Below are 56,139 nucleotides of genomic sequence, written 5' to 3'. Positions count from 1 at the left end.
CTCACGTAATTCCCAATTATACTCGATAGCCTCGCCAGCAGTCACCTATTATTCTCGAGCGCCTTCATCATGCTTTTCGAGCCCTTTGGACGGGAAACAGTCGTTCTTCTGGGGTGCTCCCTCTGTTGTGTCGACTCGACTATGATTCGTCAGTAAAGTCATCTTGATAATACATCCAGACTCGGCTATCCGGCGACGAACCTCGAGGGGGGCGAGAACGGCGGCAGTCGACGAACCCGTCTGCAGCGACGGACGGCGGTTAGTCGGTGATCGCCGCGAGTTCGTCCTCGAGGTCCTCGAGAGCGATCGTTCGTGCGCGAGAGTCGACGTCGACGTCGTATCGTTCCTTGTATCCGGAACCGGTCAGCACGGTGACCACGTCGTCGTCGGGAGCCAGCTCGCCCGATTCAGAGAGCCGACGGACGCCGGCCACTGCGACCGCGCTCGAGGGTTCGACGGAGACGCCCGCGGTCTCGGCCAGCCGCGCCATCGCCTCGCGGGTCGCGTCGTCGGGAACCGAGACGACCGCGCCGCCGGTTTCGCGGGCCGCCCGCAGCGCGCGGGTACCGCTCGGCGGATCGCTGTTGGCGATCGAGACGGCAATCGTCTCCCCGGGGTCGATCGCGGTCACCGCGTCCCGGCCCTCCCGGTAGGCCGTCGCGACCGGATCGCAGGGGCCGGCCTGGACGAAGTAGAGCCGGGGCACGGTCTCGAGGAGCCCCGCCGCCTCGAGTTCGCGGACGGCTTTCCAGACGCCGCTGGCGTGCCCGCCGCTGCTGATCGGGAGGACGATCGCGTCCGGCCCGTCGGGGCCGTACTGCTCGACGATTTCGTACGCCACCGTCTTCTGGCCCGCGACCCGCAGCGGGGTGTCGGAGTTGACGAACGTCACGTCGAGGTCGCTCTCGCGCTCTATGGCGAGCGTGTCGTGGTAGAGCCGGCCGTAGTCCCCCTCGACCCGGAAGACGTGCGGGTCGTGGCGCGCGATCAACTCGAGGCGTTCGGGCGGGGTGTCCGCCGGGACGAAGACGGCACACTCGAGGCCGGCCGCCGCGGCGTAGGCGCTCGTGCTCAGGGCCATATTCCCGTGAGAGACGGTCCCGATCCAGTCGTGGCCGGCCGCCGCGGCGTACCTGACGCCGACGGCCGTCCCGCGATCCTTGAAGCTCCCGGTGGGGTTCTGCCCCTCGGGCTTCAGCGAGAGGCGACAGCCGGCGAACTCGTCGAGGCCCTCGGCGCGGAACAGAGGCGTCGTCCCCGGGATCGGCCCGCTCGAGGCCGACGCGGAAACCGGGAGGGCGTCCGCGTATCGCCACATGCCGGGGGTCCAGTCCTCGTCGGGCCAGTCGAATTCGAAGCCGTTCGTGTCTTCGCCGTCGTCCGCGCCGGTTTCGCCGAGCGTGTCGAACCACAGCGGTTCCCCACACTCACAGCGCTTCCACTCCACGATCGAGTACGTCCGCCCACAGCCGTAACAGCGCAGCCGTCGGTTCATTGGCGTGCTCGTCTCGTCGGAGCGGCAAAACCTTTGGCGATACGACCGGTCCGCTCGTCGCCCCGAACGGACGGACGTATTAAGTAGTGTGGCGAGCGATAGGGAAACGAGAATGTCCCGTATACTGCTTCCAGTCGGGCTGGACGAACAGCGAACGGAACGGGCGGCCGAGGTCGTCTCGTCGCTTCCCGGCGATCCGGCCGACCTCGAGGTCGTCGCCCTGGACGTCGTCAGGGAGTTCGACGTAACCGGCGAGGGCGAATTCAGTTCCGACGAGGTCTTCGAGAAACGCGAGTTCCCGGAAAGCGCCGAGGCGATCCTCGCCGACCTCGAGGCCGAGGGGACGACCGTAGAGAAGCGACGCGAACACGGCGACCCCGCCGAGACGATCCTCGAGGTGGCCGACGAGATCGACGCCGATTTCATCGTCATGAGCGGCCGCGAGCGGAGTCCGACCGGGAAGGCGCTGTTCGGGAGCGTGATGCAGTCGGTGTTGCTCTCGGCGGACTGTCCGGTCGTGTCGGCGATCGACTGACGTCCTCGGACGCCCGCTCGCGCGGTCGACGCGGCGTCGCGCGATCAGGTGAAATAGAACACGTAGATCATGATGGCGAGCCCGAAGGCGATACCGCCGACGACGGCGGCGACGAGCCCGAACGTCTGATCGAGTCGCAGCAGATAGACGATCGCGAGCGTGAAGGTGGCGTACAGGAACGCGAGGTAGATCCCGAACCGGAACCAGTTTTCCTTCCCCCGGCCCTCGAGCCCGACCCCGGTTCGGTCGCCACCGTTCGCGGTCATACGGCACTACTACCGGTTCCAGGTAGTTTAGTGTACCCGCTCGAGGGGAACGGTTTCTTCGGTCAGCGAACGACCGGCGCGTCGACCGACCCGATCCCCTCGACCTCGGCCCGGACGTGATCGCCCGGATCGATCGGCTCCGCGCCGGGCGTCCCCGTGCTGAACAGGTCGCCCGGCTCGAGTGTCTTCACGCGGGAGTGGAACGAGACGATTTCGCGGGGTGGGAACAGCATGTTCCGGATCTCGTTTTCGGCCGCGACCTCGTCGTCGACGACCGTCCGGACCGTCAACTCCTCGAGGTCGAGCGGCTCCTCGGGGACGGCGATCGCCGGCCCGACGACGAGGAACGAGTCGAAGCTCTTGGCCCGCGTCAGGAACCGCGGGTTGCGCTGGAGGATGTCCTCCGCGGTCATGTCGATGACCGGCAGGTAGCCCGCGATGACGTCGTCGACCGCCTCGGAGCCGTCCTCGAGATCGGTGCACTCGCGGCCGACGACCACCGCGAGTTCGGCCTCGGCCGTGACGCGGTCGGTCCGGTCGGCCGGCGGGAGCCGGATCGGCCCGCCGGGGCCGGTCACCGCGGTCGAGGGTTTCATGAAACTGGCCGGCTCCTCGGGGCGGTCCTCGCCCAGGTCGCCGGCGTGGTCCTCGTAGTTCAGCCCGATCCCCCAGAGCGTACCGAACTCGGCAAGCGGCGGGCCGAACCGGACGTGGTCGGGGTCGATCCGCTCTGCGGGCGCGTCGGCGACGTCGGGGAGGTCGCGGGCCGCGGCGAGCGGGAGCGCGTCCGCGACCGTCTCGAGGTTCGGTGCGGCCGCCGAGAGCGGAACGTATCCCTCGTCGTCGCCCAGCAGCGCCCGGCCGTCGGCGGTGCGTGCGAGGTACTGCATCTCAGTCCTCCCGATCGGTCCAGAAGTCGAACGAGCGCCCGGGGGCGAACACGTCGAGGCCGACCGCGCGCTCGTCGCCGGTGTTCTCGACCTTGTGCGGTTCGTCGGACTCGAGCCACACCGAGTCGTACTGCTCGAGGGTGACGGCGTCGCCGTCCTCGGTGGTGACGGTCAACTCGCCCTCGAGGCAGAGACAGACCTGCTCGTTCTCGTGGTGGTGCATCGGCGAACTGTGGCCCGGCGGCTTCTCGAACCACTCGAAGCTGAACTCGTCGCTGCCGGCCAGCGCGCGGCGCTGCCAGCCCTCGTCGGGCTCGTACGTCTCGGCGTCGTCGAACTCGACCGGCTTCATAGGTTCGCACCCGTGGATCCGCCGTCGATGAGGATGCTCTCGCCGTTGATGTACCCCGACAGCGGCGAGGAGAGGAACGCGACCGTGTTCCCAAGCTCCATCGGGTCGCCGACGCGCTCGAGGGGGTTGTTCGCCCAGTCGGCGAGGCCCTCCTCGTAGGAGTCGTAGTCGCCGCGGTCGATGGCCTGGTTCACCAGGTTCTCGATGCGCTCGGTCTCGTGGGGGCCGGGCAGGACGGCGTTCGCGCGGACGTCGGGCGCGAACTCCTTCGAGAGCGTCTTCTCGAGGCCGATGACGCTCATCCGGACGGAGTTCGACAGCACCAGCGAGTCGATGGCCTCCTTGACGCTGCGGGAGGTGATGTTGACGATCGTCCCGTGGTCGCTCTCGGTGAGGTACGGTTCCGCTTCGCGGGCGAGTCGGACGACGCTCATGACGAGCAGATCGTAGGCCTCGTACCAGTCCTCGTCGTCGGTCTCGAGGAACGGGCCGGACGGCGGGCCGCCCGCGCTGGTCACGAGGTGGTCGATGCCGCCGAACTCGTCGACGGTCGCCTCGATCAGCGCCTCGATGTCCTCTTTCTCCGTGAGGTCGCCCTGCTGTGCGAGGACGCTTCCGGGGCCGACCTCCTCGAGTTCGTCGCGTGTCTCCTCGAGTCGGTCCTCGTCCCGACCGTTGATGACGACGTCCGCGCCCTCCCGAGCGAGCGCCTTCGCCGACGCCTTGCCGAGACCGCTCGATGAAGCCGTTACCACCGCGGTGTTGCCTTCGATCTGGAGATCCATATCGTTCGTATGCCCAGAGGTAAGGACGAAAAAGGTTGCCGTACCGGTAAGGTTGTGTGAAACTCGACGCCGGACTCGGCCCGCGGTCGAGAGACCGGTTTCGTTCCGTTGTGCGGAATCAGCCCCGCGCTCGTCTCCGGATCGATTGCTCCCTGCGTACAGCCCATCACGGGCCTCTCTCCGCGTTCGAAGCGAATACAGGGCCCATCAAATTACAGCAGTACTTCTGTAATACGACGGGAACAGCTATGCGATTCGACTCTCCATCGACGACTCGAGTTCCAGCGAGTGGAATGGAATCGGTTACCAATTCGGGTCCGAAATTCGACTGAATCACGTGTGGGCCACCCGCCGACGGTCATAGGAGGTTCTACCGGGCGAAAAAACGGAAAGAACTGCGCGAACAGTTGTTCCGCAGAACGGAATCCATAAGTAGGGTGCGTTCGAGAAGGCGCGTATGGGGGAACCGAACGACGAGACGATCCAGACCACGAAAACGAGCCTCGAGGTGGTCCATACGCTCCAGGAGATCGGTCCCGCCCGACTCTCGGAGATCGCGGACCGACTCGACATGGCCGAGAGCACCACCCACCGCCACCTCCAGACGCTGCGGGACCTCCGGTACGTCTCGCGGGACGGGGACCGGTATCAGCTCGGACTCCGGTTTACCCGACTTGGCCGGGCCGCCCGAACCAGGGATCCCGCCTACGAGATGACTCAGTCCCACGTCCAGGAGTTGGCCGAGGAAACGGGCGAACGGGCCCAGTTCGTCGTCGAGGACCACGGACTCGGCATCTACGTCCACGTCGAGACCGGTAGCCGGGCCGTCCGGGCCGGCTTCGGCGTCGGGCGACAGATCCACCTGCACAGTTCCTCCGCGGGGAAAGCCATCCTCGCGAACTATCCACGAGAGCGCGTCGACGAGATCATCGACCGGTGGGGGCTGCCGGCCCTGACCGACCACACGATCACCGACCGCGAGGAACTCTACGACGAACTCGAGGCGGTCCGGGAACGCGGCGTCGCGTTCAACCGCAAGGAACACGTCGACGGGATCAACGGCACCGCCGTCCCCGTCAGACGCGACGGCGACGTGCTCGGGGCACTGGCGGTCGCCGGCCCGTCTCACCGGCTGACCGGCGACCAGTTCGAACAGGAGGTGCCGGACATGATGCTCGCGGCCGCCAACGAACTCGAGTTGAACGTGACCTACGCCACCCCGGAGAGCGCCGACGACCACATCGTGGAGTAACGGACTACTCCGAGACCGGTTCGAACCGCGCGGTGCCGTCCTCGTAAACGAGTTCTTCCCGCTCGAGGACCGTGACGACGTCGTCCAGTTCCTCGAGCAACGCCTCGGAGATCCGGAACTCCTCGAGTTGCTCGGTGTTTTCGATCCAGGCGATCCGGACGGTTTCGGGGTCGTAGCCACCGAGGCCGTTCAGCGCGACCCGCATGGCGAGTTCGTCGTCGGGCGCGACCGGCGGGAGCTTCGCCTTGGCGAGCGAGCCGCTCGTGAGGGCGTTGGCGTACACCTTCTGCAGGTCGAGTTGCTCGACTGCCGCCCGGCGAGTGACGTCGGCCAGTCCGATCCCGTTGCCGTTGCCCTTCGTCTTCTTCGTGAGTCCACGGACGTAGATGAGCTTGACCTCGGGGGTCTCCGGATCCGGCGCGTTGACGACCCGATACCGGCCGATGACGTTGGTGTCCATCCCCGCACCGGAGATCTCCTTGCCGATCTCGTCGACGACCAGCAGGTCGAGTTCGTCGGTCGGCAACGTCGCCATCTCGTCGTAGGCCCGCTCGAGCAGTGGGGGTTCCCGTTCCTCGAGGTCGTCGGCGGGGATCGCCTCGAGGTGGCCGATCTCCTCGTGGAAGTTCTCGACGAGGGCGATCCCGCCCAGAAGCGGCGTCGACTCGCGGATGACCTCGGTCAACGACTCGATGGTGGGGACGTATCCCTCCTTGAGCGCCGTCGAGTGGAACGCCTGCGCGCCACGCTGTTTGCCCAGGCCGACGGTGAGCATCTTGCAGAGCCCGCTCTCGAGCCGTCCAGAGAAGTTCGTGTGGGGCTTGACCCGGTTGATCACCAGCACGGCGTCGGCCTCGAGCGCGGCCGCCGAGAAGTAGACCGGCGTCTCCGTCCCGCCGATCTCGACCTCGTCCAGTCGCTCGACGTCCATCGTCGCCTCGATCGGCGCGCCCATCCGCTCCTCGGTGATACCGAGCGCTTCGAGGATCTCGAGTTGCCCCTCGGGGGTCGCCCCGCCGTGGCTCCCCATCGCCGGGACCAGCACCGGTTCGAACCCACGGTCCTCGAGCGCGGCGACCGCCTCGGCCGTGATCTCGTCGATCATGTGGATGCCGCGGCTGCCGACGCCGACGGCGACGGTAGCCCCCTCGTCGAGTTCCTCGAGCGGGAGGGCGTCCAGTTCGGATCGCGTCTCCGCCAGGGGATCGGCCAGCGTTTCGGTCGGCGGGTCGTACTCGACGCGCGCGAACGTGGGGGCCGGCTGGGGCCCGATGAGATCCTCGACCTCGGTTCGGTCGGGAAAGTGCATGGACGTGTGTACCGAGCCCTATCATATATAGGGTCGCGTTCCAGGGATCGTCTCGACTCACCGGCCACCGGACAGCGGTCCCCCGGCGGGGACTCGTCCGGGGGATATTGCCCCGTAGTGAACCCTTTTTACTGTCGTTCGTCGTGGTAGCGCTGTGGAGATCACAGCCATCGAGAGCGTGCCGATAGCGATTCCCCTGGAGGAACCGGTCTCGTTCTCGAACCGAACCCTGACGTACCGCGATCACGCGATCACCTACGTCCGAACGTCGGACGGGCACGAGGGTGTCGGCTACTCGCTGGGCTACGAGGGCGCGGAGTTGATCTCCGAGGCCGTCGAGTCGCTGCTCGAGCCGATGCTCGTCGGCGAAGACCCCCGCGACACCGAACGGCTGTGGCGCGAGATGTTCGACGGAACGGTCCAGATCGGCCGCTCCGGCCTACTCCTGCGGGCGATTTCGTCCGTCGATATCGCGCTGTGGGACCTCAAGGCGAAAGCCGCCGACCAGCCGCTGTACAAGTTGCTCGGCGGCTACGCCGAGGAGGTCCCGGCCTACGCGAGCGGGGGCTACTACCGCGACGACAAGGGCCACGAGGCCCTGCGGGGCGAGATGAGTCGCTACCTCGAGGAAGGCCACGACGTGGTCAAGATGAAGGTCGGCCGACTGCCGGTCGAGGAGGAGGTCGAGCGCGTCGCCGCCGTCCGCGACGAGATCGGGGACGAGCGTACCCTGCTGCTCGACGCCAACGGCGCGTGGGACAGCGGGACCGAGGCGATCAGAGCCTGTCGCGCGTTCGAACCCTACGACCCGTACTTCATCGAGGAACCCGTCATGATCGACAGCGTCGAGGCGATGCGCGAGGTCAACGAGGCCATCCCGTACCCGGTCGCGACCGGCGAACTCGAGGGGCCGCGCTACGACTTCGAGCGGCTCTACAGCGACGGGGCGGCGACGGTTTTGCAGCCGGACGCGACCGTCTGTGGCGGGATTACGGAGTGGCTCAAGATCGCCCACCACGCGGCCGCGCTGGACGTCCAGATCGCACCGCACTACAACTGGAACCTCCACGCGTCGCTGGTGGGCTCGATCGAGAACGCCCTCTGGGTCGAGTACTTCTACCGCGATATGGACGTCAAGGTCTTCGACGACGTCGTCGCGGATCCGCTCGTGCCGGGCGACGACGGCCGGATTCCGCTGCCCGACGAGCCGGGCCACGGCGTCGAACTGGACGAGGACGCGGTACAGGAGTTCGCGATCGAGAACTAACGGGCACGAAACTACCACCCACACAATCATGAAGGACTTCTCCAACCAGATCACGAACCGAGGCGAGCATCGAGACGTCGAAATAACCGACATCGAGACCTGCGTGGTCGACGGGAACTTCGAGTGGAACCTGATCAAGATCGAGACGGACGCCGGCGTCACCGGGATCGGCGAGTCCTACCGGGGCGGCGGTGTCCCCGAACTCGTCGAGTACACCGAGCGTTTCCTGATCGGCGAGAACCCGCTAGACGTCGAACGCCTGTTCCGCCGGATCATCCAGGAGATGTCCGGCCACGGCGGGACGACCGGCAAGGTCGTTACCGCCGCCTCCGGCATCGAGATCGCGCTCTGGGACGCCGCCGGGAAGATCCTCGACGTCCCCGTCTACCAGTTGCTAGGTGGCAAGTTCCGCGACGAGGTCCGCATCTACTGCGACTGCCACGCCGGCGAGGCCTACGCCGTCGACGACGGGTATACCGAGTACGCCGACGCCGAGGCCTACTCGCCCGAGGCCTACGCCAACGAAGCCCGTCGCGTCGTCGACATGGGCTTTACCGCGCTCAAGTTCGACCTCGACCTCGAGATGGACAACGACCCCGACCCGTTCAACGGTCGGCTGAGCAACGAGGCCGTCCGGTACAAACGCGAGATCGTCGAAGCGGTTCGCGACGAAATCGGCTACGACGTCGACCTCGCGTTCGACTGCCACTGGGACTACACCGTCGAGAGCGCGAAGCGCCTGGCCCACGAACTCCGGGAGTACGACCTGATGTGGCTCGAGGATCTGATCCCCCCGGAGAATATGGACGCCCAGAAGGAGGTCACCTCGGCGACGAAGACGCCCGTCGCCACCGGCGAGAACCGGTTCCGCGTCCACGAACTCTCCGACCTGATCTACGACCACGGCGTCGACATCGTCACCCCCGATCCGACGACCGTCGGCGGTCTCAAGGAGACGATGCGCATCGCCGACCGCGCCGAGGAGAACTACATGCCGATCTCGCCGCACAACGTCTGTAGCCCGATCGGGACGATGGCCTGCGTCCATCTGGGAGCCGCCATCCCGAACTTCGACGTCCTCGAGTACCACGCGCTCGAGGTCGACTGGTGGGACGACCTGGTCGAGCGCGACGAACCGCTGATCCAGGACGGCTACATCGAGGTCCCCGAGCAGCCGGGCATCGGGGTCGAACTCGACGAGAGCGTCGCCGAAGAGCACCGACTCGAGGGAACGTCCGGGTTCTGATATCCGTTCCTTCGTCTCCGGCACCGCCAGTCCCGATAGCGCCGTGATTCGGCCGACCACCGGCGCTACGTAGTGCTCGAGGTCGTCGACCGAGCGAACGCGACCGGACTCGAGAAGACGAAGCTATTTAACGACCTTGCCACGATATGTCACGTATGTCCTCGGAAGAACGAACGTTCGGACGGCGACTCATCGAGACGCTCGAGCGCGTCCACCAGCGGTACAATCGAGCAGCGGGAACCGTCGGGGCGTACACGCCACGGGTCGTCAAGGCGGCCGAAGCGGTACTCGCCGTAGCCCTTTTCGCGATGACGGCGTACTGGTTCGTCCTGTACCTGTAACCGGGCGGACAGCTCTCGAGTGCGGTTTGTGACCATCCTCGACTAGCGGTTTTAGGTTCCCGCAGCCGAGAGTGCCCGTACGATGACACCGACCGGATCGACTGCCGCCGCCTCGACGCCGCTCTCGGGCGTCCGGGTGATCGACTGCACGCAGATGCTCTCCGGCCCGTTCGCGACGCAGTTGCTCGCCGACCTCGGCGCCGAGATCGTCAAGATCGAGCGACCGGACCGGGGCGACATCACCCGGAGCGTCGGCCCCGAGATCGGCGACTCGGGGCTTACCGCCTACTTCGCGTCGCTGAACCGCGGCAAACGCAGCGTCGAACTCGACATGTCCACCGAGGACGGGGCCGCCGCGCTCGAGAGGCTGGTCGAGACCGCAGACGTACTCGTCGAGAACTACCGCCCCGGAACGATGGAGAAGTGGGGGCTGGGGGACGAGGACCTCCGGGCGGTCAACGAGGACCTCGTCTACTGTTCGATCTCCGGATTCCTCGAGGGACCCTACCGCGACCTGCCGGCGTTCGACATGGTCGTCCAGGCACTGGGCGGCAGCATGAGTATCACCGGGCAGGCCGACGGCCCGCCGGCCCGGCCGGGGATCCCCATCGGGGACATCTGCGCCGGGATGTACGCCGTCATCGGGATCACGACGGCGCTGTACGCCGACGAAGGGCAGTACATCGACGTGCCGATGTTCGAGGGGCTGGTCTCCTGGCTCACCGAACGCGCCGGGCGGACGTTCGTCACCGAGGAGCCCTATCCCCGGCAGGGGACCGTCCACCCCTCGCTCGCCCCGTATCGCGCGTTCGAAACCGCCGACGGCTGGTTCGCCGTCGCCATCGGGAGCGAGGACACCTGGCAAGGCTTCTGCGAGGCCATCGATCGACCCGACCTCGCCGACGACGAACGCTTCGCCCGGAACGACGACCGGGTCGCCAACCGGGACGCGCTGGCGGGCGAACTCGTGCCGATCCTCGAGCGACGGACGAACGAGGAGTGGTTCGACCTGTTCCGCGAACACGGAATCCCGGGCGCGCCCGTCCAGGACACGGTCGAGGTCTTCGAGGACGAGCACCTCCGGGAGAGCGGCACGCTCGAGGACCTCACGATCGACGGCGTCGAGTTGCCGTTCCCGGTTTGCCCGATCGACTTCTCCGCCGCCGGGACGCGGTCGGGCCACGAACCGCCCCGCCTCGGGGAACACACCGAGGACGTCCTCGGGGAAGTACTGCCCGAGGACGCTCTCTTGCGGGTTCTCGAGGGCGAGTGAGCGTCGCGGGGTCGGGACGGGAACGGTGAATTCGCTGGTGGGGGAACCCGATACCGCGGGGAGAGCGAACGTATAAGGTAAGACTCACGAACGGGATTTTGAGTGTCGAACGGAAATCACCGATACCACCGAATACACGTCCGAAACCCTCACACGAGTAAGTTCATTCACCTGATATTCATCATCTCCAAAGAGTATATATAGTAAAAGTTCATTGGTGAGTCTACCATGGCTGCTGATAACATCAGCCGACGCCGTGTGCTCCAGAGCGGTGCAGCCCTCGGGGCGCTCGGGTTGGCGGGATGTACTGGCAACGAAGAGGGCCCGTTCCGTATGGGCACCTCCACGGGCGGAACGATGGACGTCGGCCTCGCGTTCGAACAGGCCGTCTCCGAACACAGCGAGGACGTCGAGTACTCCACGATCGAGAGTCCAGGCTACGTCGGAACCGCTCGTCGCCTGGACGCGGGCGAGATGGACGGCGGGATCGTCGATACCAACACGATGGCCAAGGCGATGAACGGCGAAGACATGTTCGCCGACGACCCGATCGATACGCTCCCGTGGCAGGGCTTCCTCGGGTTCCCGTACAGTATCTACATCGTCGCCCGCGAGGACACGGACATCGAGACGTTCGACGACCTCGCCGGTGCGAGCGTCTATCCGGCCGAACCCGGCTTCTCCACCCGTGCGACGACGCTCGACGTCTGGTCGATGCCCCAGGTCGAGGACGTCTACGAGGAGATGGACATCGTCGACGCCGAAGTCGGCGACGCACCGGGCCTGATGGAGGAGGGGGAAATCGACGCGGCGATCGCCTACGGGACGCCCGGCGTCGGGAACACGGGCTGGGTCGTCGAGTACGACGCCCGTACCGACGTCCGGTACGTCGAGCATACCGACGAACTCGTCGAGGCCATCCAGGAGTACGGCGGTGCGGGCTACACCGAGTACGACGACGTCGGCGACGACTTCGGCTGGCAGCAGGACATCGGCACCGACGGAATCGTCGCCTGGGACCTCGAGGTCACGTTCACGTTCCACCACGACGCCCCCAAGGACGACGTCTACGAACTCACCAGAATCGCCCACGAACACGGCGACACCGTTCGCGACGCCGAACCGCGGTTCACACCCGACACGCTCGAGGATCTCACGTCCTCGGCGATCGCGGATTACCCGTTCCACCCCGGCGCAGCCGAGTACTACCAGGACGAGGGTGCCTGGAACGACGACTGGGTCATCGGTGACCCCGACGAAGCGGGCGAGTACAACTAACGAACCGAACCCCGACGCGGGTTTTTAGAGATATCTACGGAGTTAAAAAATGAGTACACGATCGGCAACCGATTTGCAAGGATTTAGAACGCGGTTACTCGACAACGCCGTGACCGTGGGAGCGCTGTTGCTGTGGGCGCTCGTCCTCGTCTGGGCCTCCACGCGCTGGGTCGGACGAACGCAGTACGCGATCCTGTTTCTCGGCGGGATCCTCATCGTCTATCTGCTCAACGAGGCCGTCGAGTCGATGGCAGCGGAGGATTACGTCGACCTCCTCCTGTTGGCCGCCTGTGGGGTGGTAATGGCCGTCGCGACCGTCTACATCTTCGCGAACTTCGAGGATATGTACATCCAGCGCCAGGGCTGGGCCCTCGAGCACGAGTATCACCTGGCGTGGATGGTCGTCGCGGTGATCCTCTATCTCACCTGGCGCTCCTACGGCAAGGTGTTCCTCGCACTCGTCGGCGGCGCGATGCTGTACGCGCTGTACGGCTTCATGGTTCCCGGGATCTTCAGCCACGCGGGGATCGGGACCAACTACATGTTGCAGATGCTGATCACCGACCTGGCCGGCTTCTACGGCTCGCTGACCGGGCTGACGGCGGCGTGGATCGCGCCGTTCCTGCTGTATGCGGGGCTCCTGTTCGCCTACGGCGCGTTCGATCTCATCCTCCGGCTGGCGATCGTCAGCGCGAGGTACATCGAGTCCGGCGTCGCCCAGACTGCGGTGCTGTCGAGCGCGATCATCGGCTCGATCAACGGGAGTTACGCCGCCAACGCCGGCATGACCGGCTCGTTCACCATCCCGACGATGATGGACAGCGGCCTCCGACCGCGGACCGCGGCCGCGATCGAAGGCACTGCTTCGACGTCCGGCCAGGTGCTCCCGCCGGTCATGGGTGCCTCGGCGTTCGTCATGGCCTCGTTCCTCCAGACGGAGTACATCAACATCATTATCGCGGGGCTGTTGCCCGCCGCGATCCTCGTCCTGAGCATCATCGTAGCCGTCCACTACACCTCGATCAAGGAGGTCAGCAGCCAGGAGATGCACTTCGAGGACTTCTTCGACGAGGAATTGACTCGAGCGGACAAGATCGTCGAAGGGACCCGCTTCGGAGTGCCGTTCGTCGTGTTGATCGTCACTCTGGGAGTCTACCAGTGGACGGTTCCGACGGCCGCCCTCTGGACCGTCGCCGTGATGGTCACGCTCGGTATCACGACGCCCGTACTCCAGTCGGTCTACGCGACTGCCACCGGCAAGCGCCCGAGCCACGTCGAGCTCGGCGAGTCGTGGGAAAGCGGCCTCCGGTCGCCGCTCAGACCGGTACGTCGTCACGCGGTCGTCGACACGCTGATCGGGGAAATCGGCAACACGATCGGCGGCTTCCGGCGTGGGGCGGTGATCCTCGCGCCGATCGCGATCATCCTCGCCGCGGTCAACGGCGTGGTCGACCTCCTGATGACGACCGGCGTCCCCTCGAAAATCGCCCTGATGCTGATGGACATCTCGGGCGGCGTGCTGTTGATCGCCGCGATCCTGGGGATGGGTGTCTGCATCGTCATGGGGATCGGGATGCCGACCGTCGCGGCCTACGTCATCACCTCGACGCTCGTGGCACAGGCGTTCGTCACGGACTTCGGCGTTCCCGAGGTCGCTGCCCACTACATGGTGTTCTACGCCGCGGTGATGGCCGGGGTGACGCCGCCCGTCGCGATCGCCGTCGTGGTCGCCTCGGGGATCGCGGAGTCCAACTTCTGGGAGACCTGCGCGACGGCGATCACAATCGCCGCGCCGCTTTTCGTCCTCCCGCTGTCGTTCATCTACCATCCCGAGATCGTCTCGACCTCCATCGGGACCGATTCACTGATCTCGGCCGGAATTATCCTGCTGGGCGCGTTCACGATCATCTACGGCCTCAACTATCCGTTCGAGTTCAGGCGTAGGTACCGGATCCCGGTACGATTCGTGCTGTTCTGGCTCGGTGCCTTCGTGATGGTCTACCCCGGCTGGACCGCACAACTCGCCGGCGCGGCGATTTTCGCCCTCGTCTTCTTCACCGAGAAGGTCGTGACGAAAGGCTGGCGTAGCCCCGTGAGAACCGGCGCAAACTAACGGCAGTCTCCCTCTTTCTTCGTCTCTTCTCGCCGACTTCCGCTCATTGGCTACGGTAGTGGCCGATGGTACCACTATCCAAGTTACTATAACCGAGACGCCGCCTGTTTACCATATGTCCGATACCACGTGGGAGCTTCTCCTCCCCGCGGAGATCGATCCGGCCGGACCGGAACGGGTCTCGGAGTTCACTGCGACCACGAGCATCGACGAATACGAGGACCGTGACGCGCTCCTCGAGGACGTCGACCGTTTCGACGCGATCATTACGCGTACCGAACGGATCGACCGGGAACTGATCGAGCGGGCCTCGAGCCTCGAGATCGTTTCCAAACACGGCGTCGGCGTCGACAACATCGACGTCGAGGCGGCGACCGAACGCGGCGTGATCGTCAGCAACACGCCCGGCGTCAACTCGCGCGCGGTCGCCGAGCACGCGATCACGCTGTTGCTCGCGGTCAGGCGACGGCTCCGGGAAGCCGACGCGGCCGTTCACGGGGGCGGATGGGACGATCACGACGTCGCGACCGACCAACTGCTCGGCGACGTACTCGGGCTGTTCGGCTGCGGTGACATCGGCCTCGAGGTCGCCGACCTGGCGACGGGACTGGGGATGGACCCTCTGACGTACGATCCGTACGTCGACGAAGATACCCTCCCCGCGGGCGTCTCGACCGTCCAGGATCCCCGGGAACTGTTCGAACGGGCCGACGCCGTCTCCGTCCACACGCCGCTGACGCCCGAAACCCGCAGCGCGGTCGGCGAGAACGAACTCGCGGCGCTCGGTCCCGACGGTCTCCTGATCAACACGGCCCGGGCCGAAGTCGTCGATCGGGACGCACTCGGCGCGGCCCTCGAGGACGGGACGCTCGCGGGGGCCGGCCTCGACGTGTTCTCGCCCGAACCTCCCGGGCGGGACCACCCGCTGCTGGCCTTCGACAACGTCGTCGCCACCCCGCACGTGGGGGCACAGACGACCGAGGCGCTGCGTGACGCCAGTCTCGAGGCGGCGGCGAACGTCCGGATCGTCTACGAGGGCGGCGTGCCCGAGTCGGCGATCAACGGGGACGCGTTCTGACGGCGCGACCGCGTCGACCCTCGTTTCTCGTTTCGACGGGCACGACCGAACGCCAAAGAACGCATCGCGTCTCGCTTTCCGACCGGTTTCAGCAGGTCACGTTAGTTTCAAAATATAGTATCGAATTTGATAGTAGATGGTTATTTCGCCAAAATCATAACTTCGGCTGGCCTGATCTCTCAGCGGACCGAACGGCAGCACAGCGTGGATGTAGGTCGAATCGTATCGGAAGGGATCGTTTGACCATCAACTAACGGTATTAATCGACGTATAAATTGCTCGAAAGTAATATTGTAAAGCTATCAGTATCGGCAATCGGCACGGGTCCGAGTCCGCCGCAAACACAGAATACCAATCAAATTTATTATGACACAAGTGAATTATGCGGTTTCGTGATCATTTATCGGTCCGAGTAGGCGATGCGAACTCGAGGGAAGACGCCGCATCTGGATGGACCCGGTCGAGTCTGGAACGAGATTCGGTACTACGGATGGGACGACAATCGGCGACTCGAAGGATACGGGGAAAGGGAAGGCGGACCCTGCGTCACCGTTCGATCGCCGAGGGCAGCGGGAGCGCGTGCCCGTTGGCGACGTACTTCTCGCCGACGAAGACGACGGCGAAGACGGCGATACCGGCCAGTTGGAGCATCCATCCCGGGTAGATCATGATGAAGACCCCGAGCCAGAACAGGCCGAACCGGAGCGGGATGGCGAACAGTCGCCGCATCCCGAAGGCGTAGTTGAGCCCGTAGATGATCGCGAACGCCCCGAACAGGATACGCGCGCCGGTAAACAGCGCCTGGGGATCGATCGATGGTGACACGATCTCGGGATGGTAGATGAACGAGATCGGTAACACGAAAAGCGGCGCGGCGATCGTGATCGCGGTCGCACACGACCGCCAGAAGTTCGAGCCCGCGATCCCCGAGGCGACCACGACGGCGATCGCGACGGGCGGCGTCACCCCGGCCATCACTGCGGCATAGAACACCATGAAGTGTGCCGCCAGTTCGGGCACCTCGAAGACGTTGACGAACGTCGGTGCGACCAGCGTCGAGACGATGACGTAGGCCGCGACCGTCGGCATCCCGACCCCCATGATGATACAGACGCCCATCCCGAACAGCACTGCGATGAGCAGAATTCCGCCCGATAGTTGCATCAACATGATCGCGATCCGCGAAGGGACACCGGTCGTCATCAGGAGATCGACCACGCCGTTGACCGCGGCGAGGATGATCGCGATCGGCGCGAGGATCACCGCCCCACGCCGGAAGCCGCGAACTCCGTTCCGGAGTTCCTCGAGGAAGGTATCGACGGGACGGAACCGTCGGATCGACCGACCGACGCCGACGACCGGGCCGATCGGACCGCGACGTCCGACGGATCGGAGGGCCGGTCGGACGCGTCCTCGAGTCCACCACTGGGAGGACCAGAGGCCGCCGACGTCGTCGACGTAGACCGGTCGGTCCGATCGGGCGACGACCTCGTACCCCGATCGTGCTACCGGCATTCCGATCCCGAGCGCGACCATCATAACGATCGTATACAGGGCCGACGTCATGACCGTGAACTGGAGGTATCCAAGGGTGAAGAGGAGAACGGCGAAGGGAACGCCGAACCGTACCCCCTGTACGAGTTTGTCGTTTCGGGTCATCTCCTCGTCGAAGTAGTCCTGAAAATCCATCTCCTGTTCGCCGATCTCGTTGATCGACGTGTAGTGGACGGCCACGAGGATGCTCGCGACGAGGATGCCGGCCGGAATGAGTCCGGCCACGATGATGTTCCAGTAGGGAATCCCCAGCATCGACGCCATGACGAACGCCGAGGCACCCATGACCGGCGGGAGCACCTGGCCGGACGTCGAAGCAGTGCCTTCGATCCCCGCAGCGGTACGGCCGGAGAGGCCGGCGTCCATCATCGTCGGGATGGTGAACGAGCCGGTCATGCCGGCGTTGGCGGCGTAACTCCCGTTGATCGAGCCGATGATCGCGCTCGACAGCACCGCGGTCTGGGCGACGCCGGACTCGATGTACCTCGCGCTGACGATGGCTAACCGCAGTATCAGGTCGAACGCTCCGAACGCGAACAGGAGTCCCGCATACAGCAGGAACGGCGCGATCCACGCCGCCGTAAGTTGCGTCAGCGAGCCGTAGAAGCCGGCCAAATCCGTGATCAGCATCTGCAGCATGTGGATCGTGTCCAGCCCGCTGTGGCCGAACAGGCCAGGGACGTAGTAGCCGTACATGGCGTACAACATCGCGCCGCCGATCAGCGCGAGGAAGACGTTGCCATAGGAGCGCCAGGTGAGATAGAGGATCACCGCGATCACGAGCCAGGCGAGGCGGTACTCGTGATCGGGGGCCCACCCCTGGCGGCGAATGTAGAACGCGTCGAAGTCAGTGAAGATGTAGACGGTCGCGGTTACCATCACGGCCCCGCAGGCGACGAGTATCAACAGGTCGACGTAGTCTTCCTTCTCGACCGACTCTTTGGCTTCTTCGATGACGTATACCGACAGGACGGCGCCGAGGAACAACACTCCGTACTGGGCACGACTGATCCCCTGGGTCCACGCCCACCAGAGAACGATCGCCCAGAGCCCGAGTGCTCCCGCCGTAATGGCATAGTCGAGTGCGGTAACGCTCAGTCGATCCCGCCCGGTGCTCGGTTCGTGGCTCGCCGTTTCGGTGCTCATCGTTGCATGATCTCGTTTCGTTCTCGTAAGACGGCGGTCGCCGGGGCCGTCTAGCCGAAGTACTCCCCGACCTGGTCCCGGTCGCCGACGACCCAGTTCTCGTCGTCCCAGACGCCCTCATCCTGGTAGTACTGGGCCGCACCGGGATGGAACGGGTAGTCCTCGAGCGCCCCCTGAACGAGGTCCTCGGGGCCCTCGGGAGTGAACCGTTCCTCTGCACCACGGATAGTGTCGCCGTGTTCGCCACCGACACGACACAGTTCGTAGGCCGCCTCGTCCGGGGTTTCCGGATGGAACGCGACGGTAACCGTGAGGTCCCAGGCGGCGATCTCGTCGGTACCGATATCCTGGTCCCAGGCGAACGTCTCCGCCGGATCGTCGTCGTAGATCGACAGGCCGGCCCCGGGGAACCCCTCGATCGCCTCGATCAGGGCGTCGGTGTGCTGGACGTAGTGGACGTCGACCCGGGCGTCGTACTCGACGACCCAGCCCGTGTTCCCGACGCCGGGCGTCCCGTAGGCGATCGCCGCGTCGATCTGCTCTTCTTCCATCAGGCCGGGCGCGTCGGCGACGTCGGCGTCCACGATCTCCATCTCGTCGTAAATGTCGGCGATCGGATCCTGTTCGAAGACGTCGAGCGTCGTCGCACGGGTCGAGTAGCCCGGTTCGGCCGGGTAGACGCTCGCGCCGGCGAGGTCGTCGAACGTCTCGATCCCGGTCCCGTCGCGGGCCATCATGTAGATGCTGTAGGGGAACACGGTCATCCCCTGCCAGGGGAGCTGGTCGACCGGGTCCTCTGCGAACATGTCCAGCTCCTGCTGGGCCTTGTTCATCGTGTTGGTGTCGACGTACGCGGCGTCGAAGGCGTCCTCGTTCATCCGGTACGTCGATCCGACGTACCCGGGGCTCTCGACCGTCGAGTAGCTGAGCATGTCGCTCTCTTCGGCGACGCCCTGTTCGACCGCGAGCCCGACGTCCATCGTCCCACCGGCCGACGTCCCCACGTCGATGTGGTGCTCGCGGTCCTCGTCCATATCGTCGCCACCGGCGCCATCATCGTCGTCCTCGTCGAGCGGATCTTCCTCTTCCGGGTCGACTTCTTCGTCCCCAATGCACCCTGCTACCCCCATGGTCCCCGTAACGGCCACGACCGTCAGGAACCGTCGTCGGTCCGAACTACCATATGACATGGTAACAATATCCACTCCAATGGTACACCATATATATTCTTTGAAGGTGAGGTGTCATATCGGAATCGATGTACGTAGGAACTATTTCTAATGTATGACATTCAATAATTCGTGAACGATGGCCGCTCGAGGCGATCGACGGTTCCCGTGTCGGGAAGGCACGGACGATTCGGCTCAGGGGCCCGCGATGTACACCCAGTAGAGCCAGTGTGCCAGGCCCGCGAGCAACCCGATCGCCACCACGACCTCGATCACCCGAACGACGTACGGCGTATATCGTCGCACCGTCGCCTCGGCGCGGTTGTACCTGCCGTGTAACTCCGACAACAGGTCGACGACCCGATCCCCCAGCGAGCGGTCCGAAGCGTTTTCCGAGGACATACCGCGAGTTCATCACGAATAATATTAAACTTCGTCCTCGGCCGTATCGTTCCCCGTGAATGTACTCTTTTCCCGCACGTGGCGCTATGTTTGTAATTGAATTGAACCACGAACGATTACGTATCGGCCGGCTGTACTAGTCGTCGAGACTGCCCTCGAGTACGAATGGCGGATCGCTTCCGTCCCTGGCGGTCGAGACACCGAAATCGTCGCCTCGCCTGTACGATACGTCTCCCGTCTTCCGCCACAGATAGAATTTAACCACGAATCGAACCTCAGGTGATGTTGACAGTCCGCGTCGGGAGAACGTCGCCGTGGATTCGCTGAGCTACGGTACTGGTCTGGGAACGACCGCTCGGCCGAAATCTCGAGAGCGCGAAACGTGACGGGACGACAGGAGTCAGACCGGGCTCAGTTCCTCCCGGTACGCGCCGTGGTGGTCCTCGAAGACCTGCATGATCTCACCCATCGTCGCGTAGGCCTTCACGGCGTCGACGACGTAGGGCATGACGTTCTCGTCCGCTTCGATCGCCTCCGACAGCGCCTCGAGCGTCGCGTCGACTTCCTCGTCGTCGCGTTCCTCCTTGACCTCCTCGAGGCGCTCGAGCTGGCGGTCGCGAGTGGTCTCATCGATGTGGAGGATGTCGGGCGAGGTGTCCTCCTCGATCGTGTACTCGTTGACGCCGACGACGACCTCCTCGCCGCGCTCGACGCGCTGCTGGTACTCGTAGCTGGACTCCTGAATCTCGCGCTGGAAGTAGCCCTGATCGATGCCCTCGAGGACGCCGTCGCGGACGGAGCCGTCGCCTTTCTCCTTGATCTCCTCGATGTAGGCCATGATCTCGGCCTCCATCTCGTTGGTGAGCTTCTCGATGGCGAAGCTCCCGCCCATCGGGTCGACGATGTCGGCCGCGCCGGACTCCTCGGCGATGATCTGCTGGGTGCGAAGCGCGACGCGGACCGCCTTCTCCGAGGGCAGCGCGAGCGCCTCGTCGAAGCTGTTGGTGTGAAGCGACTGCGTGCCCCCGAGGACGCCGGCGAGCGCCTGGATCGTCACCCGGACGATGTTGTTCAGCGGCTGCTGGGCCGTCAGCGACTGACCCGCGGTCTGGGTGTGGAACTTCATCCGCTTTGACTCGTCTTTCTCGGCGCCGTACCAGTCCTCCATCACGCGGGCGTAGATGCGACGGGCGGCGCGGAACTTCGCGATCTCCTCGAAGATCGAGTTGTGGGAGTTGAAGAAGAACGAAAGCAGCGGCGCGAACTCGTCGACGTCGAGGCCGCGCTCGAGACAGTCCTCGACGTAGGCGAACCCGTCAGCGAGGGTGAACGCGGCCTCCTGTGCGGCCGTCGATCCGGCCTCGCGGATGTGGTAGCCCGAGATCGAGACGGGGTGGAACTTCGGCGTCTCCTCGACGGCGAACTCGATCGTGTCGGTGACGATGTCCAGCGATGGCCGGGGCGGGATCACCCACTCCTTCTGGGCGATGAACTCCTTGAGCATGTCGTTCTGGAGGGTTCCCCGGACCTCCTCGCGGGGGACGCCCTGCTGGTCGGCCAGCGCGATGTACATCGCGTAGATGACCGGCGCGGAGGGGTTGATGGTGAAGGAGGTCGACACCTCGCCGATGTCGATCCCGTCGAACAGGATCTCCATGTCGCGCAGGGTGTCGACGGCGACCCCTTCCTTGCCGACCTCGCCCTCGCTCATCGGGTGGTCGGAGTCGATTCCCATCAGCGACGGCATGTCGAACGCCGTCGAGAGCCCGGTCTGGCCCTCGTCGATCAGGTAGTGGAACCGCTCGTTGGTCTCCTCGGCGGTTCCGAACCCGGCGAACTGCCGCATCGTCCACGTTCGACCGCGGTACATCGTCGGGTACGGTCCCCGCGTGTACGGCGGTTCCCCCGGGAATCCCAGGTCCTCCTCGAAGTCCAGGTCCGCGATGTCCTCCGGCGTGTAGAGGCGGTCTACCTCGTGGTTCGAGACGGTCGCGAACCGATCCTGGCGCTCCCCGTGGGCATCGAGGACGGGCTCTAGCGTCTCCGCTTCCCACCGTTCCCGTTCCTCGCGGATTCCTTCGAGGTCTCCTTGATCGAACATTGGTAGATACGTGTACGCCGGGTTTCTAAAGTCTTGTGTGGTTACGGGAGAATCCGGGGAAAGACCGACCGACCGTCGAACCTCGCCCTCGAGACAGCCCAGTCTAGGGACTTCCGCCCGATTCGCGGACGTGTCGCGCGATGATCTCCTTCTGGATCTCGGTGGTCCCCTCGTAGATCGTCGTGATCTTGGCGTCCCGGTAGTAGCGTTCGACGTCGAAGTCGGTCGTGTAGCCGTAGCCGCCGTGGATCTGGACGGCCTCGTTGGCGACTTCGACGGCGGCCTCGCTCGCGAAGTACTTCGCCATGCTGGCTGCCATCGGATCGACCCCGTCCTCGTTCTTCCGGGCAGCGTCGCGGGCAAGCAGCCTCGAGGCCTGGACCTTCGTCTGCATGTCCGCGAGCTTGTGCCCGATCGTCTGGTGGTCCGCGATCGGTTGACCGAACTGCTCGCGCTGTTCGCCGTAGGCGACGGCGTCGTCAAGCGCCGCCTGGGCCAGCCCGACGGCCTGGCTCGCGATGGCGATCCGGCCGCCGGTCAGGATCGAGAACGCGGCCTTGAGTCCGCGGCCGACCTCCGTGAGGCGGTTCGCTTCAGGGATGCGGACGTCGTCGAAGATCAGGGTCGTCGTGTCGCTGGCCCGCAGGCCGAGTTTGTCCTCCTTCTTGCCGACCTCGAGGCCGTCGGCGTCCTTCGGTACGAGGAACTGGGTGACGGTGTCGGGGTCGTCGCGGTCCGTCTTGGCGAACAGGATCACGACGCCGGCCCGTTTCCCGTTCGTGATCCACTGTTTCTTGCCGTTGATGACGTACTCGCCGTTTTCCTCGTCGAGTCGGGCCTCGGTACTCATCTCCGCCGGGTTCGACCCGGCTTCGGGCTCCGAGAGGGCGAACGCCCCGACGGGGCGGCCGTCCACCATCTGGGGCAGCCACTCCTGGCGGTGTTGCTCGGAGCCGAACTCGCGGATGCACGACGCCGCCATACAGTGGACCGACAGCGCGGTGGCCAGCGAGAGGTCGCCGTACGCCACTTCCTCGTTGGCGATGCTGTAGGTGAGCCGATCGGCGTCGAACCCGCCGTACTCCTCGGGGATCGTGAGTCCGGTGAGACCGAGTTCGGCGAGGCCGTCCCAGACCTCCTCGGGGAACTCCTGGTTTTCGTCGGCCTCGTCGACCACGGGGGTGACCTCCTCCGCGACGAACTCCCGGATGCTCTCCCGGACGAGTTCCTGTTCGTCTGAAAGTTCCATACCGGGGTTTCCGGGAGGAGGATAGTAAAGTTGCCGACGGCGTCCGACGCCCTACACGTAGTCGAGGTTCACCTGCGTCACGTTCGCGGCCCGTTCGACGACCTCGCCGATCTCGGCCCGCCGCGACTCGTCGAGTCGACTCTCCGGCCCGCAGACGCAGATCGCCCCGCGCAGTCGGTCGTCCTTGTCCAGCACCGGCGCGGCGACACAGACCATTCCCGCGATGCGCTCGCCCTCGTCGACCGCGTACCCGCGCTCGCGGACGGTCTCGAGTTGTTCGCGAAGCCGGTCGGGATCCGTGACCGTTCGAGAGGTCACCGACACGAGTTCGCCCTCGAGGAGCGACTCGACCCGCTCCTCGGGCAGGTGTGCGAGCATCGCTTTTCCCGGTGCGGTAACGTGTAAGGGCATCCGTGCCCCGGGATAGGCGAACAGGTTGATGGCGTCGGGTCCCTCTTCGACGGCGAGGATGACGGCCTGGTCGTCCTCCTCGATCAGCAGCGTCGCGTGCTCACCGGTTTCGGCGGCGACCGTCTCGAGTTGGTCCCGGACGGCCTTGTAGATCTCCAGCCGGTGGCGGTGACGGTGCCCGACCTCGAGAAACCGGGTCGTCGTCCGGTACTCCTTGCCCTCCCTGGTCACGTAGCCAGTCGCGACCAGCGTCCGCAGGTAGTCGTGGACGGTACTGACCGGCATCTCGAGGCGTTCGGCCAGTTCGGAAACCCGCCCGCCGCCGTTTTCGGCGAGCTCGTCGACGATGGCGAACCCGCGCTCGACCGACCGGTTCGGTGCGTCCGTCATGAAAACGACACGTGTCCACGGGCTAAGAAGTGTTTCGGCTCTACCGGAAATTTCTCCGGCAGACCCGACCGCTCGCGCTTCGAACTCAGGCGGACGAGAATCGAACCGATCGTCGTTACGGTACAAAGACGCCGAAATCAGCGGTTGGATCGGAACCGAGTCGATTCCGAACTCGAGCAGTACCGCGTCGCTCGAGTCGGTTCCACGTAATGTTTCCGGGTAGGCCGGAGATGCCGATATCGTATACCTCAGTTCATTTGCTGCCCGAAACACTACCGAAGGGCAGGTTACGACTCGAAATCGTATCCGGTATACTCGAAACGTCGCTGATCACCCGCGGATTACAACCGTACCTACGTAAGAAAATCACGGTTCATTACCGTTGTGACGAACGAGATCGAGGGCTCAGTTGTGACGAACGAGGTCGCGAATCAGAACGTTTCACTGTTCGTAGTCGGTCCAGATCTAACACGAATTAGTCACGTAGTTTCCTTCCGATTTGCCGGCCAAATACACATTTAGAACCCATTCCCTGTTTCCATTATTGTATATCCTATAATATAAGATACAGTGGAGATCGCCGTTCGTTACAGGACGCCAACTGCCCCCTCGAGCGAGTCCACCCAGCCATGGGCCCAGTAGATACATGATCGTCGTCGCCGCACCCCCAGACATGCTCGAGATCGACCGCCCGGAACGAATCCCGACGGACGACCCCGACGCCTACGACACTGCCCTCGAGTGTCTGCGGCGAGGCATCGAAGCCGCTCGACCCGAAACCCTCGTGCGACGCCGAGTCTCGGTCTCGACGGGGACCCTCTCGGTCACGGATGTCGAGGGCCGTTGCACCGAATACGACCTCGAGACGTACGACGACGTCGTTCTCGTGGGTGCCGGGAACGCCGCCGGTCACTTCGCGGCGGCTCTCGAGGGGGCGTTCGGCGATCGACTGACGGGCGGTGCGGTGGTCACCGACGACCCGGTCGAGACGTCCGTCGTCGACGTGCTCGAGGGGGACCACCCGGTTCCGAGCCCGAGAGGCGTCGAGAGTACCCGGACCGTCCTCGAGCGCGCCCGAAGCGCGGGAGCGAACGACCTGGTCGTCGCCGCCATCACCGGCGGCGGCAGCGCGCTGTTTGCGGCTCCGGCCGAACCGCTGTCGATCGACGACCTCCGTGTGGTGACCGAGGAACTGCTCGCCTGCGGGGCTTCGATCGACGAGATCAACGCCGTCCGGAAACACTGTTCGGCGATCAAGGGCGGCCGCCTCGCACGCGTCGCCGCACCGGCGACCGTCCTTACCCTGCCCATCAGCGACGTCGTCGGTGACGATCCGAGCGTGATCGCCAGCGGTCCGACCGTCCCCGATCCTTCGACGTACGCCGACGCGCTCGCGGTCCTCGATCGCTACGACCTCGAGGTCCCCGATTCGGTACGTAAATACCTCCGTGGGGGAGCGGACGGCGACCACCCCGAGACGCCGACCGCGGACGATCCAGCCTTCGATCGGACCGACGTCCGGGTCATCGGCAACGGTCGGACTGCACTCGAGGCGGCCGCCGACGTCGCGGCCGAACGGGGCTACGAGCCGCTGGTGCTCGCCTCGGGCGTCCGCGGCGAGGCCCGGGAGGCCGCGCTCACCCACGTCGCGATCGGCGAGGAGTGTCGGGAACACGGCTCGCCGGTCGAACCGCCCGCGGTACTTCTCTCGGGAGGCGAAACGACGGTGACCCTCGCCGACGACCACGGCCGGGGCGGCCCCAACCAGGAGTTCGTCCTCGCCGGCGCGCTCGCACTGGATCGTGACGACGGGGGTGTCGTCGTCTCGGCGGTCGACACGGACGGAATCGACGGCGCCACCGACGTCGCGGGGGCGATCGCCGACGCGACGACGGTTCCCGAGCGGGCGGGGAGATCCGCTCTCGAGGGCAACGACGTGCGTTCCGTGCTCGAGGGGGCCGAGGCCGTCGTCCGAACGGGGCCGACGGGAACGAACGTCAACGATCTGCGGGCGATCGTGGTCGGCTCCCCGGCCGACTCCGGTCGCGGGCGGAAGGGGTGAAAGCGCCGGATTCGACCACAGGCCTACACATAACCATTCAAATCTTTCTATGAAACTGTCCGATAGTGTATGGATACGTCGTCCACATCACCGTCCTGGACGACCGCCGGCCCGTTACGAACGTATCACTGTAAACCCCGAACCTTTTTACTGGGGAGCGACGACCCTCGAGGGTGAGCCAATCCGACGAGGGGTCGAGCGAGACGTGCGGATGCAAGGTCGGACGCGTCGCAGACCGGTACGGGCTCGCCGACCTCGACGACGACCTCGTTCGCCGCTGGACCGACGAGACGGACGAGCGATACAGCACCCGCGACCTCGCGGAACACGTGAACAAGCGGGTGCTCGCCGCCGCGCTCGACGATGCCGGACTGGGATACAAGGACGGCGAAGTCGAGAACACGTACCGACTGCTGACGGACGACGACGTCAGCAGCGGGACTCGAGTCCAGACCCGCAAGGAACTGGAGCGCGATGCCGTCCCCGTGGAAGACGTCGAGAGCGACTTCGTCTCCCACCAGACCGTCTACAACCACCTGACGGACTGCCTCGAGGCGTCACTCGAGAGTCCGAGCGACGAGGAACGGCTCGAGCGAAGCAGGGACAAACTCGGGGCGCTGCGGAACCGGACCGCCGCGGTCACCGAAGACACGGTCGAACAGCTCGAGCGAAGCGGCGTGCTCGAGGTCGGCGAGTTCAACGTCCTCGTCAACGTCACGATCACCTGCGAGGACTGCAAGACCCAGTACACGATCAGGGACCTGCTCGACCAGGGCGGGTGCGACTGTCAGTCGACCGGCGAGTGATTCGACGACCGACGTTCGAGTCGTGTGCCTCGAGCCGATCGTCAGTCTCGAGGAGACCTATCTTATTCCAGTCATACTAACGGAACCGATAGGACCTGGGTCGCGTGGTTACTCGATCGGGAAACGCAGGAGTGCGCCGATCCCGTCGAACGCCTCGACGAACCGGTTCCCCGCCGGGAAGTCGTCCGGGACGACGACCGCCGAGCCACCCTGCTCGGTCGTCCGGTCCCCGAACCGCTGGATGCGGTCGCCCTCGAGGGCCGTCGAGAGCAACAGCGTCTCCACCGCGTCGTACTCGAGGGCCTCGTCGACCTCCTCCCCGCCGTACGCGACCGGTTCGTCCCCGCCGACGCCGTCGAAAAACGAGTCGAGCGCGTCGCGGGCCTCGCGGCGGTCCCGTTCCTCGAGCGCCGACTCCCCTTTCTCGGCGAGTTCCCGCAGCCCCTGTTCCGTGGCGTACTCGACCGCGAACTCGCCGAGTAGTCGCTCCTCGAGGCCGGGAGCGAGGTCGGCCTCCTCGCGGAACCGTTCGACCGTCCCCGTCGTGCCGCCGAGCAGCACGCCGTCGACGGGGTCGCCCTCGAGGAACTCGAGTGCCGCCCGCTCGGCGACCTCGTCGAAGAACGCCCGTTTCCGGCGTTCGCGGTCGCGTTCGAACCGCTCCGCCGACTGCCCGCCGGCGCTCGACTTCCCGGGGACGTCGCTGTCGAACGACTCGACTGCCTCGACGCCGTCGTCGAGGCGTCCGAGCGCCGCCCCGCTCCGCTCGACGACGAGCAGGCCGTGCGTGCGGTCCGGAGGCCTGATGCCCTCGATCGGTTCGAGATCGAACTCGGTGGCATGGGCGTAGGTGTGGTCGTCGATCGGGACGGGGAGGTCGTCGAACGTGGCCGTAACGAGGTCGCCGTCGACGACGCCCGCGTAGACGGCGAGCCCGGTCTCGGGGATCTCCTCGTACTCGCTCAGCAGGCTCCGGACGCTCTCGAGGGCGTCGGCGAGGGGCTCGGGGAACGTCCGTTCGTCGAGTTGCGTCGCTTCGGCGTAGTCCGTTTCGACGGGCCGGCGTACCTCGCCGATCGACTCGTTCGGCGGAACCGCGAGCGTGACGAGGACGTCCCGGTCCGCGGACGTGTTCGAGAGCCGTTCGAGCCGTTCGTGGAGTTCGTAGTCCGGATGCGACATGCGTCCTCGGCCGCCGACTCGAATGGGGGGTCGACGGTAGCCGCGGTAGGCGGCTACGCGGGTTGAGCGGTCGGCTGGCGTTCTCAAGGGTGGCGACGGGTAGAATCGTCAGTCGGCCCCGGGACCGCGCGCTTCCTCGGACACGGACGACGAGCGGTCGTCGGCTCCCGGCCGAACGACGGCCCGGAACCGGGCACGCGGATCGACCGATCCGCTGCCGATCACCGCGAATCCGGCGACGATCGCCAGGAACCCGAAGATCGCGCTCGTGGCGATCGTTTCCCCCAGCAGCGCCCACCCACCCAGCGTCGAGACGGCCGGAACGACGTAGAATACCAGGTTCGCGCGGATCGCACCGGTCGCGTCGAGCAGCGCGAAGTAGGCGACGTAGGCGAGGACGCCGGCGAACACGCTGACGTACGCCAGCGCGACGACCGCCTCGAGCGTCCAGGCGATCGACCCCGGTGATTCGCCGGTCGACCACGAGAGGCCGTGGGTGAGCAGGGCAGCGAGGGGAAGTCCCCAGGCGATCCGGACCGTACTCGAGATCGTCGGTTCGGCCCGCCGAATGAGGACGGCTCCGAAGGCGGCGCTTACGGCTCCGGCAAAGAGGATCGACCTGCCGACGGCGTCCCCGCCGACCAGCATCGCGGGGTCGGGACTGACGACGAGCGCGACGCCGACGAGGCCGAGTCCCATCCCGACTCCGCCCCGGACGGAGAGGCGCTCGTCCGAGAGGAGCACGGCGGCGAAGACGGGCGTCAGGATCGGGTTGAGACTGAAGACGATCGCACCGACCGCGCTGGTCGCGTACTGCTGACCGACGAACAGCAGGGCGTTGGCCAGCCCGATCACGAGCCCGCCGGTCGCGAGGATCCCCACGACGTCTCCCCGCGTCGACGGGAGTAGTTCCGCACGCGAGGACGTCAGAACGACGTATCCGAGCAGGAGCACCGCCGCGAGATCGAACCGCAGGGCCACGAACAGAAGCGGCGGGAAGTACTCCAGGCCCGCCTTCGCCGCGACGAAGGTTCCGCCGAAGAACAGGCTCGCGAGGGCGAAAAAGCACAGCGAGCGACGATCCATCACTCGAGAATCACCTCGAAGCGAAGACGGTGCGCCGATCGGGAAGGCGTCGGCGCGGAGAGCGTGGTAGTCATCGTATCTTCGGCTACGGCTGCCAAGCCTATAGTTTCGTTCAGAAAATATTTCGTGGCAAGAAAAACGATCGGGGGGCGCGTACGGTTCGTGCCGTGAAAGAGTTTCACGGTACGAAAAGGGTATGGCCACGGAGGACCGAGCGGGCGCATGGAATCGACGCTCGAGGAGATCGAGTTCCTCGCGCTCTCGTCGAACCGGGTCGAGGTCCTGAGGCTGCTGTCCGAGGATCGATACACCCGGACCGAGTTAGCCCACGAAACGGGGGCGTCCCAGGCGACGCTCGGCCGGATTCTTGGGGACTTCGACGACCGGTCGTGGATCACCAGGGACGGCAGTGAGTACGGGGCGACGGCGACGGGTCGCCTCGTTGCCGAGGGGTTCGCCGACCTGCAGGGGATCGTCGAGACGGAACGAAAACTGCGGAACGTCGTCGACTACGTTCCGACCGAGGCTCTTACTTTCGATATCCGGCGGCTCGCGGACGCGACGATCACCGTTCCGACACAGACCCGGCCGAACGCACCGCTCCAGCGGTTGCTCGCCTTGCTCCGAAGCGCCGACGAGGTCCGGGCCTTCTCACACGCCTTCAACGAACAGGGCCTGACGACCCTCCAGCAACGGGCCGCAGCGGGGGAGACGGACTTTCGCGGCGTCTTTTCTCGGGAGGCGATCGAGGCGCTCGCCGACGAACCCGTGCTGCGCGAGCGACTCCGCGATCTGCTTGCAGCCGACAGCACCGCCGTTCGGATGCGGGACGAATCGATCCCGCTCGCCGTGATGATCGTCGACGACGTGGTGTACCTCCTCCTGCGGGACGAACACGGCGTCCTGCGGGCGTCGATCGATACGGACGATCCGGACGTGCGATCGTGGGCCGAAGACCGATTGGACGGCTACTGGGCTGACGGTGAGCCTCTCGAGCGGGACGCACTCGAGACGACGTAGGCGAGAGAAAATTCGGTCGCTTACGGGGGTGTCGCTTCGAATCAGCCGACTACGCTCCGGAGGTCGGTGACGCGGCGGTCGCCGTGCGGTCCGCGGCGATCGTGAACGTCCCGAGCAACTCCCGCAGTGCCTGGGCGTCGTCCTCGAGGTCCGTCGCGGTCGTCGACACTTCGTCGATCGTCGCGGTCGTCTCCTCGGCGGCGGCGGCGGCCCCTTCGGCCTCGTCGCTCGTCTCCATCGAGACGTCGGCAACGGTGTCGACGATCGTCGCCAGTTCTTCGGCGGCGGTCGCCTGATCGTCGGCCGTCGACGCGATCTCCTGGATGCTGCCGTCGACCTGGCCGATCCCGTCGGCGATCGTCTCCTGTTTGGACTCGAGGTCCGCGACCAGCGTCGCCGTGGTTTTCATCTCCTCGTCGACGGTCGCGATCTCGTCGGCCGTCGTCGCCGTCCGCTCGCGGATCGACTCGAGGGTCGCCTCGATGTCGTCGACGGCGTCCATCGTCTCCTCCGCGAGGGACTTGATCTCGTTGGCGACCACGCTGAACCCGTCACCGTCGGCGTTCGCCGTCGCAGCCTCGATCGAGGCGTTCAGCGCGAGCAGGTTCGTCTGGTCCGCGATATCGTCGATCAGGGCGATGATCTCGCCGATCTGTTCGGTCTCGCGCTCGAGTTGTTCGGCCGTCTCTGCAACCGTCTCCGTGGTGTCGACCAGCGAGTCGATGTTTTCCGCCGCCTCGGAGGCCATCGCCTGGCCCTCGTCGGCGAGCGAGGCGACCTCCTCTGACTGCTCGGCGATCTCGGAGGTCGTCGCCGCGACCTCCTCGGTCGCGGCCGAGAGGTCACTGACCTCGCTTGCGGCCGCATCGAGGTCGTCGGTCTGTTCGGCCGCACCGTCGGCGATCCCCTGGACCGACTCCGCGACGTCCTGACTCGCTGTCCGGATCTGCTCGCTCGAGGTCTGGAGGTCGGTCGCGACGTCCTCGACGGTCTCGGCCGACGTCTGGACCTCGGCGACGAGGTCGCCGATCCGGTCGAGCATCTCGTTGAACGAGTCCGCGATCGCCTCGAGCGCTTCGTCCTCGATCTCCGGCTCGAGTCGGCGGTCGAGGTCGCCGTCGGCGCAGGCGTCCATCACCTCGGAGAACCGTTCGGCCTCCGCGACGAGCCGTTCGTTCTTGCGCTCGACCTCGCGGCGGGCCTCCTGGACGCGCTGTCGTTCCTCCTCGAGTTCGTCGGCGCGGCGTTCGGCCTCCCGCTGGGCCTCCTGTGCGCGTTCCTGTTCGACTTCGAGTTCCTCGAGCGACTCCTCGAGGGAATCCCGCATGTCCGCGACGGAGTCGTAGAGTTGCCCCACTTCGTCGATCCGGCCGGTCTCGAGGTCGACGTCGAACTCGCCGTCCCCGATCCGCTCGGCCCGACCGCCGAGTCGATCGAGGGCGAGTGCGGTGTTGCCACCGATGACGATCCCGAACAGACCGAGATTCATGAAGAAGACGACCAGGAGCCCGGTCACCGCGGCAGTCGCCCGATCGGCAGCCTCGGCCTCCGGCCCCGCGTGGATGTACGCGCCGAAGAGCAGGCCAAAGGCCAGCGTCACGACGACGACGCAGCCGAGTGCCGCGGCGATCTTCGCGCTGTACCGTCGTCGGACCCTGTTCGGGACGACGCTATCTATGTTCATGCACCTGCACCCCGACCGTTCCCCTATCGGTTACAGACATACGATCCGATAATGAGATCGTCATTCCGCCCAAATAACCCTTATTGCCGCTCGAGGGGCGATAAACTACCGTTTTTGACAACGCCGTTCAACGATTCAAGCTCGAGATCTCCATGCGCGATCCGGGGCGAACGCCGATCGGAGACGACCCGAGGTAGGGTCGAATCCCCGCCGAGTACGGTCGACCGGGGCCGGCTACAGTCCCGTCGGAATCTCGAAGTAGGTCGTCTCGAGGTCGGCGTCCCACCCCTCGACCAGATCCTGCAGTGCCCGGACGCCGAACGTCTCCGTCGCGTAGTGGCCGGCCAGCGCGACGGTGATGCCGGCCTCCCGGGCCTCGTGGTAGACCTTGCCCTTGCCTTCGCCCGTCACCAGCGCGTCGACGCCCGCGTCGACGGCCTCGTCGAGCCAGTCGGTACCGCTCCCGGTGACGATCGCCACGTCCTCGATCCGTTCGGGGCCAAAGTCGAGCACCTGAACCGACTCGCCGCCGGTCTCGAGTTCGGACTCGAGGCGGTTCCGGAGTTCCCCGGGCGAGTAGGCCTCGACTGCGGTTCCGCGCTGGCCGACGTACTCGGGGCCGAGTTCGCCGAACGGGGCACGGTTCTCGAGGCCGAGGACGTCGGCGACGCCCGCGGCATTGCCCAGGTCCTGGTGGCCGTCCAGCGGGAGGTGGGAGACGTACAGCGCGACGTCGTTCTCGATCAGCGGCGCGAGCCGATCGTAGGTGCGGCCGGTAACGCGGTCGAAACCGCCCCACGAGAGTCCGTGATGGACGACGAGGACGTCCACGTCGGCCTCGATCGCTCGCTCGAACGTCGCCTCGACGCCGTCGACGGCGAAGGCGACGCGGTCGACCGCGAGATCGTCGGGGCCGACCTGGAGGCCGTTCGCGCTGGCGTCGAGCTCGGCGTAGTCGTCGGTTCGTAGCTCCTCGTCGAGCCGGTCGACGAGTTCGGTGAGTCGGACGGTCATAGGTGTCCGGCATTTGCGCGGCCGACGGCTTGTAAGCTTGCGATCCGTGCCGGCTCCCGGTCCTTTCGCCGACTGGTGCCGAAAACGGAAGTACCGCCCGCGAGCCATCGATTTACCTACCATCGCGACGAACCCCCGCGCATGACACGCCGAACGGTCTCACACGAGGACGGAGCGATCTACGAGTTCACCCCCGACCTCGAGCCGATCGAAACGGTCGAGTCTGGCGCCGAGTTGACGATCGACACCCGCGACAGCTTAGACGGCGCGGTCCAGTCCGAGTCGGACGTCATCGACGCCGTCCCGGACGAGGTAAACGCCGCGACGGGACCGATCGCCGTCGAAGGGGCCGAACCGGGCGACGTCCTGCGGGTCGAAATCGAGGACGTCCGGGTCACGGAGGACCGCGGCCGCGCGGTCACCATCGACGGCTTCGGCCTGCTCGACGAGTACGAGGAGATCGAGGCCCCGCGGACGCGGATCACGCCGGTCGAGGACGGCTCGATCACCTTCGACACCCCCGAGGGCGAACTCGAGGTGCCGATCGAACCCGTCGTCGGGACCATCGGCGTCGCGCCCGCCGAGGAGTCGTACACGACGCTGTTCCCACACGACCACGGCGGCAACCTCGACACGACGGAGGTCACCGGCGGCAACACGATCTACTTCCCCGTGTTCCAGGCGGGTGCGATGCTCGCGATGGGCGACTCCAAGGCGGCCATGGCTGACGGCGAGATGTGCGGCACGGGAGCCGAAATCGCGACCGACGTCGACGTCACCGTCGAGGTGATCGACGACCCCGCGGTCGACCTCGAGCGCCCGCTGCTCGAGACCGACGACGCATGGAAGCCGGTCGCGAGCGCCGACACCCTCGAGAAGGCCTGCCAGTTGGCGAACCGCGACGCGATCGACCTCCTTGCCGCCGAGCACGGCGTCGACGAGACCGACGCCTACATCTTCTCGAGCCTGGTCGGGGGCCTCGAGATCAGCCAGGTGGTCGATCCGCTGGTGACGGTCAAGAACGCGGTTCCCAAGGAGTATCTCTCCGATCCGTTCTAACGGGGAAGTAGGTCTTTTTATTCAGGTTCTGGGTGAGAGTTTCGCGGAGGAAAGTACTCGAGCGATCGTACACATCTATGTGTGTTGTTAAAATTGGTGTGCTGAATATAGAGTATAGATTCATCACCAGTTTCCGCGCGAGCGAAGCGAGCGCGGTTCCCGGGCGGCGAGGCCGAAGGCCGAGCAGCCCGCCTTTTTCATCGAAGTTTTTGCGCGAGTGGTTCGCCTCCGGCGAACCCGACGCGGAAAAAGTTCGCGCTCTGTATTCAGTAGTCGGTAACTGAACTCTCGAGCAGCTACCGAGAGTGATGTCTTGGACCTGGACTCGCTACACGTGCGAACTGGGCGATCCCGTAGATGCACCGAGCGAGAGCCGCGTCACTACTGTCAGAGTTCTCGAGCGACCATCTCGCCCCAGCCCTCGAACCCGTGGCGTTCGTAGAACGCCTGTGCGCGGTCGTTGTCCCGGTCGACGTCGAGGACGAGTCGCTCGAGCGGAAGATCCTGGTCTCGGGCAGCAGCGACGGCGGCGTCCATCAGGTCGTCGGCGACGCCCGTCCCGCGGTACGCCTCGCGGACGTAGATTTCGTTCAGGACGGCCGCGTCCCAGATGTAGGCGTGAGAGTCCGGCAGGAGGAAGACGTAGCCGACCAGGTCACCCGACCCGTCGTCGACCGAGTCGTCGACCGCCACCTGGACGCTGCGCGCGTCGCGGTCGACGCAGCGATCGACCCACTCGAGGTACCCCTCGCGGTAGTCGTCGGTGAGTTTCGCGGCGTACTTTTCGGCTTTCTCCTGGCCGCCGGTTCCGGTTCCGAGCCCGGTCTCGAAGGCTCGCTTCAGATCCCAGAGGGCGTCGGCATCCGACTCGCGGTCGTACGGTCTGACGATCATCAGTTACGTGTGGGTCGCCCGGTAGGGAATAACGCTGTCGTTTCGGTCGGTGGGGACGTCGCTCTCGTACGTCGCCGGTTCCTCGTCGATCGTCGATCTCGAACTCGGTCTCGGTCTCGGTCTCCGTTTCGACCTCGAGAAAGCGAAAGTGAAAGTGAAAGTGAAAGTGAAATTGAAAGTGAAAGCGGAAGAAAAAATGAATTCCCGTCCGATCGCGTCCGTGCAGTGATCACCGCCGTGAGGGAGGCCTATCGCGTACCGTTCAACCCGATCGTCCGCTGTGACCGTCACCTATCGTCCGTTGCGACCGCCACCTACCGCTGGAATTGCAGATCGTACTCGAGCAGGCAGGGCCGGGGTGTGACGCGTTTCGCTTCCGGATCGTAGTCGACGGCGCCGGCGTTCGCCATCGCTGGCAGGTGGACGTGGTGAAGCGAAATCGCGATGGTCTCTACTGTCTTCTCGTCTCTCCCATCGAGCCCGCACTCCCGGGCCGCGATCGCCGAGGCGAGGGGTTCGAGGGAGACTGGCTCCTGGCGACCGGCCAGCAGGTCGAGCGTCATTCTGCGGCGTCGCGGGGCGAGCAAGTGATGATACTCCCGTTCGGAGAGGGAGTCCGATTCGGCGTCGGTGTCCGTCGGCGGACGGTGGTGCGTGGATTCGGACATCGGTGGGGTTCGCGAACGCGGTCGCGTGTCGCTGCCAGTAGAGAGACCCCGCGCAAGCGTAAGCAGGAGGTAACACAAATTAGGTCCAACCGCCGCTCCGAACGGGTCGGGCTGTAAAAAGTTCCCAGCATTACCCGACCTCGAACCCGGTTCAGGCGCTCTATACCGTATTTCCGCCGGCGGAGTTCTAATACGTCTGGGGCACGTCCTGTGGGTATGACCGGCGGAACCGAATCGCTGACCGACCCCCTGCGCGAGACGCTTGCCGTGTTCGACGGCAGCGGCGTGCCGCACACGACGACCGAGGTGTCCGAACGGCTCGAACTCGGCCGGCGTAGCACATACAGTCGACTCGAGCGCCTGGTCGATCGCGGCGAACTCGAGACGAAGAAAGTCGGCGCGAGCGCGCGGGTGTGGTGGCGACCGCGGGCGATGGGCGACCGGACGGAGGTGGACGGAGAACGGAAACGGAAACGACGCATCGAACGCCACCGCGAGCAACTGGTCGCGCTCAACAACCTCAACGGGATCGTTCAAGACGTCACGGAGGCGATCATCGAGCGATCGACCCGGGAGGAGATCGAGCGGATCCTCTGTGAACGGCTCGCCGCGGCGGAGTCGTACGAATTCGCCTGGGTCGGCGACGTCGACGTGGGCTCGCAGACGGTGAACGTGCGAGCCGAGGCCGGCACGGACGACTACCTCGAGGAAGTCACCATCTCGACCGATCCGGATGACGAACACGGCGAGGGCCCGACGGGTCGGGCGCTCCGGACTGGGACGCTCCAGACGACCCAGGACATCCAGAACGATCCGCGGTACGAACCCTGGCGCGACGTCGCCGAGCGCTACGGCTTCCGCTCGTCGGCGGCGATCCCCATCGTCCACGAGGAGACGGTCTACGGGGTGTTGAACGTCTACGCCGATCGTCCGCGCGCCTTCGAGGGCGACGAAGGCGCGGTGATCAGCCAGCTGGGCGAGATCGTCGGCCACGCGATCGTCGCCGCCGAACGCAAGCAAGCGCTGATGGCCGACGAGGTCGTCGAACTCGAGTTCCGCATCCACGACGTGTACGAAGCACTCGCGGTCGGCACCGCCGATGGAGCGGACCGATCGGACGGGTTCGTCGCCCTCGAGCACACGCTTCCCATCGAGGACGAGGAGTACCTCGTCTACGGGACCGCCGCCACGGAGTCGACCGAGCGGCTACGAGGGCTCGTCGCGGAGCTGCCCCACTGGACGGACGTGACGTTCCGGGCCGAGGACGACGGAACGGTCCCGTTCGAACTCCGGCTCTCGGAGCCGCCGGTGCTGTCGGCAGTCGCCTCGGTGGGTGGTTCCGTCGAACGCGCGGTCTTCGAGGACGGGGACTTTCGGATGACGCTTCACCTCTCGCCCAGCGTCGAGGTCAGGACCGTCATCGACGCCGTTCAGTCGACGTATCCCACCGCGGAGATGGTCGCACGCCGCCAGATCACGCGGGACGAAAACGAGCCCGAGCGGACTCGTCGGGCGGTGACGACGGAACTCACCGACCGCCAGCGGACGGTCCTCGAGGCCGCGTATCATGCGGGCCTGTTCGAGTGGCCACGGAGCGCGACCGGCGAGGAGGTCGCCGACTCGCTCGAGATCGCCGCGCCGACGTTCCACCAGCACCTCCGGAAAGCCCAGGGGAAAGTGTTCGACGCGTTGCTGTAGCTCGGATCGGATCCGAGAGGGTCGAGAACGTGCTGCGCTGGACCGGAACCGCCTTACTCCTCGTCCGAAGCCCCAGCAGCGGCCGCGTTCGCGTAGACGTACTCCCGGAGGAGCTTCCCCGCGAGCGATGCGGCCTGTCCCTCGTCGCGGTCGTTGACCTCCACGACGTCGAACCCGGTCGCCCGGGGCGCGACCTCGCGAACCACGTCGCGCATCTCGCGGGGCTCGAGCCCGAACGGCTCCATCGTTCCGGTTCCGGGCGCGTAGGCGGGGTCGGCTCCGTCGATGTCGACGCTCAGGTAGACCTCGCGGCCCTCGAGTCGGTCGCCGAACGTGAAGTCGCCGACGTCCTCGGGCGGGACGACAGTCACGTCGTCGGCGTCGGCCCGGTCCCACTCGGCTTCGCTTCCCGTCCGCGCGCCCAGCACGATCGCTTCCTCGACGGACTCCTCCTCGAGGATCCGGCGAGTCACGCAGGCATGCGAGAGGTCGTTCCCGTCGTAGTCGTCGCGCAGATCGAGGTGGGCGTCGAGACAGACGAACACCTCGGGTTCGACGGCGCGTACACCCGCCAGCGAGACAGTGTGTTCGCCGCCCAAAAGCAGGGGGACGGCGTCGTCCCAGACGATATCGCGCAGGCTCCCCTCGAGCCACTCGAGGTAGTCAGGAACGTCGTCCCACGCGCGGACGTCGCCGTGATCGGCGACGCCGAGGTCGGAAAAGTACTGGTCCGTTCGACGGTCGTAATCGTCGAACGTCTCCGCAAACGTACGGACGCGTCGGGGACCGAAGCGGGTCCCCGGCTGAAAGGTCGTCGTGGCGTCCAGGGGCGCACCGACGACCACGAAGTTCGGGTCCCCACGATCGGCAGCGTCGCCTGCCGTGTCGCTCCCCCCGCGTTCGTCAGTCGCCCCGGGAAACATTAGACGATCTTTCGCTGGTCTTCCATCTCGAGGTACTCGATGTTCTCGTCCGGCGAGGGGTCGGCGTCCTCGGGGACCTTCATCGTGATCGTCTCGTAGGTCTCGAGGTCCATGATCTGCATGTCCGAACCGTCGACGGAGACGACCTGGCCCTGTTTGCGCTCGATGATCGGGACCCAGATCTTCGCGTCGACGGGCTGGGAGAGCGAGCGCTTCTTCCCGTCGAAGACGCCTTCGGCCTCGATGCGGGCCTTGGCGCTGCCGTGTTTGCCGGGCTTTGCCGTGGAGTAGGAGTTGATCTTACATGGCGCGTCGTCGATCATCACGTAGCTGCCTTCCTGGAGATCGCGAACTTCGGTTTGCTGTTTCGCCATGTCCCGGGGTAATCAACCGACGGTCATAAACCGTTTGGAATACGCTCCCGCCGGATTCAGCCCGTTAACAGGTCACTCGGCCGGACGGCAGTTCGTGGCCGAGGAACGGGAACGGGAACGGGAACGAAATCGTCACCCCCGTTCGCGACGAACGATCACTGGAGATGGTCGACGGCGGACTCGAGGTCGAGGCGTTCGTACTCGCCGGAATCGCGGCGCTCGTCCTGATCGGGGCGGCCGTCTGGTATCGGGGACGGTCGGCCCCGTTCGACGAACTCGAGGCTACCCTCGAGTCCCGACTCGAGGAGGCCCTTCCCGCGGGTCGGGGAACCCACCTCGAGCGCCCGCCGCGAGTTCGGCGGATCGATGTGCTCGACCGGGACGAACGCGGCGAGCGATCGACCGCGGTCGCACCCGTCGTCCGGATCGACCTCGAGACCGCCGATACACCGGGATCCGAACTGGTCTTCGACTACGTCGCGGCCGTCCTCGAGGCGCTTCATCCGGAACTCGAGGACCGCGAGGCCTCCGTCGCCCGCTACGACCTCGAGTTCGCCGTCGGCCCCGACGGCCTGCTCGTCGAGGGCGAGCGTCGCCGGGTGACGGTCCCGCCCGCGTTCGCGGACCGCCTGCTCGAGGAGGAGACGTATCGCGCGTTCGACTTGCGGCGGGACCTAGAGCGGGACGACGAGGCCAACGGTACCGCGACGGTCTGGGGAGAGCCCCGACGGTAGCGTCCGCGGTTCGCCGTACCCACGAGCGAATTCGACGGGGACACCGGATATATCACTCGAGAAGACTTATCGTGCGACCGTTCGAACGCACCCGACGATGCCCTCCAGACGTGCCCTGCTTACGGCCTGCGCGAGCACCGGTGCGAGCGCGGTCCTCGCCGGCTGTGGCGACCTCCGTGGCGGATCGAAGTCGGACGTCGACGCCGCGTGGTCCCAGCGTGGCCGGGACAGCACGCGAACCGGCACCCGGTCGAGCGGTCCCGCGCCGCCGCTCACCGACGCGTGGACCTACGACGGTGACGCGGGTTTCGGCGGTATCGACTGTTCGCCGGTCCTCGCCGACGGGCACGTGTACCTCGCTTACACGGCGGACAGAGGCGACGAGCGCGCCGCCGTCGTCGACGCGATCGACGCGGCGACCGGCGAGCGCCGGTGGTCGGCGACCGCTGCCACGACCGCCGAACCGATCCAGCGAACCCACACCTACGCGGACTCGCTTGTGGTCGCCGACGACGCCGTCTTACTCCAGACCGCGACCGGGCTCGTCGCCCTCGAGGTCGAGGACGGAAGCGAGCGCTGGCGCGTCGACAACGTTGGCGACGGCCAGCTCGGCTCGACGCCCGTTCACCCGGGCATCGGCGACGGGGTCGTCTTCGCCGGCTACTACCGCCACGGGCGATCCGAGAGCGAACCCCTGATCTACGCGATCGACCTCGAGGAGGGGACCGAACGCTGGCAGTTCGAAATCGACTGGGACGAACGGCTCGTCTACGCGCCCGCCGTCCGGGACGGAGTCGTCTACGCGGCAGTCGCCGGCGGCGGGGTGAAGGCGATCGACGCCGCCGACGGGACCGAACGCTGGAGCGAGCGCCTCCCCGTCTACGGCGTCCCCGCGGTCACCGGGGAGTCCGTGTTCGTCGGCGTGGACGACGAGCCGAGCGGCGTCGTCGCCCTGTCGACCGACACGGGCGAGCGCCGGTGGTCGCGGACGGACGGCCCGGAATCGACCGTCCCGTTCGGGGTCACCGTCGGCGACGGGACGGTCTACTACGCGGCGATGGACCGGCTCGTCGCTCGAGACGCGGCAACCGGCGAGCGACGCTGGACGAACGGCGGCCAGGGGTCGGAACGGATCTTCTACGGGGCACCGGTCGTCGGCGGCGATTACCTGTACGGGACCGGCAGTTCCCTGTTCGCCGCCGACAGGGCGACGGGCGAACTCCAGTGGCAGGGACCGGACGGCTGGACGGCCGGTTCGCCGGCGCTCGCGGACGACCTGCTCTACGTCTCGCTCGAGCACGGTACGCTCGAGGCGCTTTCAGAATGCCGGGCCGAACTGTTCGGCCGCTGTCTCCGCTGATCGGGCGGGACCTACCCGTCCGAGAGCACGCGCCCGACCCGCTCGAGTCCCTCTTCGAGTTCGTCGGTGGGGAGGCCGAACCCGATCCGGAACCGGTCCGGGTGGCCGAAGAACTCGCCGGGCGCGAGGACGACGCTCTGCTCCTCGAGGACGGTCCGACAGAACGCCTTGCCGTTCTCGAAGCCATCGGGAACCGTCACGAAGCCGTTGACGCCGACCGGGTCGTACCACTCGAGGCCGTGTCGCTCGAGGAACTCGGCCGTGATCTCGTGATTCGTCGCGACGAGGTCCCGGTTCTCCGCGAGGATCGCGTCGCTCTCCGCTATGGCCTGTCTCGCGACGTGCTGGCCGAAGAGCCCGGGCGAGATGGTCGTGTAGTCCTTCCACCGACAGGCGGCGTCGACGACGGCCCGGTCGCCGGCGAGCCAGCCGAATCGCAGCCCAGCCAGACCGTACGATTTCGAGAGGCTGGCCGTCGAGAGCCCGTGGGGGCCCACACTCGCGACCGGCGGCAGGGGATCCTCCGCGAGGAGACGATACACCTCGTCACAGAGCAGGTACGCGTCGTTGTCCGCGGCGAGGTCGTACAGCGTCTCGACCGTCTCGAGCGGGTGGTACCGTCCCGTCGGGTTGTTCGGGTTGTTCAGGACGATCAGCCGCGTTTCGGGTTCGATCGCGTCGGCGACCGCATCGGGGTCGAGTTCCCAGGTCGGCGGCTCGAGCGGGACCCGCGTCACGTCCCCGAGGGTGTCGGGAACGGCGTGCAGCGCCTGGTAGGTCGGGGTGACGACGACGGCGTGGGCGTCGCTCCCGGGCGCGCTCGAGGTCTCGAGGCCGGGCGGCGACTCGCCGCCGAGCACGGAGAAGAAGGCGAGGAAGTTCGCCTCCTGGGCGCCGCTGGTACAGACGACCTCGTCGGTCCCGCGGTCGTACCGCCGGCCGATTTCGGCCCGGAGGTCGGGGTCGCCGTCCGTCGGGATCACGTACCCCAGTTCGCCCGGATCGGTGTCGAACCGATCCGCGGGGAGGCTGCGAACGCCGCTCTCGGCCAGCATGATGTCGGCCTCGTGTTCGTACTCGGCGAACCACCGCTCGAGGCCGAACTCGTCGATCTGCATACCTCCCGGTTCGGGGGCGGACACCTAAACCCCATGGCACGGGTCCCCGGGCGGACCCGCGTGTGCGTCGGTGGTCGCGTACGTGTCTCGTGAGCCGAGTCGACGGCCCTGGGAAAGATGGACTCGAGGGCGACCGGTCGACCGATCGACGGCGAGCGACCCGCCCCGGGCGTTGGGGCACAGGTTCTTATCGGCGTCCGTTGACACGGAATACCATGACGCGAATTCCGGTGACGGTGGTCAGCGGTACCCTTGGGGCGGGGAAGACGACGCTCGTCAACCACCTGCTGTCGAACGAACGGGGGCTCGAGGTCGCGGTGATCGTCAACGACATGGGGGAGGTCAACGTCGACGCGGACCTCATCGCCCGGGAGAACGAGGCGGAGGGGATCGTCGACCTCTCGAACGGCTGTATCTGCTGTCGGCTGCAGGGGGACCTCCTCTCCGAGGCCGACCGCCTCGCGCGGGTACGGAACTTCGACTACCTGCTGGTCGAGGCCTCGGGGATCAGCGAACCGATCCCGATCGCACGGGTGTTCACGGAGGGGACCGAGGAGTCGTCGATCGACCCGACGGAGCGGTTCCGACTGGACACGATGGTGACCGTCCTCGACACCTACGGCTTCTGGAAGGAATTCGACGCGGGGGAGTCGCTTCCGGGGGACGCCGACACGGACCCCGACGCCGACCCCGGACGTCCGCTCGGCGAAGTGCTCGTCGAGGGAATCGAGTTCTGCGACGTGTTGCTGCTGAACAAGTGCGACATGGTGCCCGACGACGTCCTCGAGGAGATCGAGGCGGTCGTGGCCGAACTCCAGCCGACCGCCGAGCGGCTCCGCACGACGTATTCGGACGTCGATCCCGAGCGCGTGCTGGACACGGGGCGGTTCGACTTCGAGGCGGCGAAGCGTTCGCCGGGCTGGAAGCGTCGCCTCGCGGGGCACGCCCACGGCGAGGGACATGATCACGACCACGGCCACGAACCGTCCCCCGCGGAACGCCACGGCGTGACCTCGTTCGTCTACACCGCCGACCGGCCCTTCCACCCCGAGCGATTCGGCGACTGGCTCGAGGAGTGGGACGGCTCGATCGTCCGCGCGAAGGGGGTCTGCGACGTCGCCGGGCGGGACGAGGTGATCGGACTCAGCCAGGCCGGCCCGTCGGTGCAGGCCGGCCCGATCGGCGAGTGGGCGCCGGACGACGACCGCCGGACGCGGCTTGTCTTCATCGGTCGCGGCATGGACGAGGACGGGATCCGCGAGGAACTGGACGCGTGCCTGACCGATCCCGATAGGGTACCGGCGGACGCGCCCGACCCGTTCCCCATCTGAGCCGGCGACGCCGGCGGTCTCGGTCCGCCGGTTCTCCCTCGAGTCGGACGCCGACAGTGGCACCCGGCCCGCCCCTCACAGCGCCAGTTCGTCCTTGAGGTCGTCCCACGAGTCGTGGAAACCGTGGGTCGACTCGGTGGTCGCGTCGGCGGCCATCGCCTCCTGGTAGACGTCGTCGTACTCGAGGAGGGTGGCCCAGCCGTCCCGTTCCCGGTAGGTACAGTAGATGCACATCCGCGCACCGGTTACTTCGACGGCCCGGCGCTAAGCGTTTGCGATCGACCCACGGAAGCAGGCCTGTCATTCAAGTTCGCTACCCGCCTATGGCGGCCATGGATCGACCCCTGAACGGCGGGTACGTCCGCAGTCCGAACGATTCCGTCGCCCGCGGCTGTACGCACTGCGACTGGTACGCCGTCGATGATTCCTACCCCGCACTGATCCGACGCTACCAGGACCACCTCCGCGCCGAACACCCCCGGGCGTGGCTCCGGACCTGACTCCCGGTCGCGTCGGCCGAAAAAACGAGGGATCGCCGCTTACGGCTCGAGCAGGACTTTCGTCACGCCCTCCTCGCGCTCGTCGAACTTCTCGTACATCTCCGGGGCCTCCTCGAGACTGACCCGGTGGGAGACGACCCAGCTCGGGTCCGCGCGGCCCTCGATGATCATGTCTCGAAGGTACCGATTGTACGACTTGACGTTACACTGGCCGGTGCCGAGCTTCTGGCCCTTCTCGAAGAGCTTCCCGAAGTCGATGCCCAGTCGGCCCTGGGCGGCCATCTCGTCCGGCGCGCCGGGGTCCTCGGGGACGTACAGCCCCGGGATCCCGAGTTCGCCGGTCGGCCGGACCACGCGGATGAGGTTGTTGATGACCACCGCCGGGTTCTCCTTGGCGGGGTCGTACGCGTAGTCCTCGGTGTCCTCGTCGACGTCCTTCGGGTCGGTCGCCTGGTAGCCGACCGCGTCGACTCCCTTGTCGACCTCGCCGCCGTGCTCGTCGATGATCTGCTCGACGGGGTCGCCCTCCCGGAAGTCGATCGTTCGCGCGTCGCAATGTTTCTGGGCCAGTTCGAGTCGCGACGGCACCTGGTCGACGACGTAGATCTCCGAGGCCCCCTGGAGCTTCGCGCTGTAGGCCGCCATCAGCCCCACTGGTCCGCCGCCGAAGACGGCGATCGATTCGCCGGGCTGGAGGTTCGCCAGCCGGGTTCCGTGCCAGCCCGTCGGGAAGATGTCCGCCAGCAGCGCGAAGGCGTCCTCGTGGGTCCGTCCCTCCGGGAGTTTCAGCGCGTTGTGGTCGGCGTACGGGACGCGCAGTTTCTCGGCCTGTCCGCCCGGGTACGGTCCCATCGCGACGTAGCCGTAGGCACCGCCGGCGAAGCCCGGGTTGACGTTGGTACAGAAGCCGGTGTACCCCTCCTCACAGTTCTGACAGAACCCGCAGGAGACGTTGAACGGCATGACGACGCGGTCGCCCTCCTCGAGCGTCGAGACCGCGTCGCCGGTCTCTGAGACGACCCCCATGTTCTCGTGGCCGAAGACGATCCCCGGCTCGGCGGCCGTCCGCCCCTCGTACATGTGCAGGTCCGACCCGCAGATGCACGACGTCGTGATGTCGACGATCACGTCGTTCGGGTGTTCGATCTCCGGTTCGTCTACCTCCTCGACGGCGACGTCGTATTCGCCTTGGTATACCACCGCTTGCATTGACATATGTGGTCACCACCCAGGGCAATCCATACCAAGGTGGGGTATAAACCTATTTCACGGCGAACTACCAGTCGAAATCGGTGAATCGATTCGGGATTCCATCCCGAGGTATTCTCCTCTATCGCTTGATAAACGGGGTGACCCCGAGTCCGTCGCGGGACCGCCGTGAACCGGTGGAATCCCCCGAGTCACAGCGACCGCTCGACTCTCACTCCCAGCGGAACCCAGTTGGGTCGGCCGGCGTCGCGAGCGGGCTCGTCGGCAGGTCGTCCGCGACCGCGGGGTCGTTGTAGACGCCGGGCGCGACGTCGTTGGGTTCGTCGGGGTAGAACAGCGCGGCGAGTGTCTGGATCTGGCCGCGACCGACGCCGAGTTCGAACTGGCCGCCGCCGTACAGGGAGACGTCCCGCTCCCGGCAGTACTCGATCGTCTCGAGCAGCGACTCGAGCGAGCCGAACCGCGAGGGTTTGACGTTCAGCCACTCGGGTTCCCACGGCAGGTTCCGGACGTCCTCGAGGCCGTGGATCGGCGCGTCCCAGGAGACCCGCTCGCGGACGTCGGGGTCCTCGAACAGCGGTTCCGTCTCCCCGGTCAGCGCCGGGTCCTCGACGACGGCGGCCGGGAACGCCTCGAGGACGAGTTCGTACAGATCGGGGTCGGCCGGCACGTCGACGTCCGTCCCCTCGTACTGCCCTTTCAGATCGAGGATACGGACGTTCTCGGCCCCGACGGCGTCGTCGATGGTCGCAACGAGGTCACGGTCCCACTCCGGGGTCGGATCGAGTTTGAACTGGAGGTCCGGGACCCGCTCGCGCAACCGCTCGAGGCGGTCGACCGTCGGCGGGTCGCCGAGCCTGGTGCTCGCGACGAACGACACCGGCTCGAGTGATCGGTCCAGCGCGGTCGCGACGTCGGTCCCCGCCTGCCGGCAGGCCAGATCCAGGGCCGCGCTCTCGACGGCCCACCGCCGGTAGTTCCGGAATACCTCGCGGTCGGGCGCCTTCCCGGGAAAGAGATCGAGGTCGGCGACGGTGTCGGCGAACGACGCGAGGGTGAACTCGCCGACCAGTTCGCTCTCCGGGAGTCCGGTCTCGGCGAGTCGATCGTGATCAGCGGTCTCGTAGGTGACGTCCTCGCCGACGCCCGTCGTGGCCGTCCCCTCCGACGGCCCCGCGAGGCGTACCTCCGTCGTCGTCCTGGTGAAGTCGCTCGAGGTGTCGCGCTCGAGTCGCTCCGTCGAGACGGCGTCGATCTCGAGGCCCAAATCGGCGAGTCGATCGTACGTCATACGGAACCATCGATTGCCAGTGACAAGAGGATTCGCACGGATCGGATTCCGGTCGGCCCTCGCCGCGTTCGCGCTCCGGGACTCGTACGGTGTACTGTCCGTCAGTTCCGGCGCGACCGCGACCCGGGCGGCAGTTGCACCGGGACATCGGGACAGGGATCCGCATCACTCCTCGCGGCGTCGCTGCCGGAGGTTCTGGCGCGTGAACTGCGGACGGGCGGCGAGCGCGCGCTGGGTCCGGAACGACCGGTAGAGCTGGATCAACACGACGGCCGAGAACACGGCCGCCACGATCGACCCCTCCGGGGCCTCGAGGGCGTACAGCACGCCGGTCGAGAACAGCCCCATCGTGAGCAACATCCCGTAGATGAGCCGTTTCGCCAGATTCTCGAAGACGTTTTTCGAGTCCTCGACGCCGATCCGGACGTAGAGGTCGTCCCGATCGAGGCGGTCGAGGGCCCGTTCCGTCTTGGGGGCGATCCGGGTCAGCGATTCGGCCGACCGCCGGACCTGCTGGCCGGACTCCGAGAGGTACTGCCGGATCGACTCCTCGCGGTACCCCTGCTCGACCAGGTAGTCGGTCGCCGTCGAGATGAAGTCGAACTCGGGATCGAGCGTCACGCAGACGCCCTCGACGACCGTCGCGACCCGCAACACGAGCGCGAGGTTCTTCGGCAGCCGCAGGGGGAACTCGTAGATCGAGTCCTCGACCTGCCCGATGATCTGCTGGACGCGGTACTGCTCGATGTCCTCGCCGCGGGCGTCCTGAATCGCCAGTTCCATCACCTCGGCCATCACCGCCCGGTCGGCCTCCGGCGAGAGCGTCCCGATCTCGATGAGGGCGTCGAGGATGGCGTCGATGTCCTGGTTCGCGACCGCGATGTAGAACTCGACGATCTTGTCCTGGACGAACTCGTCGACCCGGCCCGACATCCCGAAGTCGTAGAAGACGATCCGGCCCTCGTCGGTCACGGCCAGATTCCCGGGGTGGGGATCGGCGTGGAAGACGCCGTCGTCGATGATCATCCGCATGTAGGCCCACTGGAGGTCCTCCGCGATTCGGCTGCGGTCGATCCCCTTGCGGTCGAGTTCCTCGACGTCGTTGATCTTGGTGCCGTCGATGTATTCCATCGTGAGCACACGCGGCCCCGAGTGGCTGTCGACGACGTCCGGGATGACGTAGCGGTCGTCGGTCCCGATGCTGGCCTGGATCTCCCGGAGCATCTCCGCCTCGCGCTGGTAGTCCATCTCCTCACGGATCGTCTTCGAGAACTCGTCCGCGAGGTTCTCGAGCGAGAACGACCGGGCGTCGTCGACGAAGTACAGCAGGACCGGCAGCGACCAGTGGATCACCCGCAGGTCCGCCTGCACCAGTTCCTCGACGCCGGGACGGCGGATCTTGACGGCGACGTCGCGCGTCCCGCCATCGTCGTCGAGCTGGGCCCGGTAGACCTGTCCGAGACTCGCGCCGCTGATCGGGTCCGTGTCGAAGGCGGCGAACCGTTCGTCGACCGGCCCGATTTCGTCCTCGAGGACGCGTTTCGCACCGTCCCAGCCGGCCGGCGGGACGTCGTCCTGTAGCGACGAGAGGACGTCGATGTACTCGGGGGGCAGGACGTCGGGCCGGGTCGACAGGAGCTGGCCGAGTTTGATGAACGTCGGCCCGAGGGTGAGCAGGGACTCGAGCAACACCTCCGCGCGGTGGCGATGCGTCTCGGGACTGACCCGCCTGGGCCGTCCGAACAGGAGGAACCGACGACGGTCGCGGGCGTAGGCGAGCAACAGGGGCAGGAACTGCCAGGCGACGAGGACGAAGCGTTTGTACGCTCGGAGGGAGGCCAGTCTCGGTCACCTCGATTCGGCGTCGTCGGTCGTCTCGTCGGAGTTGTCCGTCTCCGTCCCCCCGTTCGCATCCGTATCAGTATCCGTATCCGTATCAGTATCCGTATCCGCATCCCGGGCCGCAGTTCCGTTCCCGTCGTCGCCCCCCTCGTCACGGGCACCGGTCGCCGACGAATCGACGTCGGCATCGTCGACCACTTCGATCTTCGTCTCTCCGCCGCCGCGTTTCGGCAGCGTCAACTCGAGGACGCCCCGCTCGACCGCCGTCTCCGCGTTCCCCGGAATCGCGTCCTTGGGGATCGGGAGGGTGACGTCGAAAAACAGCGACCGGTTCTCCTCGATGTACTGGTACTCGTCGGGGACGTCCCGGTCTTTCACGCGCCTGGCGTCGATCGACAGGGTCCCGTCCTCGATGGTGAGGTCGATCGATTCGGCGGTCACTCCCGGCACGTCCACGACGAGCAGATAGGCGTCGTCGCTCTCGAGCAGATCGAAGAAAACGTCCTCGGAGAGGTCCCGCAACGCGTCGCGGAGCGCTGACATAGCTACTGGTTCGAACGCCGATACGAAAAAGGCCGCGGTAGCGGTCGATTCGTCCCCTCGCCGGGCGGATGCCCCGACGCTTTTTCCCTTCGGACGACCCGAGTGAGAGTATGAAAGGTGCCGATAGCGAACGAACCGACGCCGGGTTCAAGGTACGGACGCCGGTCGACGAGGCCCGGCGGGAACTCCGGGCGGCGCTCGAGGAACGCCTGGACGCCGACGAATCCCCGCCGACGGGCCTCGAGACGGTCGACGTAGCGAGCGCGGACGGGCGCGTCCTCGCCGCGCCCGTCGAGTCGGCCCGGAACGTTCCTCACTACCGCCGGGCCGCGATGGACGGCTACGCCGTTCGGGCGGAGGATACCTTCGGGGCGAGCGACCGCTCCCCGGAGCGACTGCGGGTCGCCGGCAGCGCCGAGGACGACGTCAGCGTCCCGCCCGGCGCGGCCGCGCGGGTCCACACGGGCAGCGCGCTCCCGGAGGGAACGAACGCCGTCGTGATGATCGAACGGGTCGAGGAACTCGGGGATGGCGTCGAGGTCGAGGACGCCGTCGCCGAGGGCGAGAACGTCGCGCCGATCGGCGAGGACGTCGCGGAGGGTCAGCATCTCTACGACGCCGGCCACCGGCTCCGGCCGTCGGACCTGGGGCTGTTGCGCTCCGCCGGCTACGGCCGGGTCGACGTCGCGAAGCGCCCGACAGTCGGCGTGATCCCGACCGGCGAGGAACTGGTCGACGCCGATCCGGGACCGGGCGAAGTGGTCGAGACCAACGGCCTCACGGTCTCACGGCTGGCCGAGCGGTGGGGCGGGCGGGCGACCTACCGCGACGTCGTCACCGACGACTCCGAGTCGCTCCGGGTCGCGATCCAGCGCGATTTGACGAAAGACGTCGTCGTCACCACCGGCGGCTCGTCGGTCGGCGAGCGGGACCTCCTCCCCGAGGTGATCGACGACCTCGGCGAGGTGCTCGTCCACGGCGTCGGCCTCAAACCCGGCCACCCGGTCTGTCTCGGCATCGTCGAGGAGACGCCGGTGCTCGCCCTGCCCGGCTACCCCGTCGCCTGCATCGTCAACGCGGTCCAGTTCCTCCGGCCGACGCTGCGCTGGCTCGAGGGGACGACCCCGGACCCCCATCCGACGACGCCGGCGGTCCTCGATCGCAAGATCCCGAGCGAGCCCGGAACGCGAACGTTCGCGCGGGTCCGGCTCGAGGAGCGAGACGGCGAAGAAGGGCCCGATTACCGTGCGATCCCGACCCGGGCGAGCGGTTCGGGCGTGCTCTCGAGCGTCGCCCTGGCCGACGGCTGGGTGGTCGTCGACGACGACCGTGAGGGAGTTCCCGAGGGAGAGACGGTCGCGGTGCAGGACTGGGAGGTCAATCCCTGATACGGTTTCCTGTCCGTCAGTTCCGGCGCAACCACGACCAGGGCGGCGGTCGCGCCGGGATGTCGGGTACAGCAATCCGTATGAGTCGGGATCTGACTGGCGTTAGCCTTCCAGATCGCGTTCACGCTCCCGTTCTGGGACCCTCTCTCGCTCCCCCACCTCCTCCCCCTCCCGCTCCCCCCGGTCGCGCGTCCCCTTCCGTCGCACCCGCTCGCCGTCCCCCTCTCCTCGACGATCGGGGAACACCGTCTCGAGCGCTTCCTCGACTCCGACGAGGCGCTCGAGGCGACGTTCGAACTCCGCGTCGTCGATCTCGCCTTCCGCGTATCGGCGTTTGAGTTCGGCGATCGCGTCGTCCTCGCCCGTCCCGTGGCCGGTGTTCCGGGCTCGCGTCTCCCGTTGTCGGCCCCCACTGCGGTCCGCATCGAACAGCAGGGCGGCGATCTCGTCGCCCCAGAACAGGAAGATCGGCGTCAGGAGGAACCACCCCACGACCGCGACGAACCCCGTAACCGAATCGAGGCCGAGCATGCCCAGCAGCGAGATCGTCGCCAGCGTGACGATCCCGATCAGGAGCCAGAGGTCGTCGGCCACGAACTCCCGGCGGTCGGTCGCCATACGGGCCCTTCGGACGGCGAGTACAAAGTGTCACCGGACGGTCGAGTCTCCCCGCCGGCGAACCGCCCTCGCGTAGCGATACAGGGTCGCGACCGTCAGGGCGTTCGTCGAGAGACTCGAGAGCAACAGGAAGCGGTTGCGCCGCTCGGTCCACTCGATGCGTTCCCGCTGTGTATCCGCTCGCAGGGCGACGAGTTGCGAGAGGGCCGTGCCGGTCCAGCCGACGACCGCGAGGACGGCGAGGAGCCGTCGGAATCGAACCATACCGGTGGTACGACGCGGACGACCGTGACTGTTGCCGCCGACTCGAGTCCTGAAAGCCCGTCGGCCGCGATTATCGGCGGGCCAGCCGGACCGCGTCAGCCAGTTCCCGCACGCGGGTGACGTGTTCGAACGACCCCTCCCGGACGCCGTTGGTCACGTAAGCGAATGCGACGTTCGTCTCGGGGTCGGCCCAGCCGACGCTCGAGCCCAGCCCCGCGTGGCCGAACACCCGCGGGGGCGTCAGCGAGCCGAACGGGTCGGCCGGCGTATCGCCCTTCCAGACCCCCAGCGCGAACCGGGACGGCCGCGAGAGGGTCCCGTCCTCGTCCGTCTCGGCCTCGAGGGTCGTCAGCGCGTCGACGGTCTCCGCCGAGAGGATACGGGTCCCCTCGAGTTCGCCGCCGTTCGCGAGGCAGGCGTAGAACCGGGCCATGTCGCGTGCGGTGCCGATCCCGTTCGCGGCCGGGACGACCGACCGGTGCACGGATTCCTCGTTGAACGGCTCCGCGACCAGCCGGTGGTCGCCCAGCCCCTCACCGGGGTCGCGACAGCGGTCGAAGGCCTCGAATCCGACCAGCGTCGCGACGTCGTCGGGTTCGTCCTCTCGGAGCCCGATCCCCGTCTCGGTCATCCCGAGCGGCTCGAACACCCGCTTCGCAGCCGCCTCCTCGATGGGGTCGCCGGAGACCCGGCGGACGAGTTCGCCGACCAGCCAGCCGAACGTCAGCGAGTGGTACGCCGCCCGCTCGCCCGGCGGGAACGTCGGCTCCAGGTCCTCGATCGCTTCGATGCAGTCCTCCCAGTCGGGCCACCGGTCCGGCCGGGCGTCGAGGGGACTCCGCGGGAGGCCGGCAGTGTGGCTGAGCACCTGTCGAACGGTGATCTCGGCTTTCTCGCTCCCTTCGTCGGCGAACGCCGGCCAGTGGTCGACCACGCGGTCGTCGTAGGCCAGTTTTCCCTCGTCGACGAGCGTGTGCAGCGTGACCGCGGCGTACGGTTTCGTACAGGAGAAGAGGACGTGGCGCTGGCTCGAGGTGGTCGGCTCCGGACCCCCGTCACCATCGCCGCCGTCGGACGGTCCCGTCACCCCGCCGGCGAGGTCGATCGCGAGTTCCCCGTCCACGAACACCGCGAGTTGTGCCCCGTGGTGGAGCCCGACCTCGAGGTGGCGATCGAACCGCGCCGCGATCCGTTCCCGCTCGGTCTCGGAGAGGCGAGACATACGACAATCGACTGGCGTTCGGTTGGTAAGCGTTCCCGTTTCCGTCGCGGTCTCGGCGCGGTTCCGCTCGAGGGTTACGCCCGTTCGGACTCGTCGCCCCCGGCATCGATCCGCGTCGCCCGCGCGGCCGTCGCCTTGAACGAGGCGACCACTTCCCGGCCGGGCTCGAGCGCGAGCCTGTCCGTGCTGGCCCGGGTGATCAGGGCCTGGAGTTCCACGGGGTCGGGATCAGGATCAGGATCGTCGCCGGCGTCGGCCCCCTCGAGTGCGAGCGCGACCGTCACTCGGACGATCGCGTCCCCGGACTCGATCCGCTCTACGGTTCCGCGAAACCGGTTCCGGAGACTGGTCCGATCGGGGTCCGGCGCTTCCGAGGGGTCGGTGAGGACGACCGCATCGGAGCGGATCCCGACCTGAACCCGTTCGGCCCCCTCGGGGACGAGGGCCATCACGGGGCCGACCGACGTGTCGACCGTGGCGAGTTCGCCCGTCCGGTCCCGGACGGTGCCGGTGACGACCGACTCCGTGGCCCGCGCGACGCCGTCCAGTTCCGCGTCGTGGCGCTCGAACCGCCGGCGGAGCTCCCGCCCGGTGTCGGTCAACACCGTTCCGCCGCCGCCGCTCCCGCCGCGTTTGCGCTCGGTGATGGTCCCGACGGCCTCCTCGATCTCGACGACGCGGTTCTGGAGGCGGGCGTAGGAGCGCCCGAGGGCGTCCGCCGCGGCGTGCATCGAGCCGTGTTCGTCGATCGCCTCGAGCATCTCGATGTCCCGCCGGTCGACGGTCACGCCGTCGACCGAGAGCTTCGGACTGTAGGTTTTCTCGACTCTCACGCGTGTCCTCTCCGGGCGGATCGGTACGTCACGCCCGTCGCTTTCCTCAGTATATCAGTTCTCCATCGATAAACTTCCGGGTCCGTTCGTCCTCGGGCTCGTCGAACACGCGGTCGGCATCGCCGACCTCGATGACGCCGTCGCCGAGCAGAACGGCCACCCGGTCGGCGACGCGTTCGGCCTGGTGCATGTCGTGGGTCGCGACCGCGACGCCGATGCCCCGGTTGCGAGCCTCGAGGACGGCGTCCTCGATGACGGCCGTGTTCCGCGGATCGAGGTCGGACGTGGGTTCGTCGAGCAAGAGGACGTCGGGGTCGTACGCGAGCGCTCGGGCGAACGCGACCCGCTGGGCCTCGCCGCCCGAGAGCGAGGCGACGTTCCGATCGGCCTCCTCCCGGAGCCCGACCGTCTCGAGGGCATCCATCGCCTTCGCCGATCGACCCGCGGTCCCGACCCCGACGAGCCGACCGACAGCGCCGCGGATCCGATCGCGCCACGACTGCCGGACATGCAGGCCGTACGCCGCGTTGCGACGAACGCTCGCGTCGAAGAGGCTCGGCTCCTGGAACACCATTCCGATCCGCCGGCGGTAGGCGAGTCGCCGTCGCTTGGACGCGGCCCAGACGTCGTCGCCGTCGTAGGCGACCGTGCCGCCGTCGGGGGCGTCGAACAGCGCCAGCAGCCGCAGGAGCGTCGACTTGCCGACGCCCGAGGGACCGATGATCGCGAGTACCTCGCCCCGACCGACCGACAGGGAGACGTCCTCGAAGACCGTCTCGCCGCCGTAGCCGTGGTGGACGTCGACGGCCTCGAGCACCGGCATCGTCGACCCCCGGTCCGCCGTCCGCTCGAGGGTCGTCCCGGCGTGTCCGTCGATCATCGGTACCGCCCTCCGTCGTTTCCGTTCCCGTACCGGAGCACGATAGCGTTGACGAGCAACACCAGGGCGACCAGGACCGCCCCCAGGAGCAGCGCGGTCTCGAACCGTCCCTGGCGCGCCTCGAGTTGGATCGCGGTCGTGAGCGTCCGCGTCTTCGAGTGGCCCTCGGGACCGACGATGTTGCCGCCGACGATGAGGACGGAGCCGACCTCGCTGATCGCGCGGCCGAACCCCGCGAGCACGGCCGTCGCGATACCGTAGCGCGCCTCCTTGATCGTCACGAGCGCCACGTCGAACCTGGTTCCGCCCATCGCGAACGCGGCGTCGCGGACGTTCTCCTCGACGGCGTCGACCGCGGCGAGGCTGACGCCGGTGATGACCGGCGTCGCGAGCACGAACTGGGACATGATCATCGCCTCGCGGGTGAACACGAGGTTCAGTTCCCCGAGCGGCCCCTGGTTGGAGACCGCAAACAGCACGAGGAGGCCAACGACGACGCTCGGGAACCCCATGCCGGTGTTGATCAACGAAGTGAGTACCCCCTTGCCCGGGAACTCCTTGAAGCCGACCAGCAACGCGACGGGGAGGCTAAACAGCGTGCTCAGCGCGACCGCGACGAGACTCACGTACAGCGAGACCTCGATGATACTGCGGACGTAAGTCCACTCGAAGGGGACGTCGGCGATCGGCAGGAGCGCGGGCTCGAGCGGCATGTTCAGTTACTCGTCGTCGGAGTCGCTCCACTCCCATTCTTCCGGAACGTACTGTCGGAAGTTCGGGTTCTCCGACAGGGCTTCCGGGAAGAACAGCTGTTCGCCGTTTGACGTGTAGTTCTCGATGATCTCCTGGCCCTCGGGGCCGGTGACGTAGCCGATATAGGCCATCGCGAGGTCGTAGTTGACGTGGTCGTGGACCGCCGGGTTGACCGCGACGATCCCGTAGGGGTTCATCAGGAGTTCCGGCCCGCCCTCGATCGGTCCCTGGACGAGGATCTCGAGGCCGAGTTCGTCCCGCATCGAGAGGTATGTCCCCCGGTCGGCGAGCGTGTACGCGCCCTGCTGGTCGGCCTGGACCAGGACTTCGCCCATCCCCTGGCCGGCTTCCGTGTACCACTCGCCGAAGTCCTCGGGGCCCAGTCCCGCTGCGTCCCAGATCGCGAGTTCTTTCGTGTGCGTCCCGGAGTTGTCGCCGCGGGAGACGAACGCCGACTCCGACTCCGCGATAGCGCTGACTGCGGTGGTCGCCTCGTCGCTGCCTTCGATCCCGGCGGGGTCGTCCGGACTCCCCACGAGGACGAAGTCGTTGAACATGAGGTCGCGCCGGTTGACCCCGTAGCCGTTCTCCATGAACTCGTCCTCGAGCGAACGTGCGTGAACCATCACGACGTCCGAATCGCCGTTCCGTGCGGTCTCGAGGGCGGCTCCAGTCCCCTGTGCGACGGCGTCGACGGTGACGCCGTACCGGTCTTGGAACGGCGCGTTGAGTTCGTCGAGAAGCCCGGTGTCGTAGGTGCTCGTCGTCGTGGTCAGCGTCAGCGTCTCGCCTTCGATTTCCGGACCCGCTTCCTCGCCGCCGTCACTGCTGAGTGCCGTACATCCGGCGAGCGCGGCGGTCGCCCCACCCCCGATGGCGGCGAGGAACCCGCGGCGTTGTATCGTCATAGATACTACGACGAACGGTGGAGAGAAATAGCTTTGGATAGCACGTAACCGGATCACGTTTCTCGAGCCGGACAGGTGGACGCTCGGCGGCCGAGGGTAACCGAAACGGGTTATCTGGAGTGCGGAAAAAGCGGCCGATCGTGGACTGAACTGCCGTCAGTCCGTCGGATCGAGCAGTTTCGACTCCGCCTTGCGGAGGTGCTCGAGCAGCGTCGTCTTCGAGATGTCCGCCTCGTCGGCGAGTTCACGCGTCGTCACCTCGCGCGGCCACGAGTAGTACCCCCGCTCACAGGCGAGATCGAAGATCTCGCGCTGGCGCTGCGAGAGCGAGTCGGTCCGATGGGAGACGTCGGTCGCGCTCCTGTTGTCGGAGTGTACCCGACGGACGGTGATCTCCGCGTCGTACTCGTCCCGGAGGGCGTCGAGGCGGTCGGCCAGCAATTCGCGGTCGTCCGTTTCGAAGAACAGCGGCCAGTACTCCCGTCCGCCCTGGATCCGGACGGGCGCCTCCTGATAGAACCCGCCCGTGAGGAGGGCGTCGCTGATGGTGTTGCGCGAGTCGTACTCGACGAACAGTTCGGTCGTCGGCTTGCCTCGCACTGGTCCGTGGCGGTCACCCCCGTGCCGGCGCTCCATCACCGAGACGGAGTCGGTGAGGGCGGAGGCCCGCGTGGCCGCCACGAGGTCGTCGATCGACGCCTCGGTCTCCCCGTAGGCGGTGAAGTGCCCTTTGACCACGTGTCCGTCCTCGTTGTACACCGTGTGTGCGATCAGGCTGGCATCGGTCGCTTCGGTCACCTCGAGGGTCCAGCAGTCGGGATGCCAGACCTCGAGGGTGAACCTGATCCCCGAATCACGACTGTGGTCGTTGTCCGATCCAGGGGGCGCATTCTGGGTCATCGTCGTCCCATAATTGAACGAGCGTGACTGGCTTAAGCATATGGTATACATTCACACCCCAGACAGTCGCCCA

53 protein-coding genes are annotated in these 56,139 nt (G+C 66.5%); 19 read left to right on the top strand and 34 right to left on the bottom strand.

Translation table 11 applies throughout. The annotated features are described in order from the left end of the window. Nucleotides 1-259: 259 nt before the first annotated feature. On the bottom strand, nt 260-1,495 hold the full coding sequence (gene thrC, locus BM113_RS06200; protein ID WP_089786295.1) for a threonine synthase: 1,236 nt from the start codon (nt 1,493-1,495) through the stop codon (nt 260-262). Nucleotides 1,496-1,607: 112 nt separating this feature from the next. On the opposite strand from thrC, the gene BM113_RS06195 reads away from it, so the two are divergent. Next, entirely contained in the window at nt 1,608-2,030 is a 423-nt protein-coding gene (locus BM113_RS06195) for a universal stress protein (protein ID WP_089786293.1), read from the top strand. 44 nt (nt 2,031-2,074) lie between these two features. Here BM113_RS06195 and BM113_RS06190 read toward each other — a convergent pair whose 3' ends face one another. The 4 genes from BM113_RS06190 to BM113_RS06175 form a co-directional block, all read right to left on the bottom strand. Then, nucleotides 2,075-2,296, bottom strand: coding sequence for a hypothetical protein (locus tag BM113_RS06190; protein ID WP_089786292.1), 222 nt, complete (start codon nt 2,294-2,296; stop codon nt 2,075-2,077). A gap of 62 nt (nt 2,297-2,358) precedes the next feature. Further along, entirely contained in the window at nt 2,359-3,186 is an 828-nt protein-coding gene (locus BM113_RS06185; protein WP_089786290.1) for a fumarylacetoacetate hydrolase family protein, read from the bottom strand. 1 nt (nt 3,187) lies between these two features. After that, nucleotides 3,188-3,538 (bottom strand): cupin domain-containing protein, encoded by a 351-nt coding sequence (locus tag BM113_RS06180; RefSeq protein WP_007139989.1) that lies wholly within the window; start codon nt 3,536-3,538, stop codon nt 3,188-3,190. Then, nucleotides 3,535-4,323, bottom strand: a complete 789-nt coding sequence (locus tag BM113_RS06175) for an SDR family oxidoreductase (RefSeq protein WP_089786288.1) — start codon at nt 4,321-4,323, stop codon at nt 3,535-3,537. Before BM113_RS06175 ends, BM113_RS06180 begins: the two co-directional genes overlap by 4 nt. Before the next feature lie 457 nt (nt 4,324-4,780). On the opposite strand from BM113_RS06175, the gene BM113_RS06170 reads away from it, so the two are divergent. Further along, nucleotides 4,781-5,575: an IclR family transcriptional regulator gene (locus BM113_RS06170; RefSeq protein WP_089786286.1), complete on the top strand. Its 795-nt coding sequence runs from the start codon at nt 4,781-4,783 to the stop codon at nt 5,573-5,575. A gap of 4 nt (nt 5,576-5,579) precedes the next feature. Here BM113_RS06170 and BM113_RS06165 read toward each other — a convergent pair whose 3' ends face one another. Next, nucleotides 5,580-6,884, bottom strand: coding sequence for a nickel pincer cofactor-dependent isomerase, group 22 (locus BM113_RS06165; protein WP_089786285.1), 1,305 nt, complete (start codon nt 6,882-6,884; stop codon nt 5,580-5,582). A gap of 154 nt (nt 6,885-7,038) precedes the next feature. Between BM113_RS06165 and BM113_RS06160 the strand changes: the two genes are divergently transcribed. The 7 genes from BM113_RS06160 (at nt 7,039) to BM113_RS06130 (ending at nt 15,480) form a co-directional block, all read left to right on the top strand. Next, nucleotides 7,039-8,151 carry a mandelate racemase/muconate lactonizing enzyme family protein gene (locus BM113_RS06160; RefSeq protein WP_089786283.1) on the top strand — a complete coding sequence of 371 codons (1,113 nt, stop codon included), beginning with the start codon at nt 7,039-7,041 and terminating at the stop codon, nt 8,149-8,151. A gap of 28 nt (nt 8,152-8,179) precedes the next feature. After that, nucleotides 8,180-9,397, top strand: coding sequence for a mandelate racemase/muconate lactonizing enzyme family protein (locus BM113_RS06155; RefSeq protein WP_089786281.1), 1,218 nt, complete (start codon nt 8,180-8,182; stop codon nt 9,395-9,397). Nucleotides 9,398-9,552: 155 nt separating this feature from the next. Next, the gene (locus BM113_RS06150) at nt 9,553-9,738 is read left to right on the top strand and encodes a hypothetical protein (protein WP_089786279.1); all 186 of its coding nucleotides are present in this window, start codon (nt 9,553-9,555) and stop codon (nt 9,736-9,738) included. A gap of 82 nt (nt 9,739-9,820) precedes the next feature. Beyond that, nucleotides 9,821-11,011 (top strand): CaiB/BaiF CoA transferase family protein, encoded by a 1,191-nt coding sequence (locus BM113_RS06145; protein ID WP_089786277.1) that lies wholly within the window; start codon nt 9,821-9,823, stop codon nt 11,009-11,011. A 228-nt stretch (nt 11,012-11,239) separates the two neighbouring features. After that, entirely contained in the window at nt 11,240-12,289 is a 1,050-nt protein-coding gene (locus BM113_RS06140) for a TAXI family TRAP transporter solute-binding subunit (protein WP_089786275.1), read from the top strand. Nucleotides 12,290-12,338: 49 nt separating this feature from the next. Continuing rightward, nucleotides 12,339-14,402 (top strand): TRAP transporter permease, encoded by a 2,064-nt coding sequence (locus BM113_RS06135; RefSeq protein ID WP_089786273.1) that lies wholly within the window; start codon nt 12,339-12,341, stop codon nt 14,400-14,402. A 115-nt stretch (nt 14,403-14,517) separates the two neighbouring features. After that, nucleotides 14,518-15,480: a hydroxyacid dehydrogenase gene (locus tag BM113_RS06130; RefSeq protein ID WP_089786271.1), complete on the top strand. Its 963-nt coding sequence runs from the start codon at nt 14,518-14,520 to the stop codon at nt 15,478-15,480. Between the two features lie 546 nt (nt 15,481-16,026). Here BM113_RS06130 and BM113_RS06125 read toward each other — a convergent pair. From BM113_RS06125 to BM113_RS06100, 6 genes are all read right to left on the bottom strand, one after another. Then, entirely contained in the window at nt 16,027-18,180 is a 2,154-nt protein-coding gene (locus BM113_RS06125) for a TRAP transporter permease (RefSeq protein ID WP_089786269.1), read from the bottom strand. 50 nt (nt 18,181-18,230) lie between these two features. Next, nucleotides 18,231-19,370, bottom strand: a complete 1,140-nt coding sequence (locus BM113_RS06120; protein WP_245757984.1) for a TAXI family TRAP transporter solute-binding subunit — start codon at nt 19,368-19,370, stop codon at nt 18,231-18,233. A gap of 174 nt (nt 19,371-19,544) precedes the next feature. Beyond that, complete coding sequence (locus tag BM113_RS06115) at nt 19,545-19,751, bottom strand: hypothetical protein (protein ID WP_089786266.1); 207 nt, start codon at nt 19,749-19,751, stop codon at nt 19,545-19,547. Nucleotides 19,752-20,151: 400 nt separating this feature from the next. Next, a complete protein-coding gene (locus tag BM113_RS06110; protein ID WP_089786264.1) occupies nt 20,152-21,852 on the bottom strand; it encodes an acyl-CoA mutase large subunit family protein in 1,701 nt (566 codons plus the stop codon). A 103-nt stretch (nt 21,853-21,955) separates the two neighbouring features. Further along, complete coding sequence (locus BM113_RS06105; protein ID WP_089786263.1) at nt 21,956-23,101, bottom strand: acyl-CoA dehydrogenase family protein; 1,146 nt, start codon at nt 23,099-23,101, stop codon at nt 21,956-21,958. Nucleotides 23,102-23,152: 51 nt separating this feature from the next. Beyond that, the gene (locus BM113_RS06100) at nt 23,153-23,902 is read right to left on the bottom strand and encodes an IclR family transcriptional regulator (RefSeq protein WP_089786261.1); all 750 of its coding nucleotides are present in this window, start codon (nt 23,900-23,902) and stop codon (nt 23,153-23,155) included. 646 nt (nt 23,903-24,548) lie between these two features. Between BM113_RS06100 and BM113_RS06095 the strand changes: the two genes are divergently transcribed. Both BM113_RS06095 and rdfA read left to right on the top strand, forming a co-directional pair. Further along, nucleotides 24,549-25,964 (top strand): glycerate kinase type-2 family protein, encoded by a 1,416-nt coding sequence (locus BM113_RS06095; RefSeq protein WP_089786259.1) that lies wholly within the window; start codon nt 24,549-24,551, stop codon nt 25,962-25,964. A 173-nt stretch (nt 25,965-26,137) separates the two neighbouring features. Further along, nucleotides 26,138-26,770, top strand: a complete 633-nt coding sequence (rdfA, locus tag BM113_RS06090; protein WP_089786258.1) for a rod-determining factor RdfA — start codon at nt 26,138-26,140, stop codon at nt 26,768-26,770. Between the two features lie 108 nt (nt 26,771-26,878). Here the strand turns inward: rdfA and BM113_RS06085 are convergent, their stop codons facing one another. Both BM113_RS06085 and BM113_RS06080 read right to left on the bottom strand, forming a co-directional pair. Beyond that, nucleotides 26,879-27,952 (bottom strand): Vms1/Ankzf1 family peptidyl-tRNA hydrolase, encoded by a 1,074-nt coding sequence (locus BM113_RS06085; protein ID WP_089786256.1) that lies wholly within the window; start codon nt 27,950-27,952, stop codon nt 26,879-26,881. 108 nt (nt 27,953-28,060) lie between these two features. Then, nucleotides 28,061-29,038, bottom strand: coding sequence for a DMT family transporter (locus BM113_RS06080; protein ID WP_394327712.1), 978 nt, complete (start codon nt 29,036-29,038; stop codon nt 28,061-28,063). 222 nt (nt 29,039-29,260) lie between these two features. Here BM113_RS06080 and BM113_RS06075 point away from each other — a divergent pair, with 222 nt between their 5' ends. Further along, nucleotides 29,261-30,058 carry a helix-turn-helix transcriptional regulator gene (locus BM113_RS06075; RefSeq protein WP_089786252.1) on the top strand — a complete coding sequence of 266 codons (798 nt, stop codon included), beginning with the start codon at nt 29,261-29,263 and terminating at the stop codon, nt 30,056-30,058. A gap of 49 nt (nt 30,059-30,107) precedes the next feature. On the opposite strand, the gene BM113_RS06070 is transcribed toward BM113_RS06075, so the two are convergent. Together BM113_RS06070 and BM113_RS06065 are read right to left on the bottom strand one after the other, a co-directional pair. Continuing rightward, the gene (locus tag BM113_RS06070; protein WP_089786249.1) at nt 30,108-31,742 is read right to left on the bottom strand and encodes a methyl-accepting chemotaxis protein; all 1,635 of its coding nucleotides are present in this window, start codon (nt 31,740-31,742) and stop codon (nt 30,108-30,110) included. A gap of 234 nt (nt 31,743-31,976) precedes the next feature. Continuing rightward, the gene (locus tag BM113_RS06065) at nt 31,977-32,756 is read right to left on the bottom strand and encodes a Nif3-like dinuclear metal center hexameric protein (RefSeq protein ID WP_089786248.1); all 780 of its coding nucleotides are present in this window, start codon (nt 32,754-32,756) and stop codon (nt 31,977-31,979) included. 141 nt (nt 32,757-32,897) lie between these two features. Here BM113_RS06065 and BM113_RS06060 point away from each other — a divergent pair, with 141 nt between their 5' ends. Then, nucleotides 32,898-33,815, top strand: a complete 918-nt coding sequence (locus tag BM113_RS06060) for an acetamidase/formamidase family protein (protein WP_089786246.1) — start codon at nt 32,898-32,900, stop codon at nt 33,813-33,815. Between the two features lie 387 nt (nt 33,816-34,202). Here the strand turns inward: BM113_RS06060 and BM113_RS06055 are convergent, their stop codons facing one another. Continuing rightward, nucleotides 34,203-34,709 (bottom strand): GNAT family N-acetyltransferase, encoded by a 507-nt coding sequence (locus BM113_RS06055; RefSeq protein WP_089786245.1) that lies wholly within the window; start codon nt 34,707-34,709, stop codon nt 34,203-34,205. Between the two features lie 314 nt (nt 34,710-35,023). Further along, on the bottom strand, nt 35,024-35,377 hold the full coding sequence (locus BM113_RS06045) for a DUF7344 domain-containing protein (RefSeq protein WP_089786241.1): 354 nt from the start codon (nt 35,375-35,377) through the stop codon (nt 35,024-35,026). A 216-nt stretch (nt 35,378-35,593) separates the two neighbouring features. Between BM113_RS06045 and BM113_RS06040 the strand changes: the two genes are divergently transcribed. Next, nucleotides 35,594-37,075, top strand: a complete 1,482-nt coding sequence (locus BM113_RS06040; protein ID WP_089786239.1) for a bacterio-opsin activator domain-containing protein — start codon at nt 35,594-35,596, stop codon at nt 37,073-37,075. A gap of 53 nt (nt 37,076-37,128) precedes the next feature. Here the strand turns inward: BM113_RS06040 and speB are convergent, their stop codons facing one another. Further along, nucleotides 37,129-37,998 (bottom strand): agmatinase, encoded by an 870-nt coding sequence (speB, locus tag BM113_RS06035; RefSeq protein WP_089786238.1) that lies wholly within the window; start codon nt 37,996-37,998, stop codon nt 37,129-37,131. Beyond that, the gene (locus BM113_RS06030; RefSeq protein WP_089786236.1) at nt 37,998-38,372 is read right to left on the bottom strand and encodes a translation initiation factor IF-5A; all 375 of its coding nucleotides are present in this window, start codon (nt 38,370-38,372) and stop codon (nt 37,998-38,000) included. Before BM113_RS06030 ends, speB begins: the two co-directional genes overlap by 1 nt. A 164-nt stretch (nt 38,373-38,536) precedes the next feature. On the opposite strand from BM113_RS06030, the gene BM113_RS06025 reads away from it, so the two are divergent. Beyond that, nucleotides 38,537-39,106, top strand: a complete 570-nt coding sequence (locus tag BM113_RS06025) for a hypothetical protein (protein WP_089786234.1) — start codon at nt 38,537-38,539, stop codon at nt 39,104-39,106. A gap of 97 nt (nt 39,107-39,203) precedes the next feature. Next, nucleotides 39,204-40,466, top strand: coding sequence for a PQQ-binding-like beta-propeller repeat protein (locus BM113_RS06020; RefSeq protein ID WP_245757983.1), 1,263 nt, complete (start codon nt 39,204-39,206; stop codon nt 40,464-40,466). Between the two features lie 11 nt (nt 40,467-40,477). Here BM113_RS06020 and BM113_RS06015 read toward each other — a convergent pair whose 3' ends face one another. After that, nucleotides 40,478-41,584: an aminotransferase class I/II-fold pyridoxal phosphate-dependent enzyme gene (locus tag BM113_RS06015; RefSeq protein ID WP_089786230.1), complete on the bottom strand. Its 1,107-nt coding sequence runs from the start codon at nt 41,582-41,584 to the stop codon at nt 40,478-40,480. 215 nt (nt 41,585-41,799) lie between these two features. Between BM113_RS06015 and BM113_RS06010 the strand changes: the two genes are divergently transcribed. Beyond that, on the top strand, nt 41,800-42,915 hold the full coding sequence (locus BM113_RS06010) for a CobW family GTP-binding protein (protein WP_089786229.1): 1,116 nt from the start codon (nt 41,800-41,802) through the stop codon (nt 42,913-42,915). A gap of 75 nt (nt 42,916-42,990) precedes the next feature. On the opposite strand, the gene BM113_RS22230 is transcribed toward BM113_RS06010, so the two are convergent. Beyond that, on the bottom strand, nt 42,991-43,149 hold the full coding sequence (locus BM113_RS22230) for a hypothetical protein (RefSeq protein WP_007140021.1): 159 nt from the start codon (nt 43,147-43,149) through the stop codon (nt 42,991-42,993). A 98-nt stretch (nt 43,150-43,247) separates the two neighbouring features. On the opposite strand from BM113_RS22230, the gene BM113_RS22225 reads away from it, so the two are divergent. Further along, complete coding sequence (locus BM113_RS22225) at nt 43,248-43,415, top strand: hypothetical protein (RefSeq protein ID WP_007140022.1); 168 nt, start codon at nt 43,248-43,250, stop codon at nt 43,413-43,415. 39 nt (nt 43,416-43,454) lie between these two features. Here BM113_RS22225 and BM113_RS06005 read toward each other — a convergent pair whose 3' ends face one another. From BM113_RS06005 to BM113_RS05990, 4 genes are all read right to left on the bottom strand, one after another. Further along, on the bottom strand, nt 43,455-44,624 hold the full coding sequence (locus BM113_RS06005; protein ID WP_089786227.1) for a glutathione-independent formaldehyde dehydrogenase: 1,170 nt from the start codon (nt 44,622-44,624) through the stop codon (nt 43,455-43,457). A 211-nt stretch (nt 44,625-44,835) separates the two neighbouring features. Continuing rightward, the gene (locus BM113_RS06000; protein WP_089786225.1) at nt 44,836-45,915 is read right to left on the bottom strand and encodes an enolase-like domain-containing protein; all 1,080 of its coding nucleotides are present in this window, start codon (nt 45,913-45,915) and stop codon (nt 44,836-44,838) included. Between the two features lie 165 nt (nt 45,916-46,080). Further along, nucleotides 46,081-47,697 carry an ABC1 kinase family protein gene (locus tag BM113_RS05995; RefSeq protein ID WP_089786224.1) on the bottom strand — a complete coding sequence of 539 codons (1,617 nt, stop codon included), beginning with the start codon at nt 47,695-47,697 and terminating at the stop codon, nt 46,081-46,083. Nucleotides 47,698-47,763: 66 nt separating this feature from the next. Beyond that, complete coding sequence (locus tag BM113_RS05990; protein ID WP_089786222.1) at nt 47,764-48,300, bottom strand: Hsp20/alpha crystallin family protein; 537 nt, start codon at nt 48,298-48,300, stop codon at nt 47,764-47,766. Between the two features lie 110 nt (nt 48,301-48,410). Here BM113_RS05990 and BM113_RS05985 point away from each other — a divergent pair, with 110 nt between their 5' ends. Then, nucleotides 48,411-49,688 (top strand): molybdopterin molybdotransferase MoeA, encoded by a 1,278-nt coding sequence (locus tag BM113_RS05985; RefSeq protein ID WP_089786221.1) that lies wholly within the window; start codon nt 48,411-48,413, stop codon nt 49,686-49,688. A gap of 102 nt (nt 49,689-49,790) precedes the next feature. Here the strand turns inward: BM113_RS05985 and BM113_RS05980 are convergent, their stop codons facing one another. The 8 genes from BM113_RS05980 to BM113_RS05945 all read right to left on the bottom strand — a co-directional run bounded on the left by BM113_RS05980 (nt 49,791) and on the right by BM113_RS05945 (nt 56,066). Further along, on the bottom strand, nt 49,791-50,306 hold the full coding sequence (locus BM113_RS05980; RefSeq protein WP_089786219.1) for an SHOCT domain-containing protein: 516 nt from the start codon (nt 50,304-50,306) through the stop codon (nt 49,791-49,793). A gap of 30 nt (nt 50,307-50,336) precedes the next feature. Beyond that, the gene (locus BM113_RS05975; RefSeq protein WP_089786218.1) at nt 50,337-50,570 is read right to left on the bottom strand and encodes a hypothetical protein; all 234 of its coding nucleotides are present in this window, start codon (nt 50,568-50,570) and stop codon (nt 50,337-50,339) included. A gap of 70 nt (nt 50,571-50,640) precedes the next feature. Continuing rightward, nucleotides 50,641-51,792: a serine hydrolase domain-containing protein gene (locus tag BM113_RS05970; RefSeq protein ID WP_089786215.1), complete on the bottom strand. Its 1,152-nt coding sequence runs from the start codon at nt 51,790-51,792 to the stop codon at nt 50,641-50,643. Between the two features lie 74 nt (nt 51,793-51,866). After that, the gene (locus tag BM113_RS05965) at nt 51,867-52,625 is read right to left on the bottom strand and encodes a TOBE domain-containing protein (protein ID WP_089786214.1); all 759 of its coding nucleotides are present in this window, start codon (nt 52,623-52,625) and stop codon (nt 51,867-51,869) included. A 46-nt stretch (nt 52,626-52,671) separates the two neighbouring features. Continuing rightward, a complete protein-coding gene (locus BM113_RS05960; protein WP_177209117.1) occupies nt 52,672-53,448 on the bottom strand; it encodes an amino acid ABC transporter ATP-binding protein in 777 nt (258 codons plus the stop codon). 53 nt (nt 53,449-53,501) lie between these two features. Beyond that, entirely contained in the window at nt 53,502-54,218 is a 717-nt protein-coding gene (locus tag BM113_RS05955) for an ABC transporter permease (protein WP_089786210.1), read from the bottom strand. A gap of 6 nt (nt 54,219-54,224) precedes the next feature. Then, nucleotides 54,225-55,166, bottom strand: coding sequence for an ABC transporter substrate-binding protein (locus tag BM113_RS05950; protein ID WP_089786208.1), 942 nt, complete (start codon nt 55,164-55,166; stop codon nt 54,225-54,227). Nucleotides 55,167-55,322: 156 nt separating this feature from the next. Beyond that, the gene (locus tag BM113_RS05945) at nt 55,323-56,066 is read right to left on the bottom strand and encodes a helix-turn-helix domain-containing protein (protein WP_089786207.1); all 744 of its coding nucleotides are present in this window, start codon (nt 56,064-56,066) and stop codon (nt 55,323-55,325) included. Between the last annotated feature and the right edge of the window lie 73 nt (nt 56,067-56,139).

It is taken from the genome of Natronobacterium haloterrestre (assembly GCF_900112205.1).
Classification (GTDB): domain Archaea; phylum Halobacteriota; class Halobacteria; order Halobacteriales; family Natrialbaceae; genus Natronobacterium; species Natronobacterium haloterrestre.
Note: the sequence above shows the minus strand (reverse complement) of the source record. Positions and strands in the feature narration are given on the sequence as shown.

Excerpts from the sequence above, each read along its gene's own strand:
- BM113_RS06190 (WP_089786292.1), bottom strand. The coding sequence starts at position 2,296 with ATGACCGCGAACGGTGGCGACCGAACCGGGGTCGGGCTCGAGGGCCGG.
- BM113_RS06175 (WP_089786288.1), bottom strand. The coding sequence starts at position 4,323 with ATGGATCTCCAGATCGAAGGCAACACCGCGGTGGTAACGGCTTCATCG.
- speB (WP_089786238.1), bottom strand. The coding sequence starts at position 37,998 with ATGTTTCCCGGGGCGACTGACGAACGCGGGGGGAGCGACACGGCAGGC.
- BM113_RS05960 (WP_177209117.1), bottom strand. The coding sequence starts at position 53,448 with ATGCCGGTGCTCGAGGCCGTCGACGTCCACCACGGCTACGGCGGCGAG.
- BM113_RS05990 (WP_089786222.1), bottom strand. The coding sequence starts at position 48,300 with ATGTCAGCGCTCCGCGACGCGTTGCGGGACCTCTCCGAGGACGTTTTC.
- thrC (WP_089786295.1), bottom strand. The coding sequence starts at position 1,495 with ATGAACCGACGGCTGCGCTGTTACGGCTGTGGGCGGACGTACTCGATC.
- BM113_RS06040 (WP_089786239.1), top strand. The coding sequence starts at position 35,594 with ATGACCGGCGGAACCGAATCGCTGACCGACCCCCTGCGCGAGACGCTT.
- BM113_RS06030 (WP_089786236.1), bottom strand. The coding sequence starts at position 38,372 with ATGGCGAAACAGCAAACCGAAGTTCGCGATCTCCAGGAAGGCAGCTAC.
- BM113_RS05945 (WP_089786207.1), bottom strand. The coding sequence starts at position 56,066 with ATGACCCAGAATGCGCCCCCTGGATCGGACAACGACCACAGTCGTGAT.
- BM113_RS05955 (WP_089786210.1), bottom strand. The coding sequence starts at position 54,218 with ATGCCGCTCGAGCCCGCGCTCCTGCCGATCGCCGACGTCCCCTTCGAG.
- BM113_RS06105 (WP_089786263.1), bottom strand. The coding sequence starts at position 23,101 with ATGGAACTTTCAGACGAACAGGAACTCGTCCGGGAGAGCATCCGGGAG.
- BM113_RS06125 (WP_089786269.1), bottom strand. The coding sequence starts at position 18,180 with ATGAGCACCGAAACGGCGAGCCACGAACCGAGCACCGGGCGGGATCGA.
- BM113_RS06145 (WP_089786277.1), top strand. The coding sequence starts at position 9,821 with ATGACACCGACCGGATCGACTGCCGCCGCCTCGACGCCGCTCTCGGGC.
- BM113_RS06070 (WP_089786249.1), bottom strand. The coding sequence starts at position 31,742 with ATGAACATAGATAGCGTCGTCCCGAACAGGGTCCGACGACGGTACAGC.
- BM113_RS06000 (WP_089786225.1), bottom strand. The coding sequence starts at position 45,915 with ATGACGTACGATCGACTCGCCGATTTGGGCCTCGAGATCGACGCCGTC.
- BM113_RS06095 (WP_089786259.1), top strand. The coding sequence starts at position 24,549 with ATGATCGTCGTCGCCGCACCCCCAGACATGCTCGAGATCGACCGCCCG.
- BM113_RS06085 (WP_089786256.1), bottom strand. The coding sequence starts at position 27,952 with ATGTCGCATCCGGACTACGAACTCCACGAACGGCTCGAACGGCTCTCG.
- BM113_RS06195 (WP_089786293.1), top strand. The coding sequence starts at position 1,608 with ATGTCCCGTATACTGCTTCCAGTCGGGCTGGACGAACAGCGAACGGAA.
- BM113_RS06075 (WP_089786252.1), top strand. The coding sequence starts at position 29,261 with ATGGAATCGACGCTCGAGGAGATCGAGTTCCTCGCGCTCTCGTCGAAC.
- BM113_RS05950 (WP_089786208.1), bottom strand. The coding sequence starts at position 55,166 with ATGACGATACAACGCCGCGGGTTCCTCGCCGCCATCGGGGGTGGGGCG.
- BM113_RS06010 (WP_089786229.1), top strand. The coding sequence starts at position 41,800 with ATGACGCGAATTCCGGTGACGGTGGTCAGCGGTACCCTTGGGGCGGGG.
- BM113_RS05985 (WP_089786221.1), top strand. The coding sequence starts at position 48,411 with ATGAAAGGTGCCGATAGCGAACGAACCGACGCCGGGTTCAAGGTACGG.
- BM113_RS06065 (WP_089786248.1), bottom strand. The coding sequence starts at position 32,756 with ATGACCGTCCGACTCACCGAACTCGTCGACCGGCTCGACGAGGAGCTA.
- BM113_RS06055 (WP_089786245.1), bottom strand. The coding sequence starts at position 34,709 with ATGATCGTCAGACCGTACGACCGCGAGTCGGATGCCGACGCCCTCTGG.
- BM113_RS06140 (WP_089786275.1), top strand. The coding sequence starts at position 11,240 with ATGGCTGCTGATAACATCAGCCGACGCCGTGTGCTCCAGAGCGGTGCA.
- BM113_RS05980 (WP_089786219.1), bottom strand. The coding sequence starts at position 50,306 with ATGGCGACCGACCGCCGGGAGTTCGTGGCCGACGACCTCTGGCTCCTG.
- BM113_RS06155 (WP_089786281.1), top strand. The coding sequence starts at position 8,180 with ATGAAGGACTTCTCCAACCAGATCACGAACCGAGGCGAGCATCGAGAC.
- BM113_RS06150 (WP_089786279.1), top strand. The coding sequence starts at position 9,553 with ATGTCCTCGGAAGAACGAACGTTCGGACGGCGACTCATCGAGACGCTC.
- BM113_RS06060 (WP_089786246.1), top strand. The coding sequence starts at position 32,898 with ATGACACGCCGAACGGTCTCACACGAGGACGGAGCGATCTACGAGTTC.
- BM113_RS05975 (WP_089786218.1), bottom strand. The coding sequence starts at position 50,570 with ATGGTTCGATTCCGACGGCTCCTCGCCGTCCTCGCGGTCGTCGGCTGG.
- BM113_RS06185 (WP_089786290.1), bottom strand. The coding sequence starts at position 3,186 with ATGCAGTACCTCGCACGCACCGCCGACGGCCGGGCGCTGCTGGGCGAC.
- BM113_RS06080 (WP_394327712.1), bottom strand. The coding sequence starts at position 29,038 with ATGGATCGTCGCTCGCTGTGCTTTTTCGCCCTCGCGAGCCTGTTCTTC.
- BM113_RS06045 (WP_089786241.1), bottom strand. The coding sequence starts at position 35,377 with ATGTCCGAATCCACGCACCACCGTCCGCCGACGGACACCGACGCCGAA.
- BM113_RS06110 (WP_089786264.1), bottom strand. The coding sequence starts at position 21,852 with ATGTTCGATCAAGGAGACCTCGAAGGAATCCGCGAGGAACGGGAACGG.
- BM113_RS06165 (WP_089786285.1), bottom strand. The coding sequence starts at position 6,884 with ATGCACTTTCCCGACCGAACCGAGGTCGAGGATCTCATCGGGCCCCAG.
- BM113_RS06100 (WP_089786261.1), bottom strand. The coding sequence starts at position 23,902 with ATGACGGACGCACCGAACCGGTCGGTCGAGCGCGGGTTCGCCATCGTC.
- BM113_RS22225 (WP_007140022.1), top strand. The coding sequence starts at position 43,248 with ATGGATCGACCCCTGAACGGCGGGTACGTCCGCAGTCCGAACGATTCC.
- BM113_RS05970 (WP_089786215.1), bottom strand. The coding sequence starts at position 51,792 with ATGTCTCGCCTCTCCGAGACCGAGCGGGAACGGATCGCGGCGCGGTTC.
- BM113_RS06120 (WP_245757984.1), bottom strand. The coding sequence starts at position 19,370 with ATGTCATATGGTAGTTCGGACCGACGACGGTTCCTGACGGTCGTGGCC.
- BM113_RS06170 (WP_089786286.1), top strand. The coding sequence starts at position 4,781 with ATGGGGGAACCGAACGACGAGACGATCCAGACCACGAAAACGAGCCTC.
- BM113_RS06135 (WP_089786273.1), top strand. The coding sequence starts at position 12,339 with ATGAGTACACGATCGGCAACCGATTTGCAAGGATTTAGAACGCGGTTA.
- BM113_RS06025 (WP_089786234.1), top strand. The coding sequence starts at position 38,537 with ATGGTCGACGGCGGACTCGAGGTCGAGGCGTTCGTACTCGCCGGAATC.
- BM113_RS22230 (WP_007140021.1), bottom strand. The coding sequence starts at position 43,149 with ATGTGCATCTACTGTACCTACCGGGAACGGGACGGCTGGGCCACCCTC.
- BM113_RS06015 (WP_089786230.1), bottom strand. The coding sequence starts at position 41,584 with ATGCAGATCGACGAGTTCGGCCTCGAGCGGTGGTTCGCCGAGTACGAA.
- BM113_RS06180 (WP_007139989.1), bottom strand. The coding sequence starts at position 3,538 with ATGAAGCCGGTCGAGTTCGACGACGCCGAGACGTACGAGCCCGACGAG.
- BM113_RS06020 (WP_245757983.1), top strand. The coding sequence starts at position 39,204 with ATGCCCTCCAGACGTGCCCTGCTTACGGCCTGCGCGAGCACCGGTGCG.
- BM113_RS06005 (WP_089786227.1), bottom strand. The coding sequence starts at position 44,624 with ATGCAAGCGGTGGTATACCAAGGCGAATACGACGTCGCCGTCGAGGAG.
- BM113_RS06115 (WP_089786266.1), bottom strand. The coding sequence starts at position 19,751 with ATGTCCTCGGAAAACGCTTCGGACCGCTCGCTGGGGGATCGGGTCGTC.
- BM113_RS06130 (WP_089786271.1), top strand. The coding sequence starts at position 14,518 with ATGTCCGATACCACGTGGGAGCTTCTCCTCCCCGCGGAGATCGATCCG.